This is a genomic window from Kitasatospora sp. NPDC101235 (assembly GCF_044767505.1).
In the GTDB taxonomy this organism is placed as follows: domain Bacteria; phylum Actinomycetota; class Actinomycetes; order Streptomycetales; family Streptomycetaceae; genus Kitasatospora.
The window spans coordinates 57672-98383 of record NZ_JBIWNZ010000023.1; the positions used below are offsets into that span (position 1 = coordinate 57672).

The following is a 40712-nucleotide window of genomic DNA, read 5'->3' on the forward strand; positions in this document are numbered from 1 at the left end:
CCGCCGCCGGCTTCCGTACCGCGGGGCGCCTTCACACTCCGTACCGTGCTCATGCCGCCTCTGCCTCCGCCTTCGTCAGGTGCATGAAGACTTCGTCGAGCGTCGGCCGCCGCACCGCGATGTCCTCCGCCACGATTCCGGCCGCCTCCAGTGCCCGCACGGTCTCGGTCAGCGCCGCCATCCGGTCGCTGACCGAGGCGCTGACCAGCCGACGGTCCTCGTCCACGGTCACCTCCCCGGGCAGCAACGAGGCCGCCCGGGCCAGCCGGCCCGTGTCGTGCAGGACCACGTCGATGCGGTCGCCGCCCGTCCTGGTCTTCAGCTCGTCCGCCGTGCCATGGGCAATGACCTTCCCGTGGTTGATCACCGCGATCCGGTCGGCCAGCTGATCCGCCTCCTCCAGGTACTGCGTGGTCAGCAGCACGGTCGTGCCGCCGCCGACCAGCGAGCGCACCGCGTTCCACACCTCTGTGCGGCCGCGGGGATCGAGCCCGGTCGTGGGCTCGTCCAGGAAGAGCACCTGCGGTTCGCAGATGAGGGAGGCCGCCAGGTCGAGGCGCCGCCGCATCCCGCCGCTGTACTGCTTGACGGCCTTCGCACCGGTGTCTGCGAGCCCGAACCGGGTGAGGAGCTCCTCGGCCCGGGCGCTCGCGCGGCGCGCGCCCAGGTGGTAGAGGCGACCGAACATCTCCAGGTTCTGTCGGCCGCTGAGCTCCTCGTCGACGGCGGCGCTCTGGCCGAGCAGCCCGATCCGCGAGCGCACCTCGTCGGCGCGGGTCCTGGCGTCGACCCCCGCCACCTCGACCCGACCCTCGTCAGGGCGCAGCAGCGTGGACATGATGCGGACGGCTGTGGTCTTGCCGGCGCCGTTCGGGCCGAGAATCCCCTGGACGGTACCGCTGCGGACGGTGAGATCGAGGCCGTCGAGAGCCTGCTTGTCCCCGTACTTCTTCCGCAGCCCCTCGACGACGATCGCCGGATCGTGGTCAGTCAAAGCGTCCCCCTCCAGCCAGTAATCAAACTTGACTAGCCTGGGAAGGTAGCCTGACTCCCGCGGCTGGTCAAGTTTGATTAGTCCCACCAGGAAGGGGAGCTGCCCATGTCTGCCATCCGGCTACTGGTCCTCGGCGCCGTCCGTCAGCACGGACGGGCACACGGCTACCAGGTACGCAACGACCTGGAGTTCTGGGGAGCCCACGAGTGGTCCAGCGCCAAGCCGGGCTCGATCTACCACGCGCTCAAGCAGATGGCGAAGCAGGGACTCCTCGTCGCGCACGAGGTCGCACCGAGCGCCGTCGGCGGCCCGCCCCGCGTCGAGTACGAGATCACCGACCAGGGCACCGCGGAGTACTTCGATCTGCTGCGCGAGGCCCTGACCTCGTACGACCAGAAGATGGACATGCTCTCGGCCGGCATCGGGTTCATCGTCGACCTGCCGCGGGACGAGGCCGTCGCGCTCCTCAAGGAGCGGATCGCGGGGCTTGAACGATGGCGAGCCGAGGTCACCGAGTACTACATGCCGGAGAAGGGCCCCGAACAGCTCGGACACATCGGCGAGATCATGAACATGTGGGTGCACTCGGCGGACAGCCAAGCGGAATGGACACACAGCCTGATCGGGCGGATCGAGGGCGGCGCGTACACCTTCGCAGGGGAGGGCGAACCGTTCGTGGGGGTGCTCGCGGAGGGCGAGCCGAACCCGTTCGCCACGGGGCCGCATCCCGAGGACCTCCGCTAGCGAGGCTGAACCCATGTCAGCTGTCTGCCGATGCCGAAGAAGCTGGAGTTCGTCCCCGCCTACGCCCCCTGAGGCCCGCCGCACCCCAGCAGGCCCCCGCGCCCGTCCACCCGGGCGCGGGGGCCTGCTGTCGGCCCGGGACTGTGGGCAGGTACGGACCGCGGTGGGTGCGAGCGTGTCGGCGGTTCGCGGACGGGGCGTCGCGTTGTTTCGGACGTTCGGGGAACGGCACGAGGGCCTGTGTCCGCGCTTTTCGCGCGGGCACAGGCCCTCGTGGGTCACTCCGGTGGTCCCTGTCCGGCCCCCGGGGTGAGGGGAAGCCGAAAGGTCGGCTTAGTACCAGTGGTGGGACTGCCAGAAGTTCCAGGCGGCGTTCGGGCTGCCGTAGCGGGTGTTCATGTAGTCCAGCGCCCACTTGATCTGGGTGGTCGGGCTGGTCTTCCAGTCCGCACCGGCGGAGGCCATCTTGGAGGCCGGCAGCGCCTGGCCCAGTCCGTACGAGCCCGAGCTCGGGTTGGTCGCCGTCACGCTCCAGCCGGACTCGTGGGAGATGATCTGGCTGAACGAGGCCAGCTGGTCCGCCGGCACGATCTGGGCGGCGATGGCCTGCGGGGAGGCGTCGGCGGCCGAGGCGACCGCGGGGACCACGGCGGCGCCCAGGGCCGTCACACCGGCGGCACCGGCAAGAATCGCGGCAGAGGTACGCATACGGAGCTTGAAAGCGGGCATGTAGAGCAAGACCTCAATCGGGTTGGGCCGAGTCACTCCCCGTTTCGGACCGTGGCCGGACAGGGGCCGTAGCGGTCGCGGGGCGTGGCTTGGCGGTAGGCCGTTCACCGGCGGGACAGGTGCCGGTGTGGCTTGATGCAGCAATTGTTGCCAGGCGGGGCCGGTCATCGACAAGACCCCCTCGCTACGACCCGCCGTCGTAGCCATGGGTGGACGGCACCGGTCCGCAGGGGTGGGCGCCCGGAGCGCGCCGGTCCCGCCGACGCCTCTCCGCCTGCGCAAACACCCTCCAGCCACCCGCCAAATAGTCTCAAAATGGTGCGAAACGGACACCACTATCCGTCGTCGCACACCGCATTCCCGTGTGAGCGCACTCACCACACAGGCCCCGGCAACATCACCGACCGGCCCGCCGCCACCACGCTGAGTCAACACCGGGCGGCCGCCATTGAGACCGCCACCACACCTGGCCGACGCGCGAACGGCGCCGAAGCAGTTACCGGGCGGCTCGGCCTCGCCGTTCGCCCTGGACAGCAGCTGGTCCCGGGCCCTTCTCCCCTCGGGCATGCGAAAGGGCCCGTCGCCCCGGTGCAGGCCCGTCCGCCCTTTTCGGGCGGCCGGGCCTGCTGCTTTCGGCGACACGGAGCCGTTACGGGGCGGTCAGCGGCGTGCCGGCCGGGCTCCGCGGCCCCGGTAATGGCTGGCCGGTGCAGCCGGATGAGGCGGAAAGCCCCAGCCGCTGCGTCATAGGAGGCGAGCCCCGCTTTGCTCCACGGCCGGTTGAAGCCGACCAGCCCGATCAAGTACGTCAGGACTGGCTCCTACGCCGCTCCAACACGTGGTTCCGGCTTCCACGGCCGGATCCGCTCAATCACTACACGGCCTTGCGGCAACCCCTCCTCCGGCACGCGAAGGACCTCGCCAGGGCGATCGATACGTCTCCGCTCAGCCCATGACGGTCGGGCGTCAGACACTCCGCAAGGCCGTCGAGCCTCGCGGCACCCGGTTCCTCCCGCGCACGACGAACAAGGTTCCGGCCGCGATCGTGTGAACGACCTTGCGTCGCTTGGAGTGCATTGTGCGCCCGGCCGGAGCACAGGCGCAGCCGGTCCGTGTTTCGCAGACTCGGCAGGATTCGAACCTGCGCGCCCCGACAAGCAGCCGGGAGCTCTGGCCAACTGAGCTTACGAGCCAACCGCCCCGCTCCAGGCTGTCGCCCTGGTCGGCCGAGGCCAACTGCGATCCGAGGCAGGTCGCATGCGCTGATCCTATGAAGCTACCGGGGTGCTGGTCGAAGGGTTTGTGACCGGGCAGGACGCAGATCCGGTCAGATCCTCGAACAATCTCTTCGCGCCAACAGACTTCCTCAGGTGGCACCGCCGGATCCGCAGCTGACCGCCAGGGGCCCTCCGGCCCTCACCACCCGCCCGGACGAGCGCCTTCGGCTCAGCCGGACCCACATACCGATACCGCTGCCCCCGCGTCTCCACGCACACCAACCTAGTGGCTCACACCTGTACCGATACGGTCCCGTGCAGAATGCGGCCTGCCCTCTGCTCCTGTTCGAACCGCCGGGTGAACGCTTCCAGACGCTCCTCGGGCCCCAGTTCGATCAGCCCGGGCGGCCAGGTGCCCGGCCGCACGAGGATCACCACGGCGGCGCCCCGGCCCCCCGCTGCCGCCAGCCAGCCGGGTGAGACCTCGACGTGCGTGTCCGGCTCCCACAGCTGGCGCCCGCCGACCAGCGTCAGGCGCTTCACCCGGCCGTCGCCGACCTCCACGACCCCGCTCGTGTCCGGAGGCTCACCCGCTGCAAGCGTGAAGCCGCTGTCGACCGCGGCCTCCACCAGCTCCGGGTACAGGTCCGCGCCGACCTCCACGATCAATTCCGCGAACGGCGGCCCCTGCGCCGCCTCGCGCACCACCAGCGCCCACACCATCGGAGCCCGAGCCCGGCCGTTGTCCGTCATGTCAGCCACACCCACTCAACGAGCCACGGTCACCAGCCGCTCTGATCCCGCGTGCCGGCATGCCCCTCTCGCGCACTCCCGGCAGGCCCGCACGACCGCCGTTGTCGCCGAGTGTTCCTCCGGCCCGGGAGTCGTCTCCGACAAGCCGGCCGTGACCGCGGCCGGTGCCACCTCCCAGGGTGCCGCCCCGACGATCACACCGACGCTCCAGACGTCCGGCGCCCCAGCGCTCGGCCCTCCGATCCCCGCCGGAGCGGCCCTGCGCAACCTTCTGCCGACCGCAACCACTCTGCCCGCCGGGTGGCGGATCGGGGGCGACGGCAAGCACGACACCGGCACCTACGTCTCGGACGATCCCGGCCGAGCCGACACTGCCCAGGAGCCGTGCACCCAGATGCGCCTCGTCCGCCGGCTGATCACCCACCTCACCCGGCCGGTCCGCCGCAGCACCGCCCACGTCCTGCACTGGTCCCACCGGCGCCGCCGACGCCGACACCGGGCCCGGACCAGCCACGACAAACGACGAGGCCACAGCCCAGGAGCTGAGGCCTCGTCGCCGTAGGCACCGTTGCAGTACTACCAGCTCACGACGGGTCGCCCTGGCCGGTCATGGCGAGGAGGAGTCGCACGACCGCTGAGGCGGTTCGTGGATGGTCGGCCAGGCCCAGGGTGCCGGGGACCAGGCAACGGCACTCAGGACTGGGTGACCAGCTCCAGGTACGAGTCGTGCCACAGGTCCTCGTCCCCGTCCGGCAGCAGCAGGACGCGGTCGGGCCGCAGAGCCTCGATGGCGCCGGGGTCGTGGGTGACCATCACGATCGCGCCCGGGTAGGTGCCGACCGCCGCCAGGACTTCCGCGCGGGAGGCGGGGTCGAGGTTGTTGGTCGGTTCGTCCAGGAGGAGCACGTTGGCGCCGGAGTGGACCAGGGTGGCCAGGGCGAGGCGGGTCTTCTCACCGCCGGACAGGACCCTGGCCGGCTTGTCGGCGTCGTCGCCGCGGAAGAGGAACGCGCCGAGCACGTGGCGCAGTTCTCCGTCGGTCAGGCCGGGCGCGGCCTTGGCGAGGTTGTCGCGGACGCTGAGTGTCGGGGCCAGGGTGTCGTGCTCCTGGGCGAAGTAGCCCAGGCGTAGCCCCGTCCCGGGGACGACGCGGCCGGAGTCCGGGGTCTCCTGGCCGGCCAGGATCCGCAGCAGCGTGGTCTTGCCCGCACCGTTGGGCCCGAGGACGACCAGTCGGCTGCCGCGGTCGACGGCGAGGTCCAGCCCGGTCAGCACCGGCCGGTCGCCGTAGGCCTTGGCGAGGCTGATCGCGCCGAGCGGCATCCGTCCGCAGGGCGCGGGTTCGGGCAGCCGGATCCGGGCGGTGCGCTCGGCCTGCCGGACGGGTTCGAGCTCGGCCAGCATCCGGTCGGCGCGGCGGGCCATGCTGCGGGCTGTCGTCGCGGTGGCGACGCTGGCGCGCATCCGGTCGGCTTGGGCGTGCAGGGCGGCGGCCTTGCGTTCGGCATTGGCCCGCTCGCGGGCGCGGCGGCGTTCGTCGGCCGCGCGCTGGGTGAGATAGGCCTGCCAGCCGGTGTTGTGGATGTCGATGGTGGCGCGGGTCGGGTCCAGGTGGAAGACCCGGTTGACGGTCTCCTCCACCAGCTCCAGGTCGTGGCTGATCAGTACCAGCCCGCCCTGGTGGGTGGCGAGGAAACCGCGCAGCCAGCCGACCGAGTCGGCGTCCAGGTGGTTGGTGGGCTCGTCCAGCAGCAGGGTGCCGTGCTCGGCGAACAGGATGCGGGCCAGCTCGACCCGGCGCCGCTGGCCGCCGGAGAGCGTGCCGACGGAGGAGTCCATGACCCGGGCGGGCAGCCCGAGTCCGGCCGCGACCCGGGCGGCCTCGGCCTCGGCGGCGTAGCCGCCCCGGGACTGGAACCGGGCCTCGGCCCGGGTGTAGGCGTCCATCGCCCGGCGCTCCTCCACCGGGGAGCCGGCCCGGGCCATCGCCTCCTCGGCGGCGCGCAGCGCGCGAACGGCGGTGTCCAGACCGCGGGCGGACAAGATGCGGTCAGTGACGGTGACGGCCGGGTCGGCAGCGCGGGAGTCCTGGGGGAGGTAGCCGACCGGCCCGGTGCGGGTGACCGCCCCGGCGGCGGGCGGCAGTTGCCCGGCGAGGGTGGCGAGCAGGGTGGTCTTGCCGGCGCCGTTGCGGCCGACCAGGCCGATCCGGTCGCCGGGGGCGATGTGGAGGGTGACGTCGGACAGCAGCAGACGGGCGCCGACGCGCACGTCGACACCACGGGTGGTGATCATGGGATAACGCTCCGAAACAGCTAACGGACACACGGGTGGCGTGGAGGTGGGTCCGTCGGCTAGGAAATTCGGGGCGTAGACATGCGGGCCAGGCTAGCGGCCCGTCGGAACGGCCGCATCCGAATTAAGTACCCAACGCCGTGGGCCAACAGCACCAGCACCCGGCCGCGTTGTCACCCGCACGAGCTACCCGACCAGAGGCGCAACTGAGCCTGATGAGGCGGTCGATTCCGGCCGGTGCGGCTGTTCGCCTCATTTCGTCCGGCTTTGAACGGAGCAGGGAATCCGGGGAGCGACGAGCGCCACCCCTACGCCCTCAGCGGTCCCGGTGAGCACCGAACCCACGAACTGCTGTGCGGGGCACACGCGAAGCGACACGTGAACCGCTATCAGGCCCGGCCGGCCGTGGACTCCCGGACCTTCAGCGCCCAGTCGTGCCACCGCACGGCTCCGGGCTCGGCCGATCCTGCCAGCAGATCGCTGAGCAGGGCCGCGCACGCGCGCCCGTACTCCGACGGGCGCAGGTCGACCGCGGTGACCCGGGGGCCTGAGCCGCGCGCTGCCGCTCCGTCGACGCAGGCCGCCACCAGGAGGTCCGCCCCGACCTGCCGGCCCGCCCGTGCCGCGGCCGCCAGCACGCCGGGAACCGCACCGTCGGGGGCGCACACCACCGCGTCCGCACCCGAGGCCCCGCCGATCAGGTCGGCCGTGGCCGCCTCGGCCTCGACCGGCGTTGCCGCGAACGGCACCGTCCGCACGGCCACCTCGACGCCCTCGCGTCGGCTCCAGGCACCAGCGGCCGCCCGGAGTGCGGCGGCCCAGTCGGAGCCGGGGCCGGGAACGAGCAGGGCCGGTCGCCGGGCGCCGCGCTCCGCGAGGTGGTCCAGCAGTGCGACCAGCGAGGCGGCGTTGTCGCACACCACGGCACCGCTCGGTGCGACGCCCCCGCCGAGGTAGCGTTCGCCCGTGACCACCGGGACGCCCGCGCCCAGCAGGTCAGGGACCTCCGGGTCGTCGACCTCCGGGTCGATCACCAGCAGACCGTCCACCCGGGCTGCGAGCCCGCCGCCGGCCGCCGTGCCGGGTGCGAGCAGGACGAGGTCCAGCCCGTCCTCCCTGGCCCGCTCGACCGCGCCGAACGCCAGGTTCATGTAGTAGTCGAGGCGGGTCGCCGTACGCGGCAGGTGCAGTCCGATCGCGCCGGTGCCGGCACGGCGCAGGCTGCGCGCCGCGGTGTTCGGCCGGTAGCCGAGTTCCCGGGCCACGTCCTGGACATGCTCGCGGGTGGTCTCGGAGACCCGGCCGGAGCCGCCGAGCGCGTTGGAGGCGGTGCTCTTGGACACCCCGGCCGCCCGGGCCACGTCGATCAGGGTCACGGAGCGGCTGGTCACAGCCCGGAAGTCTAGACGCAGCCCCGCCTCGCTCTGCCCCTCCGGTTCGCGCTCTCTTGCTGGAACGTTCCAGCAATGCTTACGATGCGCCTGCTGGAACGTTCCAGCAACGGCTGCCGACCTGACCCGGCCAGTGCGACGGGAAGGGTGGCCGCCGTGTACGAGCGATCGGTCCGGCGCCCGGCAGTTCGCCCTGTCCGACCCGACCACCTGGGAGACACCCGCATGACGCGCGGATTCGATGTTGTGGAGACCGGTATCGCCGACCTTCGCGCGGCGCTGGAGAGGGGCGAGACCACCGCAGTCGGGCTGCTCGACGCCTACCTCGCACGGATCGACGCCTACGACAGGCCCGGCACCGCCACCGCGCTCAACGCGATGGTCGTGATGAACCCGGACGCCCGCACCGAGGCCGAGGCCTCCGACGCGCGCCGCGCGCGCGGCGAGACGCTCGGCCCACTGGACGGCATCCCCTACACCGCGAAGGACAGCTACCTCGCGAAGGGGCTCACCGCCGCCGCCGGTTCGCCGGCGTTCGAGCACCTCGTCGCCCAGCGCGACGCCTTCGCCATCGAGCGGCTGCGCGCGGGCGGGGCCGTCCTCATCGGCCTCACCAACATGCCTCCGATGGCGAACGGCGGCATGCAGCGCGGCGTGTACGGCCGCGCGGAGAGCCCGTACAGCGCCGACTGGCTCACCAGCGCCTACGGCTCCGGCTCGTCCAACGGCTCGGGCACCGCGACGGCGGCGTCCTTCGGCGCATTCGGCCTCGGCGAGGAGACCTGGTCCTCGGGCCGGGCGCCCGCCTCCAACAACGCCCTGTGCGCCTACACCCCCAGCCGCGGCGTGATCTCGGTGCGCGGCAACTGGCCGCTCGTGCCGACCATGGACGTCGTGGTCCCGCACACCCGAACCATGGCCGACCTGCTCGAACTGCTCGACGTCGTCGTGGCCGACGATCCGGACACCCGCGGCGACCTGTGGCGCGCGCAGCCGTGGGTGCCGCTGCCCGCCGCCTCCCAGGTCCGTCCCACCTCGTACCCGGCACTCGCGCCCGCCGACGCGGCGGCGGCACGCGCCACGCTCGCCGGCAAGCGCGTCGGCGTACCCAGGATGTACATCAACGCCGACCCCGACGCCGGAACGAACCCCGAGGGCGGCATCGGCGGCCAGACCGGGCAGCGCGTCGACACCCGCCCCTCGGTGATCGCCCTGTGGGAGGCCGCGCGCCGCGACCTGGAGGCGGCCGGCGCCGAGGTGGTCGAGGTCGACTTCCCCGTCGTGTCGAACTACGAGGCCGACCGGCCCGGCGCGCCCTCCCTGCACGCCCGGGGGCTGGTCAGCCGCGATTTCCTCACCGTCGAGATCGAGGACCTGTCCGCCTGGGCGTGGGACGACTTCCTGCGCGCGAACGGCGACCCCGAGCTCACCACCCTGTCCGAGGTCGACGGCGACCGCATCTGGCCCACGCAGCAGGGTGAACTCCCCGGCCGCTACGCCGGGTTCGACGACTCGATCAACGACTACCCGCGCTTCGTGCGCGAGCGCCCGTACGCGTCCTTCACCGACATGCCGCACCTCGAACAGGGGCTGCGTGGGCTCGAAGAGACCCGCCGGATCGACCTGGAGGACTGGATGGGCGAACTCGGCCTGGACGCCGTGGTCTTTCCCACGGCCGCCGACGTCGCCCCGGCCGACATGGACGTCAACGAAGCCTCCGCCGACCTCGGCTGGCGCAACGGCGTCTGGGTCGCCAACGGCAACCTGGTGCCCCGCCACCTCGGCATCCCGACGGTGACCGTACCCATGGGCACCATGGCGGACACCGGCATGCCCGTCGGGCTGACCTTCGCGGGCCGCGCCTACGACGACAACGCCCTGCTGACTCTCGCCGCGGCCTTCGAGGCGACAGGCAGCCGGCGGACGGTGCCACCCCGCACGCCGCGGCTCTCGGCGGAGTGACAACGGCGGCGCGCGGCACCGCCCTCCGTGGTGCCGCGCGCGCTGCCGTTGACTGGGGTGGGCGACCGGTGCCACCCGTACGTCCCACTTCTCCTCGATGCGGCCGAACTTCCACACGCGAGCGCGACGACCCAGGTCGCGAAGAACAGGCCGCACAGCTGGTGCTGTCCTCCGGGATGCCCACCTGTCGGGTCGGAGTGCGGAAGCTGCATGTCGGCGTCCGGGAGCACGGTGTCTCGATCCACGGACGGGCAAGGGCCGCGACGGCGGCTTCACTTGCCGGCACCCCACGCTCGTCAGGGGGAAGGCGACGATCCGGCTCCGGCCCCAGGACGCGGCGGGCATCTCTGTTGACGAGCTGCGGGGTCTCGTCCGCGGTGCGCCGGAAGCTTGAACGAACCCGTCCCCGGGTCGGCCCCGGCCCGCGCTCTCAGGTGCGGTACCGGGACCAGAGCCGGCCGTGTTCAGTTCGGGACGGGGCTTGCGGCCGGGCGGTGGTCCGTGAGCGACGCTGCGTCGGAGCGCCCGAGTGTGAGGAGGGTGTCGGCGTGGGCCGTCACCAGGGGCAGGTCGTGGCTGACGAGGACGACGGCGAGGCCCTGGTCGGCCCGTAGGCTTCGCAGGAGTTCCATGATGTCGTCGGCGGTGTCGGCGTCGAGGGCGGAGGTGACCTCGTCGCAGAGCAGGACGTCGGGTTCGGCGGCCAGGGCCCGGGCGATGGAGACGCGCTGACGCTGCCCGCCGGAGAGTTCGTGGGGGTGGCGCTCGGCGTGACCGGGTGTGAGGCCGACAGCGGTGAGCAGTTCGGCGACGCGGGCGCCGCACCGGTCGGCGGGTCGTGCGAAGTGCAGTTTCAGCGGGCGTGTGAGGGCGGCGCCGACGGTGTGGGCAGGGTTGAGGGCGCCGAGCGGGTTCTGCGGGACAAGTTGGATGCGGCGGCGCTGGTCGCGGGTGCGCCGCCGGTAGGAGGGGGCCAGGGGTTCGCCGCCGAGGCTGATACTTCCGGCTTCGGGTCGGTGGAGGCCGGCCAGGGTGCGTAGCAGTGTGCTCTTGCCGCACCCCGATGGGCCGGTGATCCCGGTCAGCGTGCCGGGCTGCAGCGCGAGGTCGAGGCCGGCGAGGACCTGGTGGCGCGTCCGGCCGGTGCCGACCCGGGCGTCGAGTGCCTTCACCTCGATGACAGGCTCCGGCCCGGCGGAAGCCCGAATCGGTGCGGGCGCCGTCGGCGTTGCGGGCGTGCTCGGGGTCGTGACCGGACGAGCCGGCCACAGCGCGAGGACGCCGTCGGCGCAGCGGGCGACGAAGTCGCAGTCGTGGCTGGTGAGGGCGATGGCGGGGCCGTCGCAGTCGGCGATGTCGCGCAGCAGGTCGGCGATGTCGTCGCGCAGGGCTGCGTCGAGGCCGGCGGTGGGTTCGTCGAGGAGGAGGATCGCGGGGCGGCGGGCGAGGGCACGGGCGAGGGCGACGCGCCGCTGCTGTCCGCCGGAGAGGCTCGCGGTTCGGCGGTGTTCGAGTCCTTCGTCGACCGGTAGCCGGACGGCGCGCAGCAGGTCCGGTACCGGGGTTCGGCGGCGCTGCGGGGAGGTCTCGCTGATGAGCCGGTCGACGCGCATGCGGGGGTTGAGTCCGGAGCCCGGGTCCTGGCCGACGAAGGCGAGTTTGTGCCGGCGCAGCCGGCGCAGTTCCTCGGCCGGGAGGGCGAGGATGTCGTGGCCGAGGACGGTGAGGCTTCCCGCGGTTACGCGTGCGCCGGGCGGGAGGGCGCCGACGAGGGCGCGCAGCAGGGTGGTCTTGCCGGCGCCGGAGGGCCCGGTGATGGCGGTGATGCGGCCGGGTGCGAGGGTGAGCGTGGCGTCGGTGAGCAGCGGGGCCTCTCCGAGGGTGACGGACAGACCGGCGGCACGGGCGGCGGGGTCGGTGGTGCTCACAGCGGGGTCTCCGGGGTGGGCCGGGCGGGGGCGAGGGCTTCGGCGGCGAGGTTGACGCTGATGGCGAGCAGGCCGATGGCGAGGCAGGGGGCGCCGACGGCCCAGGGGTTGAGGGTGATGCCGGCGGCGTTCTCGCGGATCATCAGCGCCCAGTCGGCTTCCGGGGGTTGGGGGCCGAGTTGGAGGAAGGCGGCGACGGAGACGATGTAGACGCCTTCGACGAAGCGCAGGCCGAACAGGGCGAGGACGGTAAAGCGCAGGTTGGGCAGGACCTCGTGGACGGTGAGGTGCCAGAGGGTGTCGCCGCCCGCGGCCGCGGCTTCGACGAAGCCGGTGGTGGCGATGGGGGCGGCCGCGGCGGCGACGATCCGCACTGCGTAGGGGATGCCGAGGACGATGGCGGCGGCCGCGACGGCGAGGCGGCCGCCCCCGGGCCAGGCCAGGGCGATGAGCATGATGGCGAGGACGGACGGCAGCAGGATCGTCAGGTCCGCGGCGCGTTCGATCCATCGGCCGAGGGCCGGACGCAGAACCGCGAGGATGCCGACGGCAGTGGCCGCCGCGGTGACGACCAGGGCGATGGCCAGGGCGGTGGCGATCAACGGTGCGCCGCCGGTCAGCAGGCGGCTGAGGACATCGCGGCCGAGCTGGTCGCCGCCGAGCGGTGCGTCGCCGCCCGCTTCGGCGTAGGGGAAGGTGACCGGGGTGTCGATCGGGTGCGGGGCGAGGAGCGGCCCGGCGAGTGCGAGGGCGACGAGGGCGAGTGCGGGGACAGCGCGGATGAACACCCGTCGCTTCCGTCGGGTGGTGGGCGAGGGGGCCGCTGTCGGGGCGTCGGCGGTCATCGTCGCTCTTCTCCGAGGGTGGTGGTGCGGACGAGGTCGGCGAGCAGCAGGATCAGGCTGATGGCGGCGCCGGCCGCGGCCACGACTCCGGCGACCAGCGGGGTGTCGCGGTCGGTGATCGCTCCGGCCAGGATGGCGCCGATGCCGGGGTAGTTGAAGAGGGTCTCGACGACGACGGTGCCGCCGAGGAGCATGCCGGCGGAGGTGGCGATGCCGACGGCGATGGCGGGCAGGGCGCCGGGGAGCATGTGGTGGCTGAGGATGCGGCGGCGGGGCAGGCCGTCGAGGACGGCGGCCTGGACGTGCGGCAGGGCGGCCTGGTCGGCGAGTGCTCCGCGCACGATGCGGGTGTTCCAGCCGATCTGGGGGACCGCCAGGGAGAGCAGTGGCAGGACGATCATGGTCCACGACTCGGGTCTGCCGTCCGGGCCGGTGAGGGTGACGGCGGGCAGCCAGCCGGTCCACTGGGACAGCAGCAGGAGCAGGGCGACGGAGACGACGAACTCCGGGAGGGCGAACGCGGCGGTGGACAGGGCGTCGACGGCGCGGTCGACGCGCCCGCTGGGGCGCAGCGCGGCCCAGCCGCCGAGGGCGAGGGCGCCGACGGTGCTCAGTGCGAGGGCGAGGCCGCCGAGCAGGAGGGTGTTGGGGAAGGGGCCGGCCAGGACGTCGGTGACGTGCCGTCCGCGTGCGGTGGTGCCGAGGTCACCGGTGGGCAGGCCGGTCATCCAGTCCCAGAAGCGCTCGGCCACCGGGCGGTCGAGGCCCATGGCGGTGCGTCGGGCGGCGAGGTCGGCGGCGGTGACGCCCCGGTCGGAGCTCGCGCCGGCGGCGTCGCCGGGCAGGAGCTCGACGGCCGTGAAGACGGCAGCCAGCAGGACGACCAGCATCACGAGTCGCCGGACGGCCTGCCGGGCGACCCGGCCCGCACCGGGCAGGATGCGGGCCGGGAGGCTGCGCGGCGCGCGGGCACCGGCCGGTTGGAACGTGGTCAACGCGCCAGCCAGGTCTTCTCGAGCTGGACGCGGCCGTAGCCGGGGAGCTTGGGCAGGTCGCGGACGGCCGCGCCGGCGAGGTCGATGCCGTCGGCCATGCCCCACAGCAGGTAGCCGGACTTGGCGAACTCGATCTCCTGGAGCTGGTGCAGCAGCTTGTCGCGCTCGGCGGCGTCGGCGGTGCCCATGGCCTTGCGGTAGGCCTCGTCGAAGCTCGGCTCGTTCCAGCCGGACTCGTTCTGGCCGGCGTCCGAGAGCATCGTCTTGGAGGCGAAGAAGACCACCGAGTCGTTGGTGCCCCAGTACGTGGTGTAGAGCGTGCCCTTGAGCCAGGTGGAGTCCCAGAACACCTTGGAGTCCTGCTTCACGACGTTGATCTTCACCCCGGCCTCGCGGAGCTGGGTGGCGAACAGCGTCGCGGACTCTGCCAGGCCGGCGATGTCCTCGGTGGTGATCAGGTCGTAGGTCTTCGAGGTGTCGAAGCCGGCGTCGGCGAGCAGTTGCCTGGCCTTGGCCAGGTCCCGGGTGCGCTGCGGGATGTCCTTGGCGAAGGCGGGGTCGCCGGTGCCGAGGATGTCGTTGCCGACGCTTCCGTAGCCGGAGAGGGCCTGCTTGACCATGGCGTCGCGGTCGACGGCGAGCTTGAGGGCCTCGCGCACCCGTACGTCGGCGAACGGGCCGTCGGCGGTGCGCATGACGACGGGCATCGCCATGTCGTTGGGGCGCCGGACGATCTGGACGTCCTTGCGGGCCTCCGCGGTACGGGCGGCGACGGCGCCGGCGTTGGACGCGACGTCGATCTGCCCGGCGAGCAGGGCGTTGGCCATGGCCTGGGGGCTCTCGAAGAGGCGCACCTCGACGGCGTCCAACAGGACCTTGCCGCCGTACCAGTTGTCGTTGCGCACCAGGCGGGCGTTGCCGTCGCGGTACCAGTCGAGCTTGAAGGGGCCGGTGCCGGGCGCACCCGCGATGGCGTCGTCCTTGGTGTCCTTCTTGAGGACGAAGGTGGTCAGGCGGGTCAGTAGCGGCAGGTCGGCGTTGGCGTAGTCGGAGACCAGGACGACGGTCTTGGCGTCCTCGGCCGTGATGCCCTCGGGCTGGATGCCGGGCAGGCGGCTCTTGCCGGCCGGGGTGTTGCGCAGGCGCTTGAGCGACCAGACGACGTCGTCGGCGGTGACCGGGGTGCCGTCGTGGAAGGTGGCGCCGTCGGCCAGGGTGAAGCGCCAGGTCTTCAGGTCGTCGGACGGCTTCCAGGAGGCGGCCAGGCGGGGAGCGGTGTTGGTCTTGTCCCCGGGTATCGCGAGCGTGTCGTAGATCAGGCTGATGATGAGGTAGTCGCTCTCATTGGCCTGGGTGCCGTGCGGGTCTCGGGTGACGGCGGAGGCCTTGCCGAGGGCACCGACCTTCAACGTCCCTCCGGGGTGGGGCTGTTGCCCGGTTGCGCCGGAGGGTGCGGCCTCATCGGCGCCACCCTTGCCGCCACCGCAGGCGGCGAGCATGCCGATCGCTCCGGCTCCGGCTCCGGCCCACAGCAGCTGTCGTCTGGTGACGCCCACGTTCGATCCTCGTCTCGAGTCCGTACTCAATTTGCTTAGGGTTACCTACCCTAAATTCGAGACACGTCGCAAGCCGCCCGGCGGGGCGCACCCAACTTCCGGCCATGCGCCCTCACCATCCAACTTGCGCCAAGGGCAGGGAAGTTACCCCTATGCGGCCCGTGCACCACCATCCGAATCCGCGACTACGCAAATATGGACATCCAGTCAGGTAAGGCTTGCCTAACTTCTAAGTCATTGTTACGTTTCCTGTCGTCCGGCCGTTCGAGCCGACCCGGACCGATGCCCCACGCGCAGCTCCCGTCGCCGTCCCACACCGGCGCGGTGATGCCACGTGCCCGCACCCAGTGCTCCTTCTCCTCTCCTGTCCCCGGAAGGTCCCGCCGTGCCCACCTGCCCTGCCCCGGTACGCCGTCTCGACGCCGCTGCCGTCGCGGAACTCACCACCACCGCCGCCAAGCTGCTGGCCTTCCACGGCTCCGCGACCAGCCCCGCCCTGCTGGCCGACCTGCCCGTGATGTGCGCCCAGCTCAGCGAGCCGCTGCGCCACCGGCTGCGTCCGGTCGACACCGCCGACGGCCTGTTCGTGCTGCGCGGCCTTGAGATCGACGACACCGACCTCGGCCCCACGCCCGGCCACTGGTCGACCGTCGGTGACGCCGGCGCGCTCTGGGACGTGGTGCTGCTGCTCGTCTCCACGCTGATGGGCACCCCGATCGCGTGGGACGGCCAGCAGGACGGCAGGTTCGTGCACAACATCGTGCCCTCGCCCGGTCACGAGAGCGAGCAGACCGGCGCCTCCAGCTCCGTCCTGCTCGCCCCGCACACCGAGGACGCCTTCCACCCGGGCCGCGCGCACCTGTTGCTGCTGTGCTGCATGCGCAACCGCGACGCCATCGCCACCACCGCGGCCAGCGTGCGCCTCGCCGACCTGTCCGACGCCGATGTCGAGCAGCTGAAGCGGCCCGTCGCGCCGATCCTGCCCGACGACGCCTACGAGCAGGCCCGGGAGTTCGGCGGCCGGCCCGCGCCGGTGCCCACCCTGTTCGAGACGCCCGAAGGTCTGACGATGCGCTACGACCCTGCCTACACCCCGCTGGAGGAAGCCGACGAGGCGTGGCGCGACGCATACGGGCGCCTCGGTGAGGAACTCGCCCGAGTCTCGGTCGCGGTGAGCCTGGAGCCGGGAGACGTCCTGATCGTCGACAACGACCTCGTCGTCCACGGCCGCGTACCGTTCCAGGCCCGCTACGACGGCACCGACCGCTGGCTCAAGCGTGCCTCCGTCCGCGTCGAGCACCGCCCCACCCGCCCGGCCGCCGAGAACGGCGAACACGGCTACGGCCAGGCCGCCCTCACCGCCTGGGCCGCCTGAACCACCACTGCCGCCGCCTCACCACCTCGAAAGGGCACCCTCATGGACCGGGACGACACCACCCTGCGCGTACTGTCCACCAGCGACCTCGCCGGCCTGGACATCACCCTCACCGACGTCGTCGACACCGTCGAACAGGCCTACCGCACCCTCGCCGCCGGGCAGTCCGAAAACCCGCGCAAACTCACCGTCAAGCCCGCCGACGGCCACTCCGTCTCCTACGCCATGCTCGGCCGCGACGGCGTGCGCAACGTCGTCGCCATCAAGACCTCCTACAAGCACGGCCTCGACGAGAGCCGCGAGAACCAGCACTACTACACGACGCTGACCATCTACGACGACGTCACCGGCCTGCCCGTCGCCATGATGGACTGCTCCCGCATCGGCTCCCTGCGCACCCCGGCCGTCTCCGCCCTGCTGGCCCGCGAGTGCGCCGCCCCCGACGCGTCGACCGCGCTCGTCATCGGCACCGGCACCCAGGGCCGCCTCGCCCTGCCGTTCCTGCTCACCACCTTGCCCGAGCTGGAGCGCCTCCTGCTGTCCGGCACCCACCCCGCAGGCATCGCCGCGGTCCGAACCGAACTCGCCCGGCACTTCCCCGACCGGGAGATCGAACTGGTCACCGATCTCAAGGCCGCCGCCCGCGACGCCGACGTCATCGTCGCCACCGCCGGCGGACACACCCCGGCCGCCGTCGAGGCCGACTGGCTCAAGCCAGGTGCGGTGGCGATCCTCGTCGGCCACGGCCTCGCTCCCTCCACCCTCCACCGGGCGGACCGGGTGATCGCCACCAGCGAGGCCCAGATGCGCGTCACCGGCACCGACATGGCCGACGCGGACGGCAACTTCCCGGCCGTCGACCTGGAGCTGCCCGTCATCATCTCCGGCGTCTCCAGGGCCCGAACCGCCCCCGAGCAGCGGATCTTCGCCTACAACAGCGGACTCGTCGTCACCGACATCGCGCTGGGTCACCGCTTCGCCCAGCTCGCCGCCGACCAGAACCTCGGCACCGAGGTGGCCCTGTGGCGCTGACCCTGCCCGCCCACTGCGACCCGCTCACCGACCGGATCCACGGCAGCGGCCTGCTCCACGAACTCGCCCACGGCCTCCGGGGCCCCTTCCACTACCTGCTGCCCGAGCGGTTCGACGCCAATCTCGCCGCCTTCCGCGCCGCCTTGGCCGACGCCGAGGTGGAAGGCCGGGTCTACTACGCGAAGAAGGCCAACAAGGCCTCCGTGTTCGTTGAGCGCTGCGCCGCAGTCGGCGCCGGAGTCGACGTCGCCTCGCTCGGCGAACTGCGCGACGCGCTCGGCCACGGCGTGCGCGGCGAGGACCTCGTCGTCACCGGCCCCGCCAAGTCCGAGCAACTGCTGCGCGTCGCCGCCCGGCAGGGCGCACTGATCGCCGTCGACGCCCTCGACGAACTGGAGCGCCTGCTCGGCCTCGGCGGCGACCGCCCCGTCCGGGTCCTGCTGCGCCGCTACCCACCGGCCCAGCCGCGCAGCAGGTTCGGCCTGAACGACGCACAGCTGCACGAGGCGTTGGAGCGCTGCGTCGCCGCCGGGGACACCGTACGGATGGAGGGCCTCAGCTTCCACCTCTCCGGCTACGCGATCCAGCCGCGCGCCGACCTCGCCGGAGAGCTCGTCGAGCTCTGCCTCAAAGCCCGGTCGTCGGGCCTGCGAGCGGACCGGATCAGCATCGGCGGTGGCTTCCCCGTCGACTACGTCGCCGCCGACGCCTGGGATGCCTTCCTCACCGAACAGGGGCCCGGGCACTACCACGGCGAGAAGTCCTTCGCCGCAGGCGACTTCTACCCGTACCACTCCCCCGTCGCCGGCGCGCACGCGCTTCGGGCGATCCTCTCCGCCAGCCCCGGCGGTACCGGTCCGAACCTTGCCGAGCGGCTGCGGCAGGCCGGCGTGATGCTCCTGCTGGAGCCCGGCCGCGCCCTGCTGGACCGCGCCGGCTCGTCGGTGTTCCCCGTCCAGGGCGTCAAGGACCGCTCCGGGTACGGGATCATCACCGTGGACGGCACCAGCCTCAGCCTGTCCGAGCAGTGGTTCAACAGCGAGTACCTGCCCGACCCGCTCCTGCTCCGCGACCGCACCGGCGGCACCGACCACACCGACCGCCCGTACCCGGCGTGCGTCGGCGGGACCTCCTGCCTGGACTCCGACCTGCTGACCTGGCGCAAGATCTCCTTCCCCGCCCGGCCCCGCGTCGGCGACCTGCTCGTCTACCCCAACACCGCCGGCTACCAGATGGACTCCAACGAGTCCCCCTTCCACGAGCTCCCGCTGCCGCCGAAGGTCGTCATCGACCACCACGGCGACCGCCCGCGCTGGCACCTCGACCGCTGACCCCCGCCCCGCCGTCCCCACGGAGCCCCACCATGACCGACGCCCTGAACCGCCCCCCGGTGGTCAGCCGGATGTCCGACCTCATCGGCTGCACCCCGCTGTTCGAACTCGCCCGCGCCGGCAACGGCGCCCGGCTCCTCCTCAAGCTGGAGATGTTCAACCCCACCGGTAGTGCCAAGATCCGCATGGCCCGTCAGATGGTCCTCGACGCCGAGGAGCGCGGCGACCTGCGCGAGGGCGGTCACATCATCGAGTCCACCTCCGGCAACACCGGCCTGGGCCTGGCCGTGGTCGCCGCCGAACGCGGCTACCGCTTCACCGCCGTCGTCGACCACCACGCCGCCGCCGACAAACTGCGCGGCATGAAGGCGATGGGCACCGAACTCGTCTACGTCGACGCCGACACCGACGGCGAGGAACTCCACACCGCGGCCCGCGAGGAACTCGCCGAGGAGATGGCCCGCGGCAAGGACAACACCTTCTTCACCGAGCAGCACAACAACCCCAGCAACGCGGTCGGCTACTACGCCGTCGGCCGCGAGATCGCCCAGGCCCTCGACAACCGGGTCGACGTGCTGATCGGCGCGGTCGGCACCGGCGGCGGACTGTGCGGGACCGCCCGCGAGCTCAGGAAGTCCGTGCCCGACGTCGCCGTCGTGGGCGTCGAGCCGAAGGGTTCGATCGCCTTCGGGCCGCCCGCCCACGACTACCACCAGTCCGGCACCGGCACCCCGGAGGGAGCCACCATCGGGCTGCTGGTCGACTACGACCTCATCGACGAGGGAGTGAAGGTCGGCGACATCGAGGCCTTCGCAACCGCCCGCGTCGTCGCCCGCCGCACCGGCCTGCTCATCGGCGGCTCCGCCGGGGGCGTCGTCCACGAGGCCCTGAACCGCCTGCAGACCCTGGCGCCGGATGCCGTTATGGTCGCCTTCATCAACGACGGTGGCGAGAAGTACATGGACACCGTCTTCAACGATGACTGGATGAACGCCCGCGCACTGCTCGACGAGGCCGTGGAGGCCGACATCGACGAGACGCTCACCAAAGTCCGCAGGCCCTGACTTCCGAGAAACGTGACACCCACGATGCAGCAGCTAGCCACTCTCGCCCGCGACAGCCGCGCCCTCGCCGCCCTCGCCGTCCCGCTCGCCCTCACCCAGCTCGCCCAGGTCGCCCTCACCACCACCGACACCATCATGATGGGCGTCCTCGGGACCGAGGCCCTGGCGGCCGGCGGCCTCGCGCTGGTCATCTTCAACCAGCTGCGGACCATGGGCGTCGGGCTCGTCACCTCCGTCGGAAACCAGGTCGCGGCAGCCGCGGCCCGCGCCGAACGGGCCCAGGGCTCCAAGGACGAGAACACGGGCGACGACGACGTACGAGGCCTGGTGCGGGCGGCAATGGCGGCCGCCACGCTCGCCGGCCTCGCCGGCGCCGTCCTGATGGTCCTCATCGGCCAGGCCGCGACCTGGCTCGGTCAGGACGCCGCCGTCGCCCACCGCGCTCAGGGCATGCTCGCCGCGCTGGCGCCGGGCCTGCTGCCCTGCCTCTGGTTCCAGGCGATCCGTCAGTTCACCGTCGGCATGCGCCGCCCCCAGGCGCTGCTGCAGATCACCATCGCCTCCGTCGCCGTCAACGCCGGGCTCAACTGGATGTTCATCCACGGCACCTGGGGCCTGCCGAAGCTCGGACTCACCGGCATCGGCGTCGCCACCAGCAGCGTCCACCTGCTCTCCTTCCTCGCCCTCTACGGCTCCGCCCGCCGCGACCCGCAGCTGGCGCCGCTGCTGAGCCTGGACTTCTGGCGCGCCGACGCGGCCACCGTACGCCGCCTGCTCGGCCTCGGTGCCCCGATCGCCGCCACCTACGGCTCCGAGGCCGGATTCTTCTCCGTCACCGCACTGCTCGCCGGCAGCTTCGGCGCCGCCGCGCTCGCCGCCCACACCGCTGTCAATCAGCTGATCTACATCGTTTTCCAGGTCGCTGTCGGCCTCTCGCACGCGGCGTCCATCAACGTCAGCCGGGAGCTCGCCCTCGGCGAGTACGCCGCCGCCCGCCGGATCAAGAACACCGCCCTCGCCTGCGGCGCCGTCGCCACCACCCTCGTCGGCATTGCCTACCTCGTCGTCCCCGACCTCGTCCTGCGGCCCTACTTCGACCCCGGCTCGGCGGCCGACCAGCAGGGACTGGAGATCGCCACCGGCCTGCTGGCCGTCGTCGCCGTCCTCCAGTTCTTCGACTGCGCCCAGAACATCGGCGTCGGCCTGCTGCGCGGCCTCGACGACACCAGGAGCGGCTTCCGCATCACCCTCATCGGCTACTGGCTCGTCGGCCTGCCCGCGGCCTGGCTGCTCGCCTACCCCCTCGGCGGCGAGACCCGAGGCCTCTGGCTCGGCCTGCTCATCGGTCTCGCCACCACCGCCGTCCTCCTCCTGCGGCGCTACGGCCTCGCCCTCACCGCCAAGGCCGCCACCACTCCCGAAGCGGCCGTCGCCGGCTGATCCGGCTCCCCCGGGGACCGGGCCCGGCGCGCCGACGACGCCGCATCCCTACTGCACCTGACCCTCCGACACTTCCCCAAGGTGGTCTGGACCGAGGTCGCCCTCGGCATCGCCGTCCTCGTGGTTCTGCCGTTCATCGCGGGCTCGGCCCGTACCGAGGCAGGCAATCCGAAGCCCGTGTTCTCCGGCAGCATCCTGACCACCGGGGCCGTCCTGACCGCAGCTCTCGCACTCTCCCTCTACGCCACCGCCAAGGCTTCCGATGCGCTCGCCCGGCGCGAGGTGCCGTCCGCCGGCTGACCGTGCCGCCCGGTACGCCTCTCCGGCGGGTATGCGGGGGTCACCGTGGCCGGCCGCCGAGCACGGTTCCACGCGGATCGGTGCCGTAGGCCGGTCGGACCAAGCCCGTCTCGTAGGCGGCGATCACCAGTTGGGCGGTCGGCAACCCCGCTACAGGGCGTGGTCACCGTGACGAGGAGGGGCGGACAAGCGCGCCTCCTCCAGTTCGGTCACAAGCTGCTCGACCCGCCGGTTGGGCGTATTCCCCCACCCGTAGCCCGCCAGCATCGGCAGCTGGTCGATCTTGCCCGAGGCCAGGAGCAGCTCCGGAACGTCGGAGGAGAAGAGTGTTCCCGAGACGACGGCGGGCCGCACCTCCTGGATCTCGGACCAGGTGTAGGAGCGTGAGTTGAGCAGCCCGGAGTACTTCACGCCGGCGTCCCCGAAGGAGACGCCGAACATCGGGGCACGGACCGTCAGCACCAGGCCCGGAACACCGCCAAGGACGATGGGGATGAGGTCGTCGACCCTGGTGGCATCGGCCGCTACAGCGACAGCGATCAGCAAACACACGAGCCCGATCAGGAGGTAGGCGAGCGCCCAGGGATTACGCCTCTTGCGCATTTTCCATTCCACGTGTCTGGTGCGTCGGGGCGCCGCCCGGGATACGGGCAACGCCCCGACAGGTTGGTTCAGTGGATCGGAGTCCACCGTTGGGTCAACCTGGAAGCTGAACGGCTTGAAGACGAAATTCAGCACCGCTGGAACGATGGCAGCCACCGTGTGCCCGACGAACACCGGTACCGGATGCGTCATCTCACCCGTGATCTCTCGCTTCTGGAGAATCCAGCTTCGCAGACTGAGGAGAGAGGGGCCCCGCCGGGTCTCCCTCCAACACGGCCAACCACCGAGTGCGGCGCGGTCGACCGGCCGACCGGCCGACCGCACGAGTCCGGCGCGCACGCGGCCGAGTTGCTCGGCCTCCCCGCCCACATGCACATCCCCGCCGTGATGCCCGCAATGCGCGTTCGGACCTGCGGCAGCGGCTCCGGATGGCCAAGAAGCAGGCCGGTCACGGCTGCCGGTGTGCACAGCGTCTCCGACATCAGGGGCGCGGTGCACGCCGGTCGGCCTCAGCGGACGTCGACGGTGAACTGGCGTTTGGTCTGATCCGGCCCGCCGGAGAATGCCATCCCCTCGTGGTCGCGGGATGCGACGTGCACGGTGATGGTGGTGCGGCCGGGGTTCCGGGCGCGGAAGGTGAAGTAGTAGTGGCCGCCGGTGCCGAGCGAGCCCGTGGCGCCGGACCAGGTCTCTGAGGCCGAAGTTGTCGACGTACTCGTCTCCGGTGGCCTGCACGACGGTCGGATCGGGGCCTGGAGTGGCCATGGTCCAGTTGTCGCCCGCTTCCCGGTAGGCGAACACCTCGATCGAGAAGAGCTCGCCGGGCTTGACCGCCAGGTCGCCCGAGGCCTGGGTGAACACCGTGCCGTGGTCGAGTCTGCCGGTGGTCATCCGGTGGATCGCCACCGCGCCCACGGTGACCGCGACGGCCAGCACCGCGGTCACCACCAGCAGGATCCGGCGCCACTTCACGAGCTCCCCTCCCGGTGAGTGACTCGCAGCGCCAGGACGGCGGCGACCGCGTCGAGCCAGCGGGCGACCAGCAGGTTGGGCGGCGGATGGGAAGTTCTGCACCGAGGCCGCGCTCGACGCGAGCCTGCCCGCGGCCCACGGCGAACAGGTGCGTCGCAAGTTGCAGCGCCTCGGTGCCCGCCACAGCGAGCGCGTCCTCGCCGCAGCGGCGGTGGCCCGACAGTCGAGGCCCTCCCGCGGATCCGCTCCGTCGCCCGGACGAGCCTCGGCCCCTCCATGTCGGTCCGCCAGCTGTTGCACCCCGCGATCCAGAGGCAGGCCGTGTGCGGCGGCGGTCATACCGGTTCCGGGATTGAGGGGCTACCAGGGCCCTCGGCACCGTCAGGCCAGGGTTGGAGGGCCGGGTCGACGCCCGGTGCGGCCTCGTTCCGGTCCTGAGCGTGGCCGGAACGATGTCGACCATGATCAAAATCGCCAGAAGGGCCCCTGGCGGCCTATCGGCCGGCCAGTCAGCCCTTCACACCAACCACGTACCGAAAGGCGCTAGAAGGGGGCTTTCTGTAGGGCAATTTTCCGGCATGGACATGCAATCCGTAGGGTCCGGCCTGCCCCGAGGCGCGGCAGCGGCCTCCTGGGCGCCGCCCCCCCTGACCGCTGCCACCCAAACTCGAAGCCTGACAAACGGTCCAACGCACCGTCAGAACGACGACTCCTCGCTTCGCCCCTCGTCGCCGCCGGCGGCAGCCTTCTTGCTCTCCTCCCAGTCCGTCCAGAATCGCCGCTCTTCCTCCCGCTGGGCGGCCACATCGGGAAGGACGTCAATGGCCCCGGCGAAGCGCGCCTGCCGAAACAGCAGTCCGGCCAGGTCGGTCGCGGCCCGCATGCCGGGCAGCGGGCGCAGGCGGGCGATGGACTCCCCCACCTGCCTGTCCTGGGCGAGCAGCCAGGCGATGGCTACGGCCCGGGGAACTGTTCCTGGACGATGACGCGCTCTCCCTCGCCGGTGGGTTCCTCGAAGTTGGCGAAGTAGCGTTCCAGGAGTTCATCGGAGACGGTGACGCTGTTCGCGTCGTTCCGCTGGTTGCGGCTGGCCAGTCGGCGTCGCAGGGTTTCAAGATCGGTCTTGAGATGGATCAGTTCCCATCGGCATCCGTGGGTCTCGATCGCAGCCTTGTAGCGGTCCCGGGTGGCCCGGCTCCAGAAGCTGTAGTCGATGACGACAGGCAGCTTCGCCTCCATCAAGCGGATCAGCTCTCCCCACAGCTCCTGCTCGATGGCGGACTTGAGCCGCTCGTACTCTGCCGGGTCGAGGTCGGCCGCGTCGCGACCGATGCGCGCCCACACCACCTCGTCGATCGACAGCCTGGTGTAGCCGCGGCCCTCAAGGGCCTTCGCGTAGGTGCTCTTGCCGGAGCCGGACAGGCCGCACATCATCACGACGACGCCGCGTTCCGTCCCGTCCAGATGCGGCAGGAGATCCACTTCTTCCATGCAGGTGAAGCTAACGGACAGGCGGGCGGTCGCGCTCGGGGTTTCCTCAGCGCCCACCTGCCTGGTCCTCGACTTCAAGGGCTCGCTGTGCGAGCGGCGCGGCGGGGGCCGGCGCCGCGTTGCCGGGGCCGGCGCCACGCTGCCGGGGCCGCGTTGCCGGGGCCGGCCCCTCGCGCAAGCCGGTGTGTGGACCGGCTCCCGGTCGCGTTGGTACACCTGCGGTTGGGGCTGCCGCACGCGGCACTCGCCCAGTTGTACGGGGTCGACCGTTCCACCGTCGTCTCATCGGTACTGGCGTCACGCTGGTCCGGCAGGCCCGCGGTGTAAACGCCGTTTACACCCGAGGCCCCTTCCGACGAGCGGCCCTCAAAGGACTGGACCGTAGCCGGCGTGTAAACGCCGTTTACACCGTCCTCGGCACCGTCGCCCCCGCTGGTAGGCATCGAGGCACGGTCCGTCCTCTCCCCCACCGGACGGTCCGCGCGCTTGCCCGCTCGCGCCGCCTTCGCCGCCAGCTTGTCGGCTGCCGCCTTCTTCGCGGACTCGGCCCGATCGAGCTGCTCAGCCGGGGTGATCTTCCCCGACCGCGCCTCGGCACCGATCCTGCGCGCATCCTCAATGGCCAGCTCCCCGGCCCCCGCCTGCCGCGTCGCCTACCTGCCCGGTCTGACGATGTGCCGGATCGCTGACCTCTACCCCGGCGAGGCCAAGACCGATGCCCGCGACGCCTTCGTCATGGCGGACGCCGACCGCGCCATGGCGCACACCCTGCGCGGGATCGAGCTCACCGACGAGACCGTGGCCGAGCTGGAGATGATCGTCGGCTTCGACGACGACCTCGCGGGCGAGGCCACCAGGATCGCCAACCGGCTACACGGACTGCTCACCCAGATCCACCCGCACATGGAGCGAGTGCTGGGGCCCAGGATCGACCACCCGACGGTGCTGGCCCTGCTGGAGCGGTTCGGCTCACCGGCCACCCTGCGCAAGGCCGGACGCCATCGCCTGCTCGGCATCGGCGACGCGAGCGCGTTCCCGACCGCCGCCCACCTGGCCTCCTACGCCGGCCTCGCCTCCGCGACCCGCAGTTTCGGATCCTCCATACGCGGAGCGCTACCCTTCCGCCGAGGCAACAAGCAGCTGAAACGGGCGTTCTTCCTAGCCGCGTTCGCCTCGCTCAACGACCTGGCCTCCCGCGCCTACTACGACAAGAAGATCGGCCAGGGAAAACGCCACACCCAAGCGCTCCTCTGCCTGGCCAGACGCAGGGGCGGCGTCCTGTTCGCCATGCTCCGTGACGGCACCTTCTACGAACCCCGAAGCGTCACGACCACCCCGTGACGCTCAGCTCTCTGGCCGCAGGCGCTGACGGGCCGCTGCGAGCTGATGGTCGTAGTCGAACGCGAAGAGCCCTGGAAGTGCTCTGTCCAGCGTTCCGGCGATCTTATGGATCGGCACCCACACGGCCGGATCGTCCACCGTCCGGCTGAGATCCGTCATCTGCAGGCGCTCCAGCCAGTGGGACAGAACAAACGCCTCATCGCTCGTGAGCCTGATCGTCACGTCTTCGTCTGCCACGCACACCCCAGATTCCGATCCCAGTCAGAGAGCAACATCCGAACCTACCCGTCCCACTTGACCAAGCACATGGGGGCACCCCCGGGAAACAAGACGGCCCGACACCTTCAGGTGCCGGGCCGCCGGTGGGGGCTCTCTTGCTGATCAGCTGCCAGCCGTAGGCTCCGGCGCGTACTCGTCCAGTCGGTCCAGCACCGTGGTGGCGACGACCCTGAGCTCGTCGGGCTGGAGAAAGCGGCAGAGCCAGGTCGCCACTCCTTCGAGGTCACGCCAGTCGGGAACGCCGGTTCCACCTGACGCGATCTGTTGGGCCTTCTGCGGCAGGCCCGTAGAGGGCAGCTCCGCAGAAGACGCAGTTCGGCCGTTCTCATCGGTACTGGCGTCACGCTGGTCCGGCAGGCCCGCGGTGTAAACGCCGTTTACACCCGAGGCCCCTTCCGACGAGCGGCCCTCAAAGGACTGGACCGTAGCCGGCGTGTAAACGCCGTTTACACCGTCCTCGGCACCGTCGCCCCCGCTGGTAGGCATCGAGGCACGGTCCGTCCTCTCCCCCACCGGACGGTCCGCGCGCTTGCCCGCTCGCGCCGCCTTCGCCGCCAGCTTGTCGGCTGCCGCCTTCTTCGCGGACTCGGCCCGATCGAGCTGCTCAGCCGGGGTGATCTTCCCCGACCGCGCCTCGGCACCGATCCTGCGCGCATCCTCAATGGCCAGCTCCCCGGCCCCCGCCTGCTCCTGAAGCTCGGGGGCCAGGTGCAGCAGCGCCAACCGCTGTCCCACCCACGCACGGGACTTGCCCAGTGCCCGCGCCACGGCGGCCTGGTTGCCGTCGTAGACCGAGTCCAGCAGCTGCTCGATCGCCTGCGCTTCCTCGAACGGCGACACGTCCTCGCGGTGGGCGTTTGCGATCAGAGCCGCCTCGACCATGTCCGAAGCGCGGGAGACCAGATCGTCGTTGAGGTCCACACGCAGGGTCTTGAGCCCCGCCTTCTGCGCGGCCCTCAGACGCCGGTTGCCGTCGAGCGCAACGAAGTCCGCCTCACCGATCACCTCCGCCTGGTCCGGATGTGCGTCGAGGAACGCGGCACGGCTCACCACGGTGACCGGAACGATCTGCTGGCGAGCCAGACTCTCGGCGAGCTCGTCGATCGACTCGCTGTCGATGGTCTTCCGCGGGTTGAGCGGGTTGAAGACGATCGAGGACACGGGCGCCGACGACGCACGCCGCACCCGACCCGTGGCGTCCAGTGCCTCGCTTCGCGCCCGTACCTCGTCTCCGCGAGCCGCGCCCTGGGCCAACGCCCCGAACGACCCCCCGCCAGCTTGCAGCTTCTTGGCGATGCTCACGCGAGCCTCCGTCGGATCTCGCGCATGCGCTGCGCCTGGATGGATGTGGGGGCGTACATGAGCAGCGGCTGCTTGACGTGGACGGCCTCGCGCTGCTCCTTGAGGTCGGGGACGACGGAGACGACAGGCGGTGTGCCCAGCGACTGCCAGTTCTGGAGGGAGTGGGTGGCGACGTAGCCCTTGCGCTTGTCGAACTTGTTGACGACGAGTCCGAGCCGATCGATGTCGACCTCGTAGTCGAGGCTGACGGTGCGGATCTGGCTGTCGAGCATGGCGTAGGCGTCTGCGGAGGAGTCCTCCGCCTCGACCGGGATGAGGACGCCGGAGGTGCCGGGCGCCTCGTTCTTGCGGCGGTGCCCGTAGTAGAGGCCGGCGTCCATTGCCAGACCGAGGTTCGGGGGGGCGTCGATCACGATGACGTCGAAGTGCTCCTCGAGTGGGGCGAGGGCACGCTGGAGGCTGGTCTCGCGGGGCCCGCGGACGGACCCGAGCCGGGAGTCGAGCAGGAACGCGTCGAAGCTCGAGGGGAGCAGGCTGAGTCGTCCTTCGAAGTGGTCCGGCTCGATCTCCACGACCTGGTCGAGCAGCGAGCCCGCCACGCGGTCCCGGTCGACCATGTGGGTCACCAGGCTCTCCGAACCCGGGGCGATCTGCTTGACGCCGAGCTGGGAGGTCAGGTGGCCCTGCGGGTCGTAGTCGACGAGCAGGGTGCGCAGCCCTGGCAGCGCGGGAAGCTTCGAAGCGCCCGTGCTGCCGGGCAGACCCAGCGCTATGGCCTGGCCTGTCCCGGCGGCGATCGTGGTTTTGCCGACGCCGCCCTTCTGGTTGCAGACGACGATCCGCCGCGTGTACCTGGGGATCGTCAGCTCGGCGAGGGAGACGTTGTGGGAGTCGATCCACGCCCGGATGGCCTGGGCAAGGCCTTGCACGAAGGAGATGCCGCGGCCGGCGCAGTCCTTCTTGAACGCGTCGTACAGGCCGGTAGGGAGCCATGTGTTCCAGCTCTCGGCCCCGGACGTGTCGATGGTCGGGTTGCTGTCCGCCGGCCGGGCACGCCACTGCTCGACGGCCTGAGCGACGGCATCCTGCATGTCGATGCCGAGCTGCGCGGCCCGGGTCTTGAGTTCCTGGCGGAGGGCTACAGGAAGCTTCGACGCAACCTTTTCCCGCTCTCCTTCGGAGTTTTGAGACGTCATGACGTCACCATAGTGGCGCCGGGCCGGTTTAGGCACATCACGCGGCCCGTGTGTCGTCCGGTCTCTCTTCCCCTCCGGTGTAAACGGCGTTTACACCGTTGCTTCGACCAGGCCGCCACCCGGCCGATCGGACGTCATGTTGCCCTGTGCCACCGGGCCTTGAGATGTGGACAAGGACCTGGCTTCAGAAGCAGTTGTACAAGCGGCCAGGACCGCGGTCGACCTCCGGCACGGACATCCATTGACCGGGTTGTGACCCAGCAGTGCCGTGGTCTGCACGATCGCCAGGACCAGGGCAAGGCTTGCCACGCCCATAACCCGGTCATCGGTTCAGCCCCCAGGAACATAGAACTGCCCGTCTCCCCTGGCAGCGGTACCAGAGGAGACGGGCACTTCGTTCTGTGGATCAGACCGTGGCCGGGACAGCCACGCAGTCGAGGCCGATCGCGTGGCTGACGGTGGTGAGGATGGTGGTCCAATCGCCGTTGAAGTGGATGGCTTTGTCGCACATGTACGCGGCTGCGCCGAGCTTGAGGTTGGTCACCAGGATGGTGCCACGCTACGTCCTTGTTCCGGCACGCCCGTGTCCCGCGAGCAACATGTCTCGCAGGACTAGTGCAGCGCCGCGTTGATCCTTCGGGGGTTCATGCGGCTTTGAGTGGGCTGCCGTCGTAGGTCCAGCGGTAGGGCTTGGCGTCGTGTTCGTCGTAGGCCAAGACGAAGGTGGCGCTCGACGATGCCGGCGAAGGGAACCCCGCGCCGCACGACATAGTCCCGGCGGATGACTCCGGTACCTCGCGGGGTGGCCGGGCGTCCGTCCGGGCTTTGCCGGTGGCACGGCCGGCGATGTTCTCGGTCAACTGCTTCGGACCCGCTCTCGTGGGCAGTGCGGGCGGCGACCAGGTCACCGTCCGCGCCTCGATTCGACAAGGGGACGGTACCCAACCCGACCACCCGTCGACAGCGAGGAGAGCCCACGAGCGGGGGGTAGGGTTTACCCCCCGTCCGGCCGGTGGGTTAACGCTGCCGACCCGGCGCCGCCCGGTGCGACATCGTGGGGCCATGACCGATCGACACTCAAGCGCCGCCGGCCGCCCCTGCCCGGCCGGCAGGATGAAACGCAATCGCCGTATCAGCGCTGTCGCGGTGCTGGCGCTCGCCGCCCTCGTCACCGGAACCGGCGTCGGGTTCGCCGCCACGACCACACCGTCGGCCACACCGGTGGCCACGCACGCGTTCGACACCGCACCGGCCACGGCCACCGCGCCCACCCGGTCCTTCCAAGGCACGCTCCCCGCGCCGACCGGCCCCTACGCCGCCGGCGAGGACGTCATCCACCTCACCGACGCGAGCCGTCCCGACCCGTGGGTGCCGTCATCCGGCCCCCGCCAACTGACCGTCACGATGGTCTACCCGGCCGTCCCCGGGACCGGGACTCCGGCCCCTTACATGACCCTCGCCGAGGCAGCCGGAATCATCCAGCGCCGGAACATGCCGGCGAGCTCCGGCGTCACCCCGGAGAGCCTTTCCAGCGTCACCACCCACGCCTTCGACGGCGCGCGGCCGCAGCGCGGCAAGCATCCGCTGGTGGTCCTCTCACCCGCGTCCGAGAACCCGCGCATGATGCTCACCTCGCTCGCGACCGACCTGGCCAGTCACGGCTACGTCGTCGCGCTCGTCGGCCACACCTACGAGGACAGCGGCGAGACGCTGGCGAACGGCCAGACGCCGCCGTGCGCGATCTGCGACGACCCGACGCGGATCGACTTCGACGCCGAAGCCGTCAGCCGCGCGCGGGACGTTTCCTTCGTGATCGACCAGTTGACGCACGGCAATACCGCGTGGCCCCTGGCACACCTCATCGACAAGCACGAGATCGGCATGGCCGGACACTCCCTCGGCGGAGCGGCGGCCGCCGACACGATGATCGCCGACCCGCGAGTACGGGCCGGAGTGAACATGGACGGCACCTTCCACCCGGTCCCAATGCCCGGCCAGATCAACCGGCCGTTCCTCATGATGGATGCGGCCGAAAACCTCTCGGCCGACAGTGGCGACAGCTGGGGGAAGGCATGGGACGCCCTCGGCGGCTACAAGAAGTGGCTGACGGTCGCCGGCGCCGACCACTTCAGCTTCTCTGACGGGGACCTGCTTCAGGAGCAGGCCGGGTTCCCGACGGCGCCCCTCTCCCCGGAACGCGGGATGGCGATCACCCGCGAGTACGTGACAGCGTTCTTCGACCAGACGCTGAAGGGGATCCACAGTCCGCTGCTGGACGGCCCCTCGCCGAACAATCCGGAAGTACTCTTCCAGTACTAGCTAGGCGCTAGGTGTACTGACCATGGAGGTTGGCGACGGGGTTCACGGCGTGGTGATCTTGAAATGAGTGAGGGCCTTCTGGCTCGGTGTGGATTGCGACATCTGCACCTACGCCAAGAAAGGCCCTCATGCCACACCGTAACGCACCGCTGACCGAGACCGGACGCCTGCGCCTGGCCCGATGCGTGGTCGAGGACGGCTGGCCGCTGCGGCGGGCCGCCGAGCGCTTCCAGGTCTCACCGACCACGGCCAAGCGCTGGGCCGACCGCTACCGCACCCACGGCGAGGCCGGCATGAACGACCGCTCCAGTCGGCCCCACCACAGCCCGCGCCGGACCCCGACCCGCACCGAGCGGCGCATCATCAAGGTCCGCGTCCTACGGCGCTGGGGACCGGCCCGCATCGCCTACCTCCTCAAGCTGAACCCGGCCACCGTCCGGCGCGTGTTGACCGACAACGGCTCCTGCTACCGCTCACGGGTCTGGCGCGATGCCCTCGCCGCCGAGGGCATCGCGCACAAACGCACCCGCCCCTACCGCCCGCAGACCAACGGCAAGGTCGAACGCTTCAACCGCACCCTGCTCGACGAATGGGCCTACGCCAGGCCCTACCGCACCGAACAGGAACGCCGCAACCCCTACCCCACCTGGCTCCACACCTACAATCACCACCGCGGACACACCGCACTCAAGGGCCAGCCACCCGCCAACCGCGTCCCCAACCTCACGGGTCAGAACACCTAGGCCGCTGTGTTGGGTCACCCACCCAGCGACGGCGTCGTGGAATCGGCGGTGGCGGGCGGAGTAGTTATGTAGGTCCACCCGTTCTGTCCGTTGTCCGCCGCGCAGGTAGTACTCACCCGGGCTCCCTGCTTGTCACTGATCGGCGGCACACTGCGCGCATGGGTACTCATCTGCATGCCGTCCGAATTGCCCCCGATCTGACCTGGGTCGAATCCATGGGTGGTCCGCTGATCGTTGTCCCGGTGTCCGCCCTGCAGCACTGGGGTGGCTGCACCGAGGACGGCATGATCATCAGTGACGGCGACCAGTCCGACGACTACGACCGGGCCTGCGGGGTCGAGGGCCTGGCTGAGGTGATCGGCCTGCGCGGCCATGGCAGCGCCTCCGCGCTGGTGCTGGGCGACGAGCCCGCCACCACCTGCTATCTGCCGGAGCAGAGGGCCTTCATGCGCCGGCTCGCTGCCGGCTCCGACGCCGAGTTGCTCGCCGCCACCGAAGCCGCGCTGAATGACCCGGCAACGCCGTGGGAGGAGTGCGGTCTCTGGGAGACCGACGGACCGGCGGTTCTCATGGATTCGGTCGAGGCCGGCAAGAACCTCGGCATGCCCTACCCGGACGGCAGGGGCGAGCCGGAGCAAGCCCCCGTCCACCTGCCCGCAGGACGCTGGAGAGTCCGCGCGTTCCACACGTGTGCCGACGAGTCCGTCTGGGTCGGCGTGGTCCAACTCCTCCCGGAAGCCGACGCCCAGTCGACAACGACTCCTTGACTCGAACACCGAGCCCGCCCGCGCAGCCCCGAAGGGACGGTCACGGACGCTGGGATGTTCAAAGTGGCCCCACCGTCGCCCATCAGGCGTTCATGATCGGTACGCGTCGTGATACCGGTGCAGCCGGGGACCACGGATCGCGGGCAGCCTGATCAGGGTGTCCCTGAAGGCACCGTCGTGGGGTTCCAGGGGGTACCAGGGGCGCGATGGCAGTGGGTAGTCGTCGCGCAGGACACCCGCCGGGAGCACCCCGGTGGCGGGCGTCGGCGAGGTCTCCCCCGGGCTGGTGAGGTATGCCCAGACTCCGCTGTCCAGCGGCACCACCGTCGCATCGCCATCGGGTGGGCGCCACGGTTCGCCTGTTCCGGGGTGGCGGGGGACGAGAAGGATGTCGGGGCGGGGCCGGGGCTCGGGGATGCCCGGGCCGGCCAAACCCACTGAGCGGGGGGCGGGCCCGGGCGGGAGGTAGCGGGCCACGGCGTGGCCGAGCAGCTCGGCGGCAGGGCCGACAGGAAGGATCACCGGGTGGTTCTCAGTGGCCACCACGAGGTGGGCCAGCGCGACACCGACCGCGGCCTCCCAGCGGCGGCTCCACGACCCGTCGGGTTCGACGGGCGGGACGCGGTGTTCGGCACGCTCCAGGTCCGCCCAGTCGGGTAGCGGGTCGGCCGGGAACCCCGAGGGACGGCGGACGACCGCGTCGGGCTCCAGCCACACTGTCTGCCACGAGCCGCAGTCGTCGATCCGGGTCGCCACGGCCCGTCCGCACCCCGCACAGGCCAGGTTGGGCCCGGCCCGGCCGTCCACGCCCCGGCAGTAGCCCTCACACTTCTCCAGGATCAGAGTCATCGACCGGGAGTCACCGGGCGCGATGACGATCCTGCCCCGCGCGCCGAAGGAGACGGAGTACACCGGCGCATATACCCCCTGCCGGGCAGCGGCTTCCTCTCCGACTTCCTCCCACAATCGCCAGGGCGGTCCGGTGGGCTGTGGGTCGACGGCGTACGTCGCCGCCTCCATCAGCGGAGGATGAAGTTCCTCCCACGCCCCGTGGTGGGTGTGGACGGGGAGTGCGACCTGGGACACCGGAGCCGTCAGCTCGGTGCAGCATCCGGCACACGCGAACACGTCCAAACAAGCTCCCCCCGCCGCGGTTCCCCGGGGATTGTGCCTCGCTTGCGGCAGAGGATCCATCGGATTTCGGAGCGGCTCCAGGGCTTCCGGGGGGCGCGTCATCCCGGGGTTGATGACCGGTCGGCCCCGCCCCACTGCGGTGCGGGGCCGACCGGTGGGCTAGCGGTCGGTCAGGCCGGGTGGCTGGCAGGGCGGTGCAGGGGCATCTGGAGGACGGCCGTGGTGTTGGGGTGCTCACCGGTCGCCGGCCTTCCGCAGCTCCAGCACCGCACCGGCCGGGCGCTCGGGTCCGGCGCGTACCCGTGGTCCTGGCCCTGCGGGCAGGGCACCTGGCGGTGGCCGAAGCCGATGTGGACGTCGTCCCGGTCGAAGCCCTCCCTCCGGGGGTGCTGGCGGATGGGGTTGCCGGGCGGCGGCCCGCCGACGCTGACTTGGTGCTCGCGCTTGGCCCGTTGACATCAAAGGGGGCTGCAGAAACGGTTCCGTCACCCTGGTCGACCTGCCCGTGGCAGAGGTGCGGCGGCCCCGTGGAGGCCGCCACTGACGGATCACCAGCCCACTGCACTCACCACGCCGCCTCTGAGCAGGCAAAACATCGAAGTCCTGCCGGAGTGTCAGCCCAAGGTCGTAAAAATTACGGTTGCGCAGCTGGTGGCAACGGGTTTAGAACGGCGTTGTTGCCCAGGACGAGTCGTTGGGGCTCCACGGTCCGGTCACAGGCTGGCGGGGTGTCCCCCGAAGGAGAAACCCAGATTGATGACCGCGCTCTCGCTGCCCTTCAGCACCGAACGGCTCCTTTTGCGTCCGTTCACGCCGGACGACCTCGATGACCTGTACGCGTACCAGAGCCTCCCCGATGTCGCTCGCTACCTCTACCGGCAGCCGCTCACCCGTGAACAGTGCGCGCAGAGCCTGACGCGGCGCGCGGCCGGCACGACGTGGGCCGAGGACGGCGACGACCTCGTGGTCGCCGTCTGCCCGGCCGACGAGGCAAAGGTTCTCGGCGAGGTTGTCCTGAAGCTCGCGAGCGCGCGGGCGCGCCAGGTCGAGATCGGCTGGATCTTCAACCCGGCGTACGGCGGCCGGGGCTACGCGACCGAGGCGGCACGTGCGACCGCCGCACTGGCCTTCGCCGAGCTGGGCGCCCACCGGCTCTTCGCCCGCCTCGACGCACTCAACACCGGATCGGTGCGCGTGTGCGAGCGCCTCGGCATGCGCCGGGAGGCACACCTTGTCGAGAACGACCTCGACAACGAGCGGTGGGGCAGCGAGTACGTCTACGCGACGCTCGCCCGGGAGTGGAAGGCCGGCCGGGCTCAATAAGCCTGGCTGGAGGGCCGGGGGCGGGCGTCCTGAGGAGCACTGCCATCGGGGAATGACCGGCGCTGTGCGCTACGTCGTCGACAATGGCGGTACGTGGCGCGCGCCAGCACCTGCACTGGCCCGAGTACCGTCCGCGCCGGCTGGACCCGAAGCCGGCTGGAGTTACCGCCATGGACGATCGCTCCGGACCTCGGACCGTCTCGCCGACGCTGCTCGGCATCGGCAGCGCCTGGCTGCCTGTCGCCACCGGCGAGTCGGGGGCCTTCGTCTTTCGCAGTACCGATTCCACCAGATATGCCAAGTGCGTACCCGCCGTGGACACAGCCGACCTGGCGGCCGAGCGCGATCGGATCGCGTGGCTGGACGGCCAGGGAGTACCGGGCCCGCGCGCACTCGGCTGGTACGACGGTGATGCGGGAGCCTGCCTGGTGACCAGTGCCGTCCACGGCGTGCCTGCCGATCAAGTGTCGCCCTAGGATCTGCGGGGCTCCTGGGACCGCATCGCGGACGCGGTCCGGCAACTGCACGAGGTCCCTGTGCCGAGGTGCCCGTTCCACCGGTGCCTGGACGCCGTGGTCGCTCAGGCACGGGACGTCGTGGCCCGTGACGCCGTGAACCCCCAGTTCCTCCCCGTCGAACAGCGGCACACACCCCCCACGGAGCTGCTGGCCCGCCTCACCCGGCAGGTCCCCCGACGACGGGATCAGGAAGCCACCGACACAGTCGTGTGCCACGGGGACCTGTGCCTGCCCAACATCATGCTGGATCCACAGACCCTGGACGTGTCCGGATTCATCGACCTGGGCCGCCTCGGCCAGGCCGACCGCTACGCCGACCTGGCGCTGCTCTTGGCCAACGCGCGAGAGACATGGACCAGCGAGGAGCAGGCCCAGGCCGCGGACATGGCGTTCGCCAACAGGTACGGCATCGCCCTGGACCACGACCGCCTGCGCTTCTACCTCCACCTCGACCCGCTCACCTGGGGCTGACCACTCGGCCCAGGTGAGCGGGTCGAGCGGCCCGTCACACGGGTTCTTCGTGATCAAGGAGTGAGGCCGTGCGGCCCCGTCTCAAGTCGCTCAGCACGCTCGCCCCTCAATCCCGGGCTGAGTCGTAAGGCGCGCAAGCCCGGCTGGATCGGGTACGGGGCGGACCGGACAGCCGGCGGTCAACGGGCGCGCGCGGGCCTCGACCGGGGGCAGATCGCTGAGGGGCGCCAGGTGCACAGGCAAGTCGGTGCTTGGGTCGCTTCGGTCGCTGAGTCGCTGGACGACCTGTCGTCGACTGAAAACGACGGCCTGGCAGCAGGGGGCTGGGAGGCCGGTCCCGCGGGTCTGGTGCAGCGACTGAAGGGCCGACAGCGACCCAAGCGACTGGCGGTAAAGGTCTCGGTCGCCACCTGGCACGAGAGCCTGCCTGCTCCCGTCCCCGTATGGTTCCACTCCTCAAGTCCGGGTCGCTGGAGCTACCGAAGCGACCCAAGCGACCCACCTCCGGACCTTCGGGGAGTGCCTGACACGGGCGACACGCCGGGGAAAGCGCCCCGAGAGACTCAGTCGCTTTCAGTCGCTGGGCTTCAGTCGCTCAACAAAACCCCAGGTCAGGGCGCATATACTCACCCCAACAGCGACCGAAGCGACTCAAGGTTGGGTATATGAAGACATTCCCGTGTGCGTGTGCGCGTTATAGACCCGGGCTTCAGTCGCTTCAGTCGCTGTTTGCTGTGAAAATGGCCTCTGACCTGCGAAAACGATGGAGTGACCAAACCAGCGACTGAACAGGCTCAGTCGCTTCCCCGGGGCTTGGTCGCTGAGTTTGCCCGCAAGCCCCGGTAGTAACGGTTCGCACGTCCTCGCTCGGCTAGTCTGTGTGAGCTATCTTCTGAACTTCGGTCGCTTCAGTCGCTGATCCGGTACCCACCAGTGCCCTGACCTGGCTTTTTGCCCTCAGCGACTGAACGAGCGACTCAAGTCCGAGCAGCTACCGAACAACGAGCAGCTACCGAACAAGGGGAAGGGACCAGCGTGACGGCGCCGATGGCCGTGGGGAGCGACCGAGCGGACCGCCAGCCTGCTGCGCTGGCAGTCGCCCGCTGGTGTGCCGCCCAGGGCTGGCCAGTCCATCCGCTCGCCCCCGGACGCAAGACCCCGCCCGCCAACTGCCGCCCCTGCCAGGACTCCCCACACTCCCCCGCCGACTGCCCCTGCCCCGCAGCAGGCCGTTGGTGCCACGGGTTCCATGCAGCGACTCTGGACCAAGGCGTCCTCACCACCTGGTGGCGCGCCAACCCGGACTTCGGAGCCGGCGTCGCCTGCGGCCCAGCCGGCCTTGTGGTCATCGATGTGGACAGCCACACCGACGTCGTCCCCGCCCGCGACCGCATCCTGCCCGGCATCCCCATCCACGAGGACGTCGACCTCGAAGGGCTCGAGAACGGCTACCACACCCTCGCCCTGCTGGCCGCCCTGCGCCGTGCCCCAGACCCCACGACGGACGAGGGCACCCTGCGCGTACGCACCCCCTCCGGGGGCCTGCACATCTGGTACCAGGACCACACCGACCGCCGGTTCACCTGCTCCACCGGCTCCTCCGCGGGCCGCGCCCTGGCCTGGCAGGTCGACGTCCGGGCCCACGGCGGCTACATCGTCGCCCCCGGGACCGTCACCGCCGCCGGAACCTACACCCCGCTTCCCGGAGCCCGGACCCCCGCCCCGCTGCCCGAGTGGCTCAGTGAGGAACTCATCCGTACCGGACACCTCAAGAATCGGCCCGGCCGACCGAGCGTGCCGCAGCCGGCCGTCCCCGACCGTGCCCGCCAGGCCGTCGTCGCCGCGGGCGGCGGCAAGCAGGGCGCGGAGAAGGTGCTCGACACCGTGCTTCAGGAGGTCACCGACTGTGCCACCACCCCCGAGGGCGCGGGCTTCACCGGCAAGCTCAACCGCGCCGCCTACACCGTGGGAGGCCTGGTCTCGGCCGGCCACCTCACGCACGCCGCCGCCGAACAGCTCCTCCTCGACGCGGCCCGCACCGCCCGTCCCGCCCAGGACCGGCACAACTCCGCCGTCATCCGTTCAGGCCTGGCAGCCGGGACCCGGCAGCCCCTGCACATCGGGAAGGCCCGCGGATGACCGACAGCACCCGCCGCAAGAGGACGGTCTTCGACCCCGTGGCCACGGCGCAACAGATCCTGGACTACCCGCCCGTCCCGGGCCCCTCGCAGCCGCCCTGGCACGGCACCGCCGTCCAGGAGAGCCTCCTCGACCCCGTGCCACCAGCAGCCGCTGCCGCGTTTCCGCAGGCGGCCGTGGAGCCCGCCCAGGCCGCGCAGGCCTCTGCGGGGGGCCCACAGGCGACCCCCCACGGTCTGCTGCCCGACTCACTCTCCGACCGCGGCAACGCCAAGCTCTTCGTCCACCTCTACGGACGCGACTACCGCCACGTCCCCGGCCTCGGCTGGTACCGCTGGTCCGCCCACCGCTGGCAGCTCGACGAGGACGACACCGTCCTGTGGGCCGCCGGCGAGATGGCCGAGAGCATCGCCACCCACGACCCACGCGGCCTCTACACCAATACGGACCTGCGCCGGCACCGCCGCCGGGCGCTGTCCACCTCCGGCATGAACGCCATGCTCGCCCAGGCCAAGTCCGCCCCCGGCATGGTCCTCAACGCCGCCCTCCTGGACGCCGACGCCTACGCCCTGTGCACCCCCGGCGGCGTCGTCGACCTGCGTACCGGCGCCATCGTCCCGCCCGACCCGAAGGTCCACCACCACTCGCGTTCCACCACCCTGGCCCCCGCCCGGATGCCCACCCCGCGCTGGAACCGCTTCCTGACCGACACCTTCGGCGACGACAAGGAAGGCCGTCAGACCCGCGACTTCCTCCACCTGCTGCTCGGCTACTCGATCAGCGGCGACGTCGGAGCCCAGGTCATGCCGTTCCTCTACGGTCAGGGCAAGAACGGCAAGTCCGTCCTGCTCGACGTCATGATCCAGCTCCTCGGCGACTACGCCGACGCGGCCCCGCCAGGCTTCCTCATGGCCAAGACCTTCGACGGCCACCCCACCGACCTCGCCGAACTCCACGGCCGCCGCATCATCGTCTGTTCCGAGCTCAAGCCCGGCGACCGCTTCGACGAGGCCCGGGTCAAGCTGCTCACCGGCGGCGACAAGATCAAGGCCCGCCGGATGCGCCAGGACTTCTTCTCCTTCGAGCCCACCCACAAGCTCTGGCTGCTCGGCAACCACCGCCCCGAGGTCGGCACCGGCGGCTTCGCCTTCTGGCGGCGCATGCGCCTGATCCCGTTCGAGCGGGTCGTTCCCGAGGAGCGCAAGATCGACAACCTGGCCCACGTCCTCGTCGCCGAGGAGGGCCCCGGGATCCTCGCCTGGCTCATCGAAGGCGCCTGCCGCTACTTCGCCGGAGAGAAGGACCTCGCCGGCCCCCAGGCCGTCCAGACCGCCACCACCGCCTACGCCGAGACCGAGGACCACGTCGGCCGCTTCCTCAAGGAGGCGTGCGTCACAGGCGAGGGCATGCGTGCCGAACAGTCCCAGCTCTTCGGGGCCTACACCCGTTGGTGCGGCTTCGAGGGAGCCAATCCCGTATCCGGGCGTGCCTTCGCCGCACGAGTCCGAGAGACACTGGGTATGACCTCTCCCAAGGAGATGGTCCTGTCCAACAGCCGCAAGTACTACCCGGGCATCGGCCTGATCACCGACGACACAGAGGAGCACAACGCGTGAGCGCGCTGATCGACCCGGCCGAGCTCGCCCACGAAACCGACCTCGTCTGGCTGGAGGACACCTCCGACCTCGACTACGTCCGTCAGTCGCTGGACCGCCTCACCACCCGCCGCGGTCGCCCGGCCTACCACCGAGACGGCCGCATGGTCGGCTACGCCATCCTTGGCCCCGACGCCAAGTCCTCCCGGGCCTCCGGCACCTTCCGCCGCCGCGTCTTCTGGCTCCTGCCGCACGACCGCGACCAGGACCCCGAGGGCCTCTACTCCACCGGCGCCCCCTCCGAGGCCGTGGACCCGCGCACCGTCGCACCCCGGGTCAAGGGCTACAAGACCGAGCGCTCCGAGGGCGGCCCGGCATCGCCGGCGATGCTCGAACTGGGGATAACGCTCCCGAAGGCCTGATCGCTGTCATGCGGTGGGGGGGGGGGGGCCCGGGGGGGGCCCCCCCCCCCCCCGGGGGGGCGCCCCCCCCCCCCCCCCCCGGCCCCCCCCCCCCGGCCCCCCCCCCGCCCCCCCCCCCCCCCCCCGGGCCCCGCCCCCCCCCCCCC

Annotated in this window: 35 protein-coding genes, 1 tRNA gene and 1 pseudogene (1 of these 37 only partly in view); 18 read left to right on the forward strand and 19 right to left on the reverse strand. The window is 71.1% G+C overall.

All coding sequences use genetic code 11. From position 1 onward, the window contains the following. Positions 1–53 carry the 5' end (the start) of an ABC transporter permease gene (locus ACIRRH_RS30980; protein WP_403073980.1) on the reverse strand. The gene continues 772 nt to the left of window position 1, outside the view, so 53 of the gene's 825 nt are visible here — the first part of the coding sequence; it begins with the start codon at positions 51–53; its stop codon lies off the left edge, out of view. Continuing rightward, positions 50–994, reverse strand: a complete 945-nt coding sequence (locus tag ACIRRH_RS30985) for an ATP-binding cassette domain-containing protein (RefSeq protein ID WP_403073982.1) — start codon at positions 992–994, stop codon at positions 50–52. The genes ACIRRH_RS30980 and ACIRRH_RS30985 overlap by 4 nt, the downstream gene beginning before the upstream one ends. A gap of 105 nt (positions 995–1099) precedes the next feature. Between ACIRRH_RS30985 and ACIRRH_RS30990 the strand changes: the two genes are divergently transcribed. Continuing rightward, a complete protein-coding gene (locus ACIRRH_RS30990; RefSeq protein WP_403073984.1) occupies positions 1100–1738 on the forward strand; it encodes a PadR family transcriptional regulator in 639 nt (212 codons plus the stop codon). A gap of 333 nt (positions 1739–2071) precedes the next feature. Here ACIRRH_RS30990 and ACIRRH_RS30995 read toward each other — a convergent pair whose 3' ends face one another. The 3 genes from ACIRRH_RS30995 to ACIRRH_RS31005 all read right to left on the reverse strand — a co-directional run bounded on the left by ACIRRH_RS30995 (position 2072) and on the right by ACIRRH_RS31005 (position 4437). Further along, positions 2072–2446 (reverse strand): transglycosylase SLT domain-containing protein, encoded by a 375-nt coding sequence (locus ACIRRH_RS30995; RefSeq protein ID WP_403073986.1) that lies wholly within the window; start codon positions 2444–2446, stop codon positions 2072–2074. 1142 nt (positions 2447–3588) lie between these two features. Continuing rightward, positions 3589–3660, reverse strand: a tRNA-Ser gene (locus tag ACIRRH_RS31000). Between the two features lie 315 nt (positions 3661–3975). Continuing rightward, positions 3976–4437 carry a hypothetical protein gene (locus ACIRRH_RS31005; protein ID WP_403073988.1) on the reverse strand — a complete coding sequence of 154 codons (462 nt, stop codon included), beginning with the start codon at positions 4435–4437 and terminating at the stop codon, positions 3976–3978. Between the two features lie 151 nt (positions 4438–4588). Here ACIRRH_RS31005 and ACIRRH_RS31010 point away from each other — a divergent pair, with 151 nt between their 5' ends. Beyond that, positions 4589–4999: a hypothetical protein gene (locus ACIRRH_RS31010; protein WP_403073990.1), complete on the forward strand. Its 411-nt coding sequence runs from the start codon at positions 4589–4591 to the stop codon at positions 4997–4999. A 131-nt stretch (positions 5000–5130) separates the two neighbouring features. Here the strand turns inward: ACIRRH_RS31010 and ACIRRH_RS31015 are convergent, their stop codons facing one another. Beyond that, positions 5131–6732, reverse strand: a complete 1602-nt coding sequence (locus ACIRRH_RS31015; RefSeq protein WP_403073991.1) for an ABC-F family ATP-binding cassette domain-containing protein — start codon at positions 6730–6732, stop codon at positions 5131–5133. 389 nt (positions 6733–7121) lie between these two features. Beyond that, positions 7122–8123 carry a LacI family DNA-binding transcriptional regulator gene (locus tag ACIRRH_RS31020; protein WP_403073993.1) on the reverse strand — a complete coding sequence of 334 codons (1002 nt, stop codon included), beginning with the start codon at positions 8121–8123 and terminating at the stop codon, positions 7122–7124. A 225-nt stretch (positions 8124–8348) separates the two neighbouring features. Here ACIRRH_RS31020 and ACIRRH_RS31025 point away from each other — a divergent pair, with 225 nt between their 5' ends. Continuing rightward, positions 8349–10085 carry an amidase gene (locus tag ACIRRH_RS31025; RefSeq protein WP_403073995.1) on the forward strand — a complete coding sequence of 579 codons (1737 nt, stop codon included), beginning with the start codon at positions 8349–8351 and terminating at the stop codon, positions 10083–10085. A 464-nt stretch (positions 10086–10549) separates the two neighbouring features. Here the strand turns inward: ACIRRH_RS31025 and ACIRRH_RS31030 are convergent, their stop codons facing one another. From ACIRRH_RS31030 to ACIRRH_RS31045, 4 genes are read right to left on the reverse strand one after another with little or no spacing between them, the layout of a single operon-like run. Beyond that, positions 10550–12013 carry an ABC transporter ATP-binding protein gene (locus tag ACIRRH_RS31030; protein WP_403073997.1) on the reverse strand — a complete coding sequence of 488 codons (1464 nt, stop codon included), beginning with the start codon at positions 12011–12013 and terminating at the stop codon, positions 10550–10552. Then, positions 12010–12858 carry an ABC transporter permease subunit gene (locus ACIRRH_RS31035; RefSeq protein WP_403073999.1) on the reverse strand — a complete coding sequence of 283 codons (849 nt, stop codon included), beginning with the start codon at positions 12856–12858 and terminating at the stop codon, positions 12010–12012. The genes ACIRRH_RS31030 and ACIRRH_RS31035 overlap by 4 nt, the downstream gene beginning before the upstream one ends. Further along, positions 12855–13853: an ABC transporter permease gene (locus ACIRRH_RS31040; RefSeq protein WP_403074000.1), complete on the reverse strand. Its 999-nt coding sequence runs from the start codon at positions 13851–13853 to the stop codon at positions 12855–12857. Before ACIRRH_RS31040 ends, ACIRRH_RS31035 begins: the two co-directional genes overlap by 4 nt. Further along, positions 13850–15409, reverse strand: a complete 1560-nt coding sequence (locus ACIRRH_RS31045) for an ABC transporter substrate-binding protein (protein WP_403074002.1) — start codon at positions 15407–15409, stop codon at positions 13850–13852. The genes ACIRRH_RS31040 and ACIRRH_RS31045 overlap by 4 nt, the downstream gene beginning before the upstream one ends. A gap of 385 nt (positions 15410–15794) precedes the next feature. Between ACIRRH_RS31045 and ACIRRH_RS31050 the strand changes: the two genes are divergently transcribed. The 6 genes from ACIRRH_RS31050 (at position 15795) to ACIRRH_RS31075 (ending at position 21951) form a co-directional block, all read left to right on the forward strand. Further along, positions 15795–16784 (forward strand): TauD/TfdA family dioxygenase, encoded by a 990-nt coding sequence (locus ACIRRH_RS31050; protein ID WP_403074003.1) that lies wholly within the window; start codon positions 15795–15797, stop codon positions 16782–16784. Positions 16785–16826: 42 nt separating this feature from the next. Continuing rightward, the gene (locus tag ACIRRH_RS31055; RefSeq protein ID WP_403074005.1) at positions 16827–17816 is read left to right on the forward strand and encodes an ornithine cyclodeaminase family protein; all 990 of its coding nucleotides are present in this window, start codon (positions 16827–16829) and stop codon (positions 17814–17816) included. Beyond that, positions 17807–19147 (forward strand): Y4yA family PLP-dependent enzyme, encoded by a 1341-nt coding sequence (locus ACIRRH_RS31060; RefSeq protein ID WP_403074007.1) that lies wholly within the window; start codon positions 17807–17809, stop codon positions 19145–19147. Before ACIRRH_RS31055 ends, ACIRRH_RS31060 begins: the two co-directional genes overlap by 10 nt. A gap of 32 nt (positions 19148–19179) precedes the next feature. After that, positions 19180–20211, forward strand: a complete 1032-nt coding sequence (locus tag ACIRRH_RS31065) for a cysteine synthase family protein (RefSeq protein WP_403074009.1) — start codon at positions 19180–19182, stop codon at positions 20209–20211. Between the two features lie 24 nt (positions 20212–20235). After that, positions 20236–21651, forward strand: coding sequence for an MATE family efflux transporter (locus ACIRRH_RS31070; protein ID WP_403074011.1), 1416 nt, complete (start codon positions 20236–20238; stop codon positions 21649–21651). Positions 21652–21732: 81 nt separating this feature from the next. Beyond that, positions 21733–21951: a hypothetical protein gene (locus tag ACIRRH_RS31075; protein ID WP_403074012.1), complete on the forward strand. Its 219-nt coding sequence runs from the start codon at positions 21733–21735 to the stop codon at positions 21949–21951. Positions 21952–22101: 150 nt separating this feature from the next. Here the strand turns inward: ACIRRH_RS31075 and ACIRRH_RS31080 are convergent, their stop codons facing one another. The 3 genes from ACIRRH_RS31080 to ACIRRH_RS31090 form a co-directional block, all read right to left on the reverse strand. Then, on the reverse strand, positions 22102–23526 hold the full coding sequence (locus tag ACIRRH_RS31080; protein ID WP_403074014.1) for a hypothetical protein: 1425 nt from the start codon (positions 23524–23526) through the stop codon (positions 22102–22104). Positions 23527–24223: 697 nt separating this feature from the next. Further along, positions 24224–24448, reverse strand: coding sequence for a hypothetical protein (locus ACIRRH_RS31085; RefSeq protein ID WP_403074016.1), 225 nt, complete (start codon positions 24446–24448; stop codon positions 24224–24226). A gap of 32 nt (positions 24449–24480) precedes the next feature. Further along, positions 24481–25074: an AAA family ATPase gene (locus tag ACIRRH_RS31090; RefSeq protein ID WP_403074018.1), complete on the reverse strand. Its 594-nt coding sequence runs from the start codon at positions 25072–25074 to the stop codon at positions 24481–24483. 375 nt (positions 25075–25449) lie between these two features. Here ACIRRH_RS31090 and ACIRRH_RS31095 point away from each other — a divergent pair, with 375 nt between their 5' ends. Next, complete coding sequence (locus ACIRRH_RS31095) at positions 25450–26358, forward strand: transposase (protein WP_403074118.1); 909 nt, start codon at positions 25450–25452, stop codon at positions 26356–26358. A 3-nt stretch (positions 26359–26361) separates the two neighbouring features. Here the strand turns inward: ACIRRH_RS31095 and ACIRRH_RS31100 are convergent, their stop codons facing one another. The 4 genes from ACIRRH_RS31100 to ACIRRH_RS31115 all read right to left on the reverse strand — a co-directional run bounded on the left by ACIRRH_RS31100 (position 26362) and on the right by ACIRRH_RS31115 (position 29679). Then, entirely contained in the window at positions 26362–26595 is a 234-nt protein-coding gene (locus ACIRRH_RS31100; protein ID WP_403074020.1) for a hypothetical protein, read from the reverse strand. 144 nt (positions 26596–26739) lie between these two features. Continuing rightward, positions 26740–27939: a ParB/RepB/Spo0J family partition protein gene (locus ACIRRH_RS31105; RefSeq protein WP_403074021.1), complete on the reverse strand. Its 1200-nt coding sequence runs from the start codon at positions 27937–27939 to the stop codon at positions 26740–26742. Then, on the reverse strand, positions 27936–29135 hold the full coding sequence (locus ACIRRH_RS31110; RefSeq protein ID WP_403074023.1) for a ParA family protein: 1200 nt from the start codon (positions 29133–29135) through the stop codon (positions 27936–27938). The genes ACIRRH_RS31105 and ACIRRH_RS31110 overlap by 4 nt, the downstream gene beginning before the upstream one ends. A 406-nt stretch (positions 29136–29541) precedes the next feature. Next, positions 29542–29679, reverse strand: coding sequence for a hypothetical protein (locus ACIRRH_RS31115; RefSeq protein ID WP_403074025.1), 138 nt, complete (start codon positions 29677–29679; stop codon positions 29542–29544). Positions 29680–30197: 518 nt separating this feature from the next. On the opposite strand from ACIRRH_RS31115, the gene ACIRRH_RS31120 reads away from it, so the two are divergent. From ACIRRH_RS31120 to ACIRRH_RS31130, 3 genes are all read left to right on the forward strand, one after another. Next, on the forward strand, positions 30198–31454 hold the full coding sequence (locus ACIRRH_RS31120; protein WP_403074027.1) for an alpha/beta hydrolase family protein: 1257 nt from the start codon (positions 30198–30200) through the stop codon (positions 31452–31454). A gap of 128 nt (positions 31455–31582) precedes the next feature. Continuing rightward, the gene (locus ACIRRH_RS31125; protein WP_403074029.1) at positions 31583–32197 is read left to right on the forward strand and encodes an integrase core domain-containing protein; all 615 of its coding nucleotides are present in this window, start codon (positions 31583–31585) and stop codon (positions 32195–32197) included. A 158-nt stretch (positions 32198–32355) separates the two neighbouring features. Continuing rightward, positions 32356–32964 carry an Imm21 family immunity protein gene (locus ACIRRH_RS31130; RefSeq protein ID WP_403074031.1) on the forward strand — a complete coding sequence of 203 codons (609 nt, stop codon included), beginning with the start codon at positions 32356–32358 and terminating at the stop codon, positions 32962–32964. Between the two features lie 90 nt (positions 32965–33054). Here the strand turns inward: ACIRRH_RS31130 and ACIRRH_RS31135 are convergent, their stop codons facing one another. Then, complete coding sequence (locus ACIRRH_RS31135) at positions 33055–33984, reverse strand: hypothetical protein (protein WP_403074033.1); 930 nt, start codon at positions 33982–33984, stop codon at positions 33055–33057. A gap of 870 nt (positions 33985–34854) precedes the next feature. On the opposite strand from ACIRRH_RS31135, the gene ACIRRH_RS31140 reads away from it, so the two are divergent. The 5 genes and pseudogenes from ACIRRH_RS31140 to ACIRRH_RS31160 all read left to right on the forward strand — a co-directional run bounded on the left by ACIRRH_RS31140 (position 34855) and on the right by ACIRRH_RS31160 (position 40566). Then, entirely contained in the window at positions 34855–35421 is a 567-nt protein-coding gene (locus ACIRRH_RS31140; RefSeq protein ID WP_403074035.1) for a GNAT family N-acetyltransferase, read from the forward strand. Between the two features lie 170 nt (positions 35422–35591). Beyond that, positions 35592–36410: pseudogene (locus ACIRRH_RS31145) on the forward strand (APH(3'') family aminoglycoside O-phosphotransferase). A gap of 1047 nt (positions 36411–37457) precedes the next feature. After that, positions 37458–38549 carry a bifunctional DNA primase/polymerase gene (locus ACIRRH_RS31150; RefSeq protein ID WP_403074119.1) on the forward strand — a complete coding sequence of 364 codons (1092 nt, stop codon included), beginning with the start codon at positions 37458–37460 and terminating at the stop codon, positions 38547–38549. Continuing rightward, a complete protein-coding gene (locus tag ACIRRH_RS31155) occupies positions 38546–40165 on the forward strand; it encodes a phage/plasmid primase, P4 family (protein ID WP_403074036.1) in 1620 nt (539 codons plus the stop codon). The genes ACIRRH_RS31150 and ACIRRH_RS31155 overlap by 4 nt, the downstream gene beginning before the upstream one ends. Further along, positions 40162–40566, forward strand: coding sequence for a DUF6009 family protein (locus ACIRRH_RS31160; RefSeq protein ID WP_224273067.1), 405 nt, complete (start codon positions 40162–40164; stop codon positions 40564–40566). The genes ACIRRH_RS31155 and ACIRRH_RS31160 overlap by 4 nt, the downstream gene beginning before the upstream one ends. The last annotated feature ends 146 nt before the right edge of the window (positions 40567–40712 follow it).

Coding starts and splice junctions, on each gene's coding strand:
- ACIRRH_RS30990 (WP_403073984.1), top strand. CDS start 1,100: ATGTCTGCCATCCGGCTACTGGTCCTCGGCGCCGTCCGTCAGCACGGA.
- ACIRRH_RS30995 (WP_403073986.1), bottom strand. CDS start 2,446: ATGCGTACCTCTGCCGCGATTCTTGCCGGTGCCGCCGGTGTGACGGCC.
- ACIRRH_RS31005 (WP_403073988.1), bottom strand. CDS start 4,437: ATGACGGACAACGGCCGGGCTCGGGCTCCGATGGTGTGGGCGCTGGTG.
- ACIRRH_RS31015 (WP_403073991.1), bottom strand. CDS start 6,732: ATGATCACCACCCGTGGTGTCGACGTGCGCGTCGGCGCCCGTCTGCTG.
- ACIRRH_RS31025 (WP_403073995.1), top strand. CDS start 8,349: ATGACGCGCGGATTCGATGTTGTGGAGACCGGTATCGCCGACCTTCGC.
- ACIRRH_RS31035 (WP_403073999.1), bottom strand. CDS start 12,858: ATGACCGCCGACGCCCCGACAGCGGCCCCCTCGCCCACCACCCGACGG.
- ACIRRH_RS31055 (WP_403074005.1), top strand. CDS start 16,827: ATGGACCGGGACGACACCACCCTGCGCGTACTGTCCACCAGCGACCTC.
- ACIRRH_RS31065 (WP_403074009.1), top strand. CDS start 19,180: ATGACCGACGCCCTGAACCGCCCCCCGGTGGTCAGCCGGATGTCCGAC.
- ACIRRH_RS31070 (WP_403074011.1), top strand. CDS start 20,236: ATGCAGCAGCTAGCCACTCTCGCCCGCGACAGCCGCGCCCTCGCCGCC.
- ACIRRH_RS31110 (WP_403074023.1), bottom strand. CDS start 29,135: ATGACGTCTCAAAACTCCGAAGGAGAGCGGGAAAAGGTTGCGTCGAAG.
- ACIRRH_RS31120 (WP_403074027.1), top strand. CDS start 30,198: ATGACCGATCGACACTCAAGCGCCGCCGGCCGCCCCTGCCCGGCCGGC.
- ACIRRH_RS31125 (WP_403074029.1), top strand. CDS start 31,583: ATGCCACACCGTAACGCACCGCTGACCGAGACCGGACGCCTGCGCCTG.
- ACIRRH_RS31130 (WP_403074031.1), top strand. CDS start 32,356: ATGGGTACTCATCTGCATGCCGTCCGAATTGCCCCCGATCTGACCTGG.
- ACIRRH_RS31135 (WP_403074033.1), bottom strand. CDS start 33,984: ATGGAGGCGGCGACGTACGCCGTCGACCCACAGCCCACCGGACCGCCC.
- ACIRRH_RS31140 (WP_403074035.1), top strand. CDS start 34,855: ATGACCGCGCTCTCGCTGCCCTTCAGCACCGAACGGCTCCTTTTGCGT.
- ACIRRH_RS31150 (WP_403074119.1), top strand. CDS start 37,458: ATGGCCGTGGGGAGCGACCGAGCGGACCGCCAGCCTGCTGCGCTGGCA.
- ACIRRH_RS31155 (WP_403074036.1), top strand. CDS start 38,546: ATGACCGACAGCACCCGCCGCAAGAGGACGGTCTTCGACCCCGTGGCC.